Genomic DNA, 57,671 nt, shown 5'->3' with positions numbered 1-57,671 from the left:
ACCTCATTAAAGGGTGACGCTGAAGGAAAATCTTTATTTGCGAGCACTGCTTCCATTTAGATAAAATAGTAAGCTATAAATCCACAAATAATAAAGGCGTGGAACTCAGCTTATTGCTCTGGAGGTACTGGTATACCGGGAACGAATAAGTGAGCCCACGCCTTAGGCGTGAGCATTGTTCACTTACTCTCGTTCCAATTTTGAAATTACCAGTTTCCCAGAGCGAGTTTTAAGTGCGAATGCTTTAATGTCTTAAGATTCGCAAAAATAATTAAACTATCATGATGTCTTAACTAATATTTCACTAATATATAAACAAATTTTCGATGGTACAAAATAATGTACCACTTTATTTTAAAACTTGTCTGATATTTCCTAAATGGCCGAACCCGAGAAGACTTTTAAAGAAATATTAGGTGAAAGGATTAACGAACGAAGGGCGATTAAAAATCTAAGCACAAGGCAATTTGCCCTACTTGCAGAAATAGAGCACCATCAATTAATTAATATAGAAAAAGGACGGGTGGATATTCGACTTAGTACGTTAATGAAAATTGCCAAAACCCTTGATACTTCCGCAAAGGAGTTATTGGATTTTTAGGAGTTCTTGCCTTTATAAATAAGCTTAACACAATCGAAATCTTTTTTGCCAAGCATAGTTTTCTAAACACCATGTTATAGTTTATAGATATCCATCTTCAGATCAATCCCGTTTCATCCTTAATTGCTTCCTGAAAACCTCCGGCGTTACCCCCTCCTGTTTTTTGAAGAATTTGCAGAAATAGGAGTTGTCATCAAAATTCAGCGCATAGGCAACCTCCGTTACCGTCATATCAAGGCTGATAAGTAACCTTTTAGCTTCCAGAATAATCCTGTTCCTGATCATATCACCTGCGGAAATTCCTTTGATGTCATTGCAGAGCGCATTCAAATGATTGGGTGTGATGTATAAAAGTTCAGCATATAACTTTGGCAACCTCAATGTCAAATAGTTCTTCTCAATTAGGGTTTCAAAACTTCGCATTAAAGCTACGTTATAAGTTTCTTTAACATTTTCTTTATTGATAGTGCTGAAATTTCCGATGACATATAATAGTTGTAGAATAAGCACGCGGATCGTGTCGAATCTATATTTATGGGAAGTATCATTTTCTGCAAGTATCTTTTCTAAAATAAAAATCACCTCTTGTTGCAGTTTCTCCGGCACGTCCATGACGGAATCAGCTACATTTCCGCTAAAGAAAAATGGAAACTGTTCCAGATAATCACTTTTCAATAGAAATGACTGAAAAAACTGGGCTGAAAAGTTGACCACATAGCCATCCATGTTTCCCTCAAAGTACCAACCATGCACCTGCTTTGGAGACAGGAAATACATGTGGAATGGAACAATCCGGAAGTTTTCAAAATCTATAGAATGACTGCCGCCACCTTCAGTAAAAAGAATTAACTGGTAAAAGTCATGACGATGTGGAAAGTGTAATTTTTTTAGATTTTTTAAATAGATGCCAAACCTGCTCACTACTACATCCTGGTCGCTTTCCGGAGGAAACTCACAAATATCATATAAAGGAAACTGCTTACTCATCCCATTTTAAAATACTAAACTAATCATTTGATATTTAACGATCGATCAATATTGCTTATCATTAAAAAAGTAAAATTAAGCATTCCACCTTAAAAAGGCAGGTACCAGATTGGTCTGTGGAAATAGTCCAGTTAGCTGTTAATCGGAGAACCATTTATTTTCCTGCGAGATGTTTTTGATTGATTAATTGAAATCCTTTGATAGCACTCAGACATCAAAGTACTCTTTTTGACGGTTAACAAAATCTGACGGACGGAAATTCGTGAACTGGTAAAAGCTGTTGCTGAAAGCGGATAAGCTCTGGTAGCCAACCATATAACTAATCTCACTCAAGGAATGTTGATTCTGTGTGATGAGACTAAGTGATTTCGCCATTCTTAGCGTCTTAACATATTGCAAATAGGATACTCCTAACAAGCTGTGGAAGAGCCTGGACAATGAACGTTCACTTATATTAAACCGTTGACCGACGGCAGTTAAAGAAAGTAAACCTGAAAGGTTGCTATCCATAAAAGCTATAATTTCCTGCAATCTCTCGTTCTCGGTCGAAGGAAGTACGATCGGCATTGTGTCAGCACAAATAAGCGGTAATATATTTTTTATGGCTTGCAGAAACGGGAAGGAATTGTCTTCCGGCTGGATATGCCCTTTCCAGCGCCCGGAGAATTTGATCATTTGGGCCAATAAATCATTGACAGGATGAATACCAATCTTACTATAAAATATATCAGCTCCGTCATCATCGGTATAAAAGAAAATTGATCTCATAACGGTCGCCGAAGGTCCTATTCTTAGGATGTGGCCGATACCTGCAGGTACCCAAAAGTAGTGCATGGCAGGAACAACATATGTCTTATCAACGACACTCAAATATGCTAAGCCACCCTCGACATAGGTCAACTGACCTTTCGTATGCTTATGAAAAGGGAAATGCCGTTCAGATTTTTCATGCATTACGAAAACGGTATCAGCTTGCTTATCAATTTCCGGAAGTGCTGCCAACAGACTCATGACTACAAAAATAGGAATTCCGCACCGGTCTGGCGTAAATCATCAAATTATTGGCGAACATCCTAAAACAACCTCCAAAATGAGTGGCATAACTTTGTAAAACGGAAAAGCTATGCGAAATTATATTATAAAATATTCTCTGACGGTTATGTTCGCCTGCTGCCTGATCCGTTTAAAGGCGCAGCAGCTTCCGGCACAAAGAGAGCCGGAGACAATGACATTAACACAAATATGGCAACAGGCCGAGGTCAATAGCAAAAGATTACATATCAGCCTGTTGGAATTAAATAAAAGTGAACAGGGAATTCAGGATGCGCTTGCAGCCAGGCTGCCGGAATTCTCCGCGGACGCAAATGCCGAAAAAGCTTCAGACCTTCCAATTTATACCGATGGTTTATTGGGAGATGTTGTCCAGCATAATGTGGTTCATACCCGGTATAAAATGGGTGTAGATGGTTATTTAAACATTTATAATGGAAACAAGGTCAATTATAAGGTTCGTGAACAGCAAGCCTTAGCACAAATTGCCGGGGAAAAGCATAAGCAGGATATATCCAGCATAAAGTTGCAAGCGGTCACAGGTTATCTGGACCTCCAAATGGGTTATATGTTCAGAGAACTCATTGTAAGTGATATCAATGACCAGCAGTTACAGTTCAAAAGAATAAAATACAATTACGATCAGGGCGTGGTATTAAAAAGTGATATCCTGCGTGCCCAACTTAAATTATCCCACGAAAAACTATCACTTACCACAATCAATAATAACATTGCCATTGCCAGTCAAAAGCTCGACATAATGATCGGAGCGCCGGATACACATCTCATCAGGCCCGCCAGTAATATGACGCCGGACTCCCTGGAGATAAAATCTTATGAAGGATATATCGCAGAAGCTTTGGGGAAATCATATGACAGGCATATCGCAAAGGGGACAATTTCATTAAGCGATATTCAGCACAGTATGGTTAAGGCAAATACCTCGCTGAAGCTCGGGCTTTATGCAAATTTTACTTATGCCAATCCGGAGACATTCTTATACCCCTATTATCTACATCCCTATTCACTCGGCATAGTTGGATTAAAGGCATCATTTCCCATATCCGCGTTCTATCTGAATAAACACAAGGAAAAGGCTGCCGCTATCGAAGCTGAACAGTCAGCAATCCGGGCGTCCGATATAGAAGATAAGCTACGTGTTCAGGTCAACACCGCATACCTGCGCTTTAAGGAAGCAATGGAAAAAGTGGAGGAGGCGCGCCTGAACGTTTCGCAGGCAACGGAAAATCAGCGCATAGTCCGCAATACATACTTTAATCAAACAGCGCTGGTTACCGATCTGCTGGATGCCGACGTTCAACTCCTACAATCGAAGCTCGATTTGGTTACGGCCCAGATTACGGCACTGTTACAATTTTACCAGCTTCAGGATATTACCGGAAACCTTTAATTATGCAAAATAAGACACATTTCACTATAGACCGCTGGATAACCAGGATAACCGGGATTTTTGCCGGAATCATACTGCTTATTTTAATTGGGTGGGGAATCCTCTCCCTCTACCAGGGCATGAAATATGAGCAAACCAATGATGCGCAGATTCAGGAGTATATCAATCCAATCATTTCAAGAGCAGGAGGATTTATAACCAAGGTGAATTTCCAGGAGAACCAATACCTCAAAAAAGGCGACACGCTCTTAGTTATCGATAACCGCGAATCAACTTTGCAACAAGAACAGGCGGAAGCTGCACTTTTGAACTCCCGGTCGCAACTCGCCGTACTTGAAAGCAACGTAAACAGCCTGAAGACGGCTTCGCTGGTAAATAAATCACAAATTAAAGCGGCCAGTGCTAAACTGCTCAAACAACAGCAGGATTACAACCGCTACACAAAACTTTACGAGGTAGAATCAGCGACTAAACAGCAACTTGAAACAAATAAAGCAAATCTGGATGTCGCCGCAGCGGATTACCAAATTGCCCTGGACAGTTACAAAACCTCATTGGCCAAAGTCAACGATACGGAAGCCCAGCAAAATGTTGTCCGCGCTGATATCAAAAAGTTTCAGGCACTGTTGCAAAGAAACAGGCTGGACCTTAGTTACACGGTAATCCAGGCCCCGTACAATTGCAGGATCGGCAAAAGAAGTATTGAAAAGGGCCAGATGATCGAACCGGGCCAGATATTAGGCTACCTTGTAAATAAAGAAGCCGGCAAATGGGTGATTGCCAATTATAAAGAAACCCAAGTGAACAATATGTATATCGGCGAGATGGCACGAATTGATGCGGATGCCTTTCCGGGTGAAAAATTTGCCGGTAGGATTATCTCCTTATCACCGGCGACCGGGTCCAGCTTTTCCCTTCTTCCGCCCGACAATTCCACAGGGAATTACGTCAAAATCGTTCAGCGTATTCCGGTTCGCATTGAGCTGGAAGGGACTCCCACTGATAACGCCGGATTAGAAGCGGGAATGAATGTCACTGTAACATTGGATAAGGACAAATGAGGACTACAGCGCCTACCTTGATCTTTAAATCATGGTCGCCAAAGTGGCTGGTAAAACTAAGCCTGTTTTTGGTGTATATGCCCAGCCTGGTGCTCTTCTTTTTGCCTATTGCAAATATTAACGCGGCAGCCGGCTTTTATGGGATTGAACAGGCAGATGTACAATATCTTGTTTTTACCTATTATGCCGGTTTCGCTGGTTTCTTCCCGCTTGAAAAGCGATTCTACAGATATTTCGCGATAAAGGACTACTTTCTGTTATTGACATCGTTTCAGATTATCACTTGCCTGTTTTGTTACTTTACGCGCAACCTGGAGCTGCTGTTTATATGCAGATTTTTGCAGGGAATAGCACTCGCCAGTTGCGTTAGCTTCTCGCTGAACCTGGTATTCAATCATATTCAGAATGAAACGGCGCGTCCGATCGGCTTTTCTGTTTTTTTCGGAACCCTGCTAATTATCATCTCCTTCGATAATTTTATTACCGTTGACATCATTGACGCAGTTAATTTTAATGAGGTCTATAAATACATGATGTTCCTCTTTGTTCCCGGTTTGGTGATGATCGGAGTCCTGCTTAACAATGTCAGATTAGGAAAGAAAATCCCGCTATATGCGCTAGACTGGCCAAGTTTCATTATTTACAGCCTGGGAATTTGTCTTTTCTGTTTTATAATGATCTATGGGCAGGAACAATATTGGTTTGATGGCCGCTTCATCTTTTATGCAGCTGCTGCACTCATATTGCTGATCTTGATTTTTATCGCCCGCCAGACTAGCCGGAAGCGCCCGTTGATCAACCTTGCGGTCTTTAAATACCCCAATTTACTAATCGGAGCATCGTTATTGATCGTATTATATATCTGCCGTTTCGGTGCCGCATTAACAAATACCTATTTTTTAGCAGTGCTCAATTTTGATCCCAGAAATGTTTCTTATATCAATTTGTTGAACATCGCGGGAAATATAATCGGCCTTGTCATATCCTGTGCAATGTTAATACAAAAAAGGCCGTTCAGGTTGATCTGGATTTACGGATACTCGTTGGTCCTTATCTATTATACTTGGATGTGCTTTTTGCTGTCGGGCCAGGGCAATGCCAGTGCATATTACATACCGCTAATTGTTCTTGGGATCGGAATTGGCATGTTGATGGCCTCTATACTTTACTTCATTATCACCGCAGTTCCCGCGGCCCTCCGTGACAGCTCATCTGCGCTTTGCGCATTATTCAGGTGTGTCGCATTTTGTACAAGCGTAGCACTCATCAATTACCTCGATCTTAAGCAAAAGACTTTACATTATAATTCGTTTCTGGACCATTATTCAAAAGACAATCCGCTGGTGAAACAAAGCCTGCGGCAAGTAACCGGCATGTTATTGAAAGGAGGAATGCCGAAAGGGCCGGCAGCTGCCGTTGCTAACAGAATCTTATTAAAAAGGGTCCTCACCCAGGACCAGATCAGGTTTACCATCGATTACTATTTCCTGATCGGATGTTTGGTACTGATAGTGCTCCTGATTTTAGCGGCACATCCGATGGTGAAAAAATTATACCTATACCTCAAAAAATCTAATCGCCAAAGTTATGAAAGCATTTGACCACAAGCCGGTAAAACTATTGCCTGCATTTATCGCCTGTAAATGTCCGCGGTGTCGGGTTGGAAATATATTCCGTCATGGTCCCTACGCACTGAAAGCTGGAAAAGGCTTGTATGAAAAATGTTCCCATTGCAACTTTATCTATGAAAAAGAACCTGGTTATTTCTATGGAGCGATGTATGTCAGTTTCGGGCTCGCGGTTGGTGAATTGATCACAATTGCTGTTACCATCTCCATCCTTACAGGGAGCGTTGATCCATGGTATTATGTAATCCCGATGCTAACTATCGTAATTGTGCTGGCTCCGCTCAATTACCGGTATTCCAAAGTGATCCTGATGTACTTTTTGACACCCGGCACACGCTATCTGCCGGAGATGAGCAAAAGTATTAGCAACGTCCAAACCTATAAATAGAAAATTGCTTAGAATCCTTTAATTGTAAAATTTACAAGCGATCATCGCTGGACTATCTTACAAACCAAATCTGGCACCTAATTTCAATCTGCGGTCAGTTTAGATTTGAAGATTTACCGCTTATATGAAAACACCATATGGTTTTGGGCAACTGATTTTGCGGCTCGCGCTGGGGATCGGATTTATACTTCCGACGTTAGACAGGTTAGGCTTCATGGGCCCTCCCGGGTCGCCAAAAGTTGCTTGGGGAGACTGGTCGCATTTTGTAAACTATACAAACGTATTAGTCCCTTTTGTAAGCCGGGGTGTCGCTCAAATGCTTGCTTTTTTAGCTACTGCTGCCGAGGCACTTTTCGGTGTTACCCTGATTATCGGATTCAAGGTCAAGTGGATGGCATTGGGCAGTGCAATCATCACCTTAACTTTTGCAGTGAGTATGATGTTTGCTCTTGGTCTCCTCGCGCCATTTTCCTATCCCGTCTTTGTTTTCACAGGCGGGGCCTTGGTGCTTTCGGGATTAGGGGAATACCAATGGAGCTTTGATGAATTGATCGCAAAAAATAACGATTAACAATAAAAATGTTTATGAAAACCAGGTTGAATTTAAACGATATGTTTCCGGAGGCTTACAGACATCTGAAGGAGATAGACGCACAAATAAAAGCACAGGGGTTAAATCCTCTTTACTTGGAAATGATCAAGACCCGTGCCTCCCAGCTAAACGGCTGCGCCTACTGCCTTAATAAACATGTCCAGGATGCGATTAAGTTAGGTGAAGATCCAAAAAGGATGTATGTGCTCAGTGCATGGATGGAAACCCCCGATTGGTTTACCGACGAAGAGCAGATCATTCTTCGTTTGACAGAGGAGATCACTCAAATCGGCAGTCATGGGATCAGTGATGAAGTTTATGACCAGGCGATTACGCTGTTCGGTGAGCAGAAGACAGCATTCCTGGTTATGGCAGCAATCAACATTAACTCGTGGAACAGGATTGGAGTGGGATTAGCACTTCATCCGGTAAGGTAAAAATGGAGAAAAAGTTATGGAAATAAAGAAGGCGATGACCAAAGCGGATATCGAATTCTGCAGACAGGTGATATTGGAGTTCAGACCGAACCTAGATGAAAAGCATTTCGTTGATCAAATTCTCGCGATGATCAAAAACGAGGCTTTCGAGTTGATTTATATCCCGGCGGAGGATAATGCGAAGGCTGCTGCTTTTATCGGTTTTAGAACCATGCAGCTATTGAGGACCGGTTCGATGATCTATATCGATGACCTGTTTACTTTGCCCGAAGCCCGCGGTAAAGGCTATGCCAGCGCATTATTGGACTATGTGAAACGGCAGGCGGAAACAGCAGAAATTGCCTCAGTTCATCTTGATAGCGGCTATATGCTCCATGACGCCCACAGGCTATACCTGAATAAAGGCTATGTACTCGCCTGTAATCATTTTGCAAAGAAAATAGCTTAATCTACCAGAAAGCAGATTAAAGGATCATAAATTATGGAAAAAAAATTCAAATCAAATTCCCAGGAGTCGGTGCGAATGTTTAAAAGCGGCCTTTTGGAAAGCCTGTCAAAAGTTCACTTCACCGTGCCGATTTTCGTTTATGGCCCGGTGATCATTTACGGGTTCTATCGTGCGTTTAGCAATTCTTTGCCAATTGCTTTTATTCCCGTAGAAATCCTTTCCGGATTATTTATCTGGACGTTCACTGAATATGTAATGCACCGCTACCTGTTTCATTCAATTCCACCCGGAAGAATGGGGGAGCGCCTGCATTTTGTCTTTCACGGGGTGCATCACGATTATCCGAGTGATAAAGGCAGATTAGTTATGCCGCCATCTCTAAGTATTCCCTTAGCGACAGGATTCTATTTTCTATATAAAGCGATTTTACCTTCGGAATTCGTTTGGGGGTTTTTCGCCGCCTTTTTAACCGGGTACCTGATCTATGATATCGGTCATTACGCCATTCATCATTTCAATTTTAAGAGTGGAATTTTTAAAAAGATCAAACAGCATCACATGCTTCACCATTACCAGGAACCGGAAAAAGGCTATGGCGTAAGTTCGCCGCTATGGGACCGAATATTTAATTCGGGTTTTAAAGGAAATAAAAGAGAGTCGCGTTTACAATGACTCATTAATGCGAAAGAATGAAATAAAAGAATACATGGGCCTGTGAAGACTCTTATCAAGATGCGAACCAACTGTCCGGCTAAAATAATCCAGCTGCTCCATACGCGGGTTTTAGCGTTCATTCTATTCTTATCGAAATAAGTTACCGGATCCTGCAAAGCCTTCGAATTACACCAGGCTGGGATGTGAACTGCAACTAACCGATTTTAAAGCCGGGCAATTACCGGCGGACAAACTTGACGAGATCAAAAGCTGCAGGCGAAAGGCAACATAGTGGCCATGGCCGGGACGGGATCAATGATGCCCCGGCATTAGCGCAGGCGGATATCGGCATCGCCATAGATACCGGAACGGATGTAGCGATAGAAAGCGCCAAAATGACCCTCGTAAAAGGAGACCTGAAAGGCATCCTTCAGGCCAGGAACCTGAGCCATGCCGTCATGAGGAACATTAAACAAAATTTGTTTTTTGCTTTTTTCTATAATGCGCTGGGCATCCCTGTGGCGGCAGGTGTCCTCTATCCGTCTTTTGAGTTGTTACGCTCCCTGATGAACGCCGCGCTGGCCATGAGCCTAAGTTCGGTATTCGTCATCCTTAATGCTCAGATAAACAAGTGGATCAGCTGTTGCCAAAAATCATCCGGCTCAGCCGCAACCGGGTCGAACAACTCGTCGATCCGGTCTGAAAATTCTAATAGTTCTGTACTCATGATCAATGCTTTAATGACGAACAAATTTACCGGAAGAGCAGCGGAAAAAAAATGAGTATGGTCACCCCGGCCGCTGTCCTGCATCATTATTTTAGCGGCTGGCATTAGCCATCTTTGGCTATGAAAACCTCCGTTATCTTCTTTTATACGCTGTTACTGGCCTATAGTGGCTTAGGTTGTTTAGCAGCTACAGCCGTAAACGCAGACAGTCTTTCCCTTGAGATCCGCCGCCAATTGGGCAGTTCTGCCGGCAAAAAATTGTTATTTCCGCAAAGCGTTAAACGTTTCTATGCGTCCAGGTCCTATCATTCCGCATGGTTTAAACCCCAGACGGGAGAAGGGCCAACCTGGCAGGCGATGCTGCTGATCGATTGTACGGAACAATTTGGCCTTGCAGGTGTAAACTATCACCAAAATGAATTATCGTATAATACCTTACATGACATTTTGGAAACGCCGGGCACCATCAGCGCAGCCAGACAGGCCCGCTTTGATATGCTCCTGTCTGACGCCATGATCGCCTATATGAACCATTTACATTATGGCCGGAAAAACCCGGTCTATCCGGCCGGCAAGGTGGATGGCGGGATCACTGATGCTTTCCATGCCGAAAAAATGCTGATACGTGCGGTCGGGCAAACGGACCTGATCAGTGTGATCACCAGCGTTCAACCCACTAGTAAGCAATACCGGGATCTGCAGTACCAGTTGTATATGTTACTTGGGGTTCATTCCGGGGATAATTACCAGGTTTCCGCGGCGGACATTAAAGGCATGACGCTGAGTATGGAACGTCTCCGCTGGGCTTCGGCCGCGGAAGGCCCTTTTATCCAGGTCAATATCGCCGCTTACACCTTAACCCTCTACGAGCCGGATTCAGCCTACGTTTTCAGGATCATTGTCGGGAACCCCCAGCACCAGACCGCCCGCATACCAGGTGCCATCAGCAACCTGGTAACGGCAGCCGCTGAGGACTCACCCCGGATGGCGCTTCCCCGTCTTTCCACGTTACTGCCGGAAATCATCCCTGAAAAACCTGCGGATCGATCTAACCTATCCTATCCGGGGGCGGCTGGTTCTTTTACCATCAGGCCCCAGGGCAGTCGTGAACAACAACAGTTTGGCCGGGCACAGCGGGATCTGAGCGATGGCAGTATCCGGGTAGCGCACCCGGAAAAGCTGGCAGCGCTGTTGTTACGCTATGACGGCGCGGAAAACAAGGTAGCCGGCATGAAAAAGGCTTTACATGCAGCGCAGGTCCGTACTTTCCATTTAAAAAAGAAAGTTCCGGTGAAAATAACTTACCTGACCTATTTGATGACAGATGGTGAACTGGTTATCTATAAAGATATTTACGGGCTTGACCGGTCCCTGGAAAAAGCCCTGTTTCCCGGCAATACCCAATTCGTAATAAATTATTAATTATCAATACCGATGATCAATAAAGCTGAAATACAATTCCTGGACGGTCCGCAGTCACGCTGGAAAGAGCTGAAGTTTACTATTCAGACGATGACGCAGCTGATCCACGGATTCCGGGCGCTGCACTTTGTCGGGCCCTGCATTACCATTTTCGGCTCAGCCAGGTTCAAAGAGGACCACCCTTATTATGCGCTGACCCGAAAAGCTGCTGCCGCATTTGCCCAGCTGGGTTTCACCATCCTGACCGGCGGCGGGCCCGGCCTGATGGAAGCGGCCAATCGCGGTGCCCGTGATGTTGGCGGCAGATCAGTTGGCTGTAATATCCAGTTGCCGGTAGAACAGCAACCCAATCCTTACCTGGATAAATGGGTGTATATGAAGCAGTTTTTCCTGCGGAAGGTGCTGTTGGTCAAATATTCCTTTGCTTTTGTCGTTATGCCCGGCGGGTATGGCACGATGGATGAGTACTTCGAGGCGCTGACCCTGATCCAAACCCATAAGATCAAGGACTTTCCGATCATTATTTTCGGTAAAGCCTATCACCAGGAGCTGATCGCCTATATCGCGCAAATGAAAAAGGATCAGACCATCGGCGAGAACGACAACCGGTTGTTCCTGGTCACCGACGATATTGAAGAAGCTGTTGCGCTGATCCGGGAAAAAAGCATTAAAGCGTATGGCCTGAAGCCCAAAAATAAGATCAGGCCGTTCAAATGGCTATTCGAACGGTCCTGAATTTGCCGCTAAAACAGCGGAACCCGATCAGCAGGAAAGGGATAGACCAATAAAGGAAACGCCGCATGTGCCGCCATTTTTTTGGTGTGGCTGGACCTTAAAAAGAAATCGGGGAAACTGGTCCTCCGGTGAACCATGACGAGCATACCCGGCTGTTCTATTTCGAGAACGGCATTTAACCCTTTCTTTACATGCCGGTTAGGTATGTTACGGTAATTGATATGCCGGTAATCAACTTTGAGTACCATTTCTTGCATAAATGCGTTAACCCGCTGATTATGTTCGCTATCTGAAGGCACTTCAGGATCTACATTGACGATGGTGATATAGGCGGAAAATGCTTCGGCCAGCCGGGTAAGCGCATTGATATAAACGATATCGCCGCTATCCAGGTCGGTGGCGAAAACCAGTTTTTCCAGATCTGCAACCGGGGCATTATCCGGAACCAGTAAAAGCGGCAAACCCGCGGCATCGATCAGCTCCCTGCAATTATTGCCCAGCACGAAGGTCTGTATCCTATCAGCGCCATGAGTAGCGGCCACCAGCAGGATGAGTTCCTTATTTTGCTCCAGTAAAGACAGCGTCGCGGCGACCGGCGCCTCTTCACATTGCCAGGTAATGGCCGGCAACGGGGTTCCTGGTGCATTTTTTGATCTCAGCTCCTTTTCCAGCTTTTCACAGAGTTCCTTTAAACTACGTTCAGCATCTGCTTTGGTAGATTCATATTCATTTACCGGCCAGGATATCTGCCCCGCCGCCATGGCTATATCGGAAGGTACTAGGAAGGCGTTGAACAGGAGGATATCGGCTTTGACCCTTTGCGCCAGGTACAGTGCGTAGCGCGCCGCTTGTATGGAGCGTTCAGACAGGTCAGTAAGTACAGCTATTGTTTTCATCCTATAAAATTGATCATAAAAGCCGGCCCATAAAATGAGCGGCGTCACTAAAATTCATTGCTTTCGGAGACCGCCCCCGCTCATTGCCTTGTTCATCTTGCGATAAAACCAGTATTTGGCGAGCTCCGCGGAGAACATATAAGCCGCGATGATCAGCAGCATCCAGCTATAGTAGGTTAGGGGCAGCCGGGTAAAGCCGAACCAAAGCGCCGCCGGCATTAAAGGCAGCGCCAGCACCAGCAGCAGTACCGCAACGGTGGCAACAAGCAGGTACTTGCCCGGCAGGCTTTTGAAAAATGGCAGCCGGGTGCGGACCACCAATACGATCAGGGTAGCCGAGATCACCGATTCGATGAACCAGCCGGTCTGAAATACTTTTTCATCCGCATGGATGATCAGCAGCAAGACGCCAAAGGTCAGGTAATCGAATACCGAACTGAGCAGTCCGAAAGTGATCATAAAGCGTTTGATAAAGCCCAGATCCCAGCGCTGGGGCGACTGGATATTCAGCGCATCGACCCGGTCGGTCGCGATGGTCATTTCGGGAAAGTCGGTCATTAAATTCGTGAGCAGGATCTGCTTGGGCAATAAAGGCAGGAATTTCAGGAACAGGGATGCGCCCGCCATACTGAACATATTGCCGAAATTGGCGCTGGTCGCCATGAAAATATACTTCATGGTATTGGCAAAAGTCTTACGGCCTTCGATGATCCCATCGACCAGCACGTCCAGGTCGCGGCTCAATAGCACGATATCCGCCGCTTCCTTGGCGACATCCACCGCGGTATCTACCGAGATACCGACATCAGCGGTATGCAATGCCGGCGCATCATTGATCCCGTCGCCCATGAAGCCAACCACATGGCCCGCTTTTTTCAACAGGGTAATAATACGTTCCTTTTGATTGGGCTCTACTTCCGCAAAAATATCGGTCAGCGGCGCCTGGTGGCTCAGGGCGGCATTGCTCATTTTCTGCATGGCCGCACCAGTCAGGATAAGGGGTTTTTCAATACCGATCTGCAAAGCCAGGCTTTTCGCCACCAGCGCATTATCGCCGGTGATGATTTTGAGCTTCACGCCGAGGTTATTGAGCTTACCCAGCGTAGCGGCCACGCCGGGTTTTGGCGGGTCAAACAAAGTAATAAAGCCGAGGAAGACCATGTCCTTTTCATCGGCCTTGGTGAAATCCTTAGCTGCATCGCCGGGTTTATAGGCGACCCCTAAGGTTCTGAACCCAGCCGCGCTTAAAGCTTCGTATTGCTTGAGTATCGCTTCTTTGCCTGCAACAAGACTGCTTACTTTACCATCGCCGGATTCTATTTTGGTACAAATGTCCAGGACAATGCGCAGCGCGCCCTTGGTAACGGCGAAATTTTCTTTTCCGTTTTTGACCTGTATCGTTAGTCTTTTGCGGATAAAATCATAAGGAATTTCCGTCTGAACTGTATAAGCGGGCTTCGCGCCTTTATGACCCAGGCAGATCGCCTCATCGATCGGGTTATGAAAACCCTGTTGCAGCGAGGCATTCAGCCAGGCATATTGCAAAACCTTGTCACTGTGCTGTCCGTTACTGTCCAGCGTATCTTTCAGCTTCACCTTGCCCGCGGTGATCGTGCCGGTCTTATCCGAGCATAAAATATCCATGCTGCCAAAGTTCTGGATAGACGATAAGCGTTTAACGATGACCTTTTGCTTAGCCATACGCCGCGCGCCGGTGGCCAGGTTAACGCTGATGATGGCGGGGAGCAACTGCGGCGTTAAGCCCACGGCCAGCGCCAGGGAAAACAAAAAAGAGTCCAGCACCGGTTTATGCAAGAAGACATTAATAGCGAAGATGACGAGCACCAGCACCAGCGTAATCTCCATCAGCATATAACCGAACTTACGAATGCCTTTTTCAAAATCGGTTTCCGGCACCTTAGCCTGCAGGCCGGCCGAAATTTTCCCGAACTCGGTTTGCAAGCCGGTTTTCATCACCAGCACACTGGCCTTTCCGCTGATCACATGACTACCCATAAAGAGCGCATTGGTTCTTTTGGCCAGCGGCGTATCGGCAGGTAAAACACCGGCGTTCTTTTCCACTGGGTAGGTTTCGCCGGTAAAGGCGGCCTCATCCACGAAAAGTTCCTGCGAGTCCAGGATCAGGCTGTCCGCCGGGATGACATCACCGGCCGACAAAAGCACGATGTCGCCTGGAACTACCCCGTCCAAAGAGATTTCCCGTGACTTTCCGTCCCGGAGTACCGCGCAATGCAGGGCCACCATTTTTAAGAGTTCGGCTACCGCGTTGGCCGCGCCGCGCTCCTGCCAAAAGCCCAGCAGGCTGCTGATCAGAACGATCGTTAGGATAATCACCGTATCGGCCACATCACCCAGCGCCGCTGACAATAGTGCCGCTACGATCAGCATGATCGTAACCGGGCTTTTGAACTGCGACAGAAATAAAAAAAAACCGGATGACCGGCCGTTGGCTTTGATCGTATTGGGGCCGTATTGCTTGCGCCTTACGGCCGCTTCCTGTCCGCTCAGCCCTTTGTTACTGCAGTTGAGGCCGCTTGTGGCTTCTGCTTCGCTTAATTGCCAGAAACTACCCGGCGCGGTATCTTTGATCTTTTCCAATTTATGGGGTTGAGGGGGCATATAATTGTTCCTGGTACTCCCGCACCATCCGGCCGGCTTCAAACATCGGAACGACATCCTTTGCCGCCTTTCTAAGGATGCTGAGCCAATGCTTTTTCTCATTATAATACATCGGTATAACGGTCTGTTCCAGCGTATCCATCAGGCTCAGGTTTTCCAGGCGGTCCTTTTCCGTTACGGGGAGTTCATCGGCTGCGGGCCGGATCAGGAAAGCGTTTTCCCCATCTTTGGCAAACTCGGGTACCCAGCCGTCAGGCAATGACAGGTTGATACTGCCGTTCATGGCAGCGGTCATCCCGCTGGTGCCCGAAGCCTCCCGGTACATCCTTGGATTGTTCAGCCAGACATCCGATCCTTTTTTTAACAAAGCGGATAAGCCGAGTTCATACCCCGTCAGCACGGCGCAGTTAGCGAATGGTTTTGCCCTGCTGATGATCTGGTTGAACAGTCCGATGCTTTCCATATCTTCCGGGTAAGGCTTTCCCGCCCAGATGATTTGTACGGGGAGGGCGCTGTTATTAACCAGGGCTATAAACCGGTCCCAGTCCCGCATCAGCAGGTCGGCACGTTTATAGCCCGCAAAGCGCCTGGCCCAGACGATGGTCAACACCTCTTCTTTAAAAAGTTTGCCGCATTGATCGGCCACTACTTTGAATAATTCCCGTTTGAGTTCCTTTTTCCGGTTAATGATCGCTTCATCCTGATCAGCGGCCATAGCCTGGTCGATCAGCGGATCCGCCCAATAGGCTTTATTCTGCGCATTGGTGATGGAGATGATCTCGCAAACGGCCGGATTGCTGCCCCACATCTGCCGGGCGACCTCGCCGTGCAGTTTGGAAACGCCGTTCGCTTTCCGGGCGAACTTAAGCGCCGCCAGGGTATAATTAAAATTATCTCCCTCCAGGCCCAGTATAGACCTGGCCTCGTGCGCCTGCAGGTGATAGAAAAACGACATTTCTTTGAGCAGGTCATAGCTATGCGCTTCGTTACCCGCCATCTCCGGCGTATGTGTGGTAAAGACGACCCGCTTTTTCACTTCTTCCAGGCTTTTATATTTGCTGAGCAAATAAAAATTCAGGGAAACCGAATGCCCTTCGTTCATATGGTAAACCTCCGGCTCCATACCTAACCTATCCAGCAACATAGCGCCGCCAATACCTAAAACAATGGTTTGGGCGATCCGGGTCGTTTCATTAGGATCGTACAGGCTGTGGGTGATGGATCTGGAAAGTTCATCGTTTTCCGGCACGTCCGTGCTTAACAGCAACAGGGGCGCTGATCCGAAGGTTTCCGGTTTCAGCAGCCAGGCCCTCACGTGGACAGGGGCATCGTGCACGGTTACCGTAAATATGATCCCGGTATCCTGTAAGAACGAATAATCCTTTTCAATGAATTCCGGCTTCATCAGGCCATTGCCGTCCCGGCCCTGGTCGTAATAGCCATATTTCCAAAGCATACCGACCCCGACCAGGTTTTGTTTCCGTTCATAGGCGCTGCGCAGGTGCGAACCGGCCAGAAACCCCAGTCCGCCACTATAAATTTTCAGTGACTGGTCGATCGCGAATTCCATGGAAAAATAAGCGACAGGGGTATTGTATTTTTCATCCGGCGTATAGCCGAGAATTTCATTGCGGGTCATCGTAGTCAGGCGATATTCTATAAGGTTTATATGCAAAGCTGGGATCGGTCAGCATTTCAATTTCTTCTTTTTGGATATTGGCATCCACCAGGTTAATGTTCAGGTCCTCATAATGATCCATCCGGTACTGCAGCAGTTCTGGCAAACCTTCCGCTCCCCTTTCGATCAGTTGCGCAATATAAGCCTGCGCACCATCCTTTGCCTTCTCCATCGCCTGCCCGATATCGCTGAACAGCAAGCTATCCCGGTCCAGGGTCAGCGTACCTGAAGGTTTGGCGCTGACGGGTTTAAAGTCGTTAACCGGGATTTCGGTAACGGCGGTATCGTTTAAATTTACCCGGTAATATTTATAATAACGGCGCATCCCGCCCTGTTTTATGCTTTCCATTTCCAGTTCAGTATTTCGGGCATATCCTTGCCATTCGTGTTGATATAATGTTTATGTTCGATCAGTTTATCCTGAAGCTGTTGTTTGAGATAAACCCCTTTGCTGCCGGTTTGCGGCAGGCGGTCGATCACATCCATCACCAGGTGGAAGCGATCCATCTCGTTCAGTACGGTCATGTCAAAAGAAGTCGTGATAGTACCTTCTTCTTTATAGCCGCGCACATGCATATTTACATTATTCGCGCGGTTATAAGTCAGGCGGTGTACCAGCCAGGGGTAACCATGGAAGGCGAAGATCACCGGTTTATCCGTCGTGAAGAGTTCGTTATAGTCCTTGTCGGTCAGTCCATGCGTATGCTCGGTGCTCTTCTCCAGCTTAAACAGGTCGACCACGTTGATGACCCTGATCTTCAGTTCCGGCAAATGCTCCCTTAAGATGGAAACCGCCGCCAGAATTTCCAGCGTAGGCACATCGCCGCTACAGGCCATGACTACATCGGGATCTGCTTCCTGGTCATTGCTCGCAAAATCCCAGATGCCGATACCACGCGTACAATGCGCCACGGCCTGTTCCATGTTCAGCCATTGCGGTGCGGGGTGCTTGCCCGCCACGACGACGTTCACATAATGATAGCTTCGCAGGCAATGATCCATGACTGATAATAAACAATTGGCATCGGGCGGTAAATAGACCCGTACGATCGTCGCTTTTTTATTCACCACATGGTCGATAAAGCCCGGGTCCTGGTGGGTAAAGCCGTTATGGTCCTGTCGCCATACGGTGGAAGTCAATAAAATATTGAGCGAGGCGATCTTGCGCCGCCAGGATAGTTCGGAACTAGCCTTTAACCATTTGGCATGCTGGTTAAACATCGAATCGACGATATGGATAAAGGCTTCGTAGCAATTGAACAGGCCATGCCTGCCGGTCAGCAGGTAGCCTTCCAGCCAGCCCTCGCACTGATGCTCGCTCAGCATTTCCATCACACTGCCGTCAGCAGCCAGAAACTCATCATGTTCGGCAATCGGCGCGTCCCATTGGCGGTTGGTTGCTTCAAAGATGATATCCAGGCGGTTAGATACCGTTTCATCCGGGCCGAAGATGCGGAAGTTGCGTTTTTCCTGATTCTCTTTGATCACGTCGCGCAGGAAGCGGCCGCTGACATAGGTATCGCCTTCACCGTCTGCGCCTGGCGCATCCACGGTTACCGCGTAGTTCCGGAAATCGGGCAGGCGCAGATCGCGCAATAAGTTGCCGCCGTTGGCGTGCGGGTTGGCGCCCATCCGGCGTTCGCCTTCGGGCGCCAAAGCCTGTAGTTCCGGCAATAATTTACCTGCTTCGTCAAACAGCTCCTCGGGCTTATAACTTTTCATCCAGTTTTCCAGGATCTGCAGATGTTCCGCAGGTGCACTTGCGGAAACCGCCAGCGGGATCTGGTGTGCCCGGAAGTTACCTTCAATTTTATAGCCGTGTACTTCCTTGGGCCCCGTCCAGCCTTTGGGTGACCGCAAGATGATCATCGGCCAGCGCGGACGCTGTCCGTTCGGGTGTTCCGCATCATATTTGACCTGTTTGATCCGGTCCACCGCGTAGTCCAGGGCAGCTGCCATGTCCCGGTGCATTTGTTCCGGCTCATCGCCTTCCACAAAGATGGGGTTCCAGCCATAGCCCCGGAACAGTTGCTCCAGTTCTTCGTGGCTGATGCGGGCCAGCACCGTCGGGTTTGAAATTTTATAGCCGTTCAGGTGCAGGATGGGCAGCACCGTTCCATCGGTCAGCGGGTTGAGAAATTTATTGGAATGCCAGGCGGTAGCCAATGGCCCGGTTTCGGCTTCCCCATCGCCGACTACGCAGGCGACCACCAGGTCCGGGTTATCCATCACTGCTCCAAAAGAGTGGCTTAAAGAATACCCCAGTTCGCCGCCTTCATGGATCGAGCCGGGTGTTTGCGGTGACGCATGGCTGGAGATCCCGCCGGGATAAGAGAACTGGGTAAAGAGCCTTTTCAGGCCTTCTTCGTCCTGGGTGATGTTCGGATAGACTTCGGTATAGGTGCCCTCTAAATAGGTTCCGGCAACTACCGCCGGCCCGCCATGACCAGGGCCGGAAACATAGATCATGTTCAGATCGTATTCCCTGATGATCCGGTTAAGGTGGGTATAAATAAAATTCTGGCCGGGCGTAGTTCCCCAATGGCCCAGCAGCATATTTTTTACATGCTCCAGCTTCAGCGGTTCTTTCAGTAAAGGGTTGTTCCGCAAATAGAGCTGCCCCACGGACAGATAATTGGCCGCGCGCCAATAAGCGTTCATTTGTTGCAACAGCCCGGGCGGCAAGGGGTTTTCTGGTATATTGATTGCTGATGATTCCATTTTTGATCTAAAATTTATGTAGCGGTGTTGGTAAAGTTAAGCGAAGGGAGGTTCCCAAAAAATGATCATCATCATTATCAGGATAAGGATGATCTGCGTCACCCTAAACATACAGAGAAAGCGCAATTAACAGCCAACCGGGTCCAAAAAATGATCACGATCACTTTTTCACCTGAAATTAATTATATTTAGTTTGACTTGTAATCTTGATATTTGCGATTATGGAAAATGCGGCCCTTTTAAATGCAATTATTGCGAATGCCATCGATGGTATCATTACCATTGACAACCGGGGCTGCATTGAATCTATCAACCCCTCGGGCTGTAAATTGTTTCAGTACACCCCCGAAGAAGTTATCGGTAAAAACGTTTCCATGCTGATGCCGCCGCCGGATAAAGAGCAGCACGATGAATACCTGGCACGTTACCAGCGGACCGGTCAGGCGCATATCATCGGTATCGGCCGAGAAGTAAAAGGCCTGCGAAAAGATGGGTCCATTTTCCCGTTCCGGCTGGGGGTAAGCGAAGTCGCTTATTCCGGTAGAAATATATACACCGGTTTTATCCATGACCTGAGCCGGGAAAAAGAAGCGGAGGAGCAATTAAAAGAATACGCGGCACAACTGGAAGAACAGGTGGCTGAAAGGACCCAAAGCCTGCAACGCCTGGTACAAGCCCTGGAGCTGGCCAAAGAAGAGGTCAGTGAATCCCTGGAAAAAGAAAAAGAACTCGGGATCTTAAAGAGCCGGTTCGTGTCGATGGCCTCGCACGAGTTCCGGACCCCGCTGAGCGCTGTACAATTATCCGCCTCCCTGATCGAAAAATACGCCCTGTCTTACGGGAACCCCAATATCAGCAAACATGTCGGCAAGATCAAAAACGCGGTAGGCAACCTGACGGCTATCTTAAATGATTTTCTTTCCCTTGAAAAACTGGAAGCGGGAAAAGTAGAACCGGCTTTCAGCAGCTTTGACCTGGTCAAACTGGCAGAAGAGATCACCGAAGAAATGCAGTTGCTGGCCAAACAGAACCAAAACATTATCTACCAGCATACCGGTACGCAGCATATGGTCCGGCTGGATCAGAACCTGCTCAAAAACTGCGTGGTCAACCTGATCGGCAACGCCATAAAATATTCCGGGGAAAACACGTTTATTGAATTTAATACCGAAATCAGCGAACAGGGGTGCCAGGTTACCATTAAGGATAACGGTATCGGCATACCGGAAACTGACCAGAAACATTTATTTGAAGCCTTCTTCCGTGCACATAACACGGGCAATATACCCGGCACCGGCCTGGGATTGAATATCGTTGCCCGGTATGCCGACCTGATGCATGGCCAGGTGAGCTTTAAAAGCGAAGTGAACCAGGGCACCTTATTTACTATTTCATTACCGATCCTATGAGCAAAAAAGTACTGATCATCGAAGACAATGACGATATCCGCGAAAATATAGCGGAAATACTGGAACTGGCCGGTTATACGGCCCATACCGCCGCCAACGGAAAAAAAGGCGTGGAACTGGCCATACGGGAGCTGCCCGACATTATCCTGTGCGATATCATGATGCCGGAGCTGGATGGCTACGGCGTACTGTATATGCTGAATAAGAAACCCGAAACCGCCGCGATCCCTTTTATCTTCCTGACGGCGAAAGCCGAGCGGGTCGATCTGCGCAAGGGCATGGAAATGGGCGCGGATGATTACCTGACCAAGCCTTTTGATGATATGGAGTTGTTAAACGCCATTGAAAGCCGGCTGAAAAAGAAAGAGATCCAGTTGAATTTTTACAGTAAATCGCTGGACCGGCTCAACAGCATTGTCTCTAAAAGCGATGGCCTGCTGGAATTAAAAAAGATCATCGAGGAGCGCAAGGGCCGTGAATTCAAAAAGAACCAGGTGATCTATTACGAAGGGGATAAAGGCAATAACCTTTTCCTGGTCATGAGCGGACGGATCAAAACCATCAAACTGGCGGAGGACGGACGGGAACTGATGACGGGCATGTTTTCTGCCGACAGTTACTTGGGAGTCAATGCTTTGTTATCCGGCGAAGCCTTTACGGATACGGCGACCGCGCTGGAAGATAGTTTATTGTGCCTGATCCCGAAGGACCAGCTGGAACAACTGCTTGACCTGTACCCCGTCGTTGCGCGCGAATTCATCAAATTACTCTCCAATGATATCCGGGAAAAAGAGGATCAGCTCATGCAGCTGGCCTACCATTCTGTCCGCAAACGGATGGCCGAAGCCATGGTGCGCCTGTCCCGCGGTGAAAATTCCGGGGCGGAAAGTTTCCGTATCTCCAGGGAAGATCTCGCCGCGATGGCCGGCATGGCTACCGAAACGGTCAGCCGTACCTTATCGGATTTTAAGGACGAGGGCCTGATCGACAAAAAGGGCAGTACGATTACCATTCTGGATATGGCGCGTCTGGCCAAAATGAAAAACTGACGCAGATCACTTTTTTTACTGATACTGCTCACGTGGGGGGAGCTTTGGACCGGTAGTTTTGTAGCTAAACAAAATTATAGCGGATGAAGACGGTCGCGTACAGTATCAAACCTTTCGAAAAAGAATTTTTGGCCCGGGCCAATCAAAAAAAACATGATATTACCCTTATCTCCAACCCGCTGGGCCCGGATACGCTGACGTATGCAGCGGGCAAGGAGGCCGTTATCGTGTTTACCAGTGACGAGGTTTCCGCGCCGGTTATGGAAAAACTCGCCGCGATGGGTATCCGGTTTATTACGACCCGTTCCGCCGGTACGGATCATATCGATACGGCCGCGGCAGCCCGGTTTGGCGTCAAACTGGCTAACGTCCCCGGTCAGGCACCGGAAGCCCTGCAGGAGATCGCCGATCAAACCATCAAAAACCTCGACCGCTGGCAACTGAATAAATGCGTGGGTAATGCCTGCATTTGTGCTAAAGATTGCAGGGCCGTCCAATCTCCAACCGAAAACAATCCGGCCAATGACCACTAAAGTATCTTCCCTGCGCCTTTCTGACAAGTACCAGGTGGCAGCGCCGCGTTATACCAGTTACCCGACCATGCCCTTTTGGGACACCGCCGGTTTTGACGGGCAAGCCTGGGCGGATAGCGTCCGGCGCTCTTTTACGGAAAATGACCAGTCAGCAGGTATCAGCCTGTATATCCATTTACCATTTTGCGAAGAGTTGTGCACCTATTGCGGCTGCAATACGCGGATCACTAAAAACCACCGGGTCGAAGAGCCTTACATCGCTGCGGTGATCAGCGAATGGCAGCACTACCTGGAGATCATGGCTGCGGCACCGGTCATTCGCGAGATCCATTTGGGCGGTGGTACGCCGACGTTTTTCAGTGCAAAAAACCTGCAGGCTCTGATTCGCGGCCTGCTGGAAAAAGCAAGCGTTCACCCGGAAGCGGCCTTCAGTTTTGAGGCACACCCCGCGAATACGACCGTGGAACACCTGCAAACACTATTCGACTTGGGTTTCCGCCGGCTCAGCCTGGGGATCCAGGATTTTGACCCGAAAGTGCAGCAGATCATCAACCGCCGGCAAAGCTTTGAACAAGTCGCCGCCGTCACCCGGCAGGCCCGGCGAATCGGGTACACCTCGATCAATTATGACCTGATCTATGGCCTGCCTTTACAGACACTGGACGGACTGGCCTGCACCTTACGGAAGGTAGCCGAACTGCAACCGGAAAGAATAGCCTTTTACAGTTATGCCCATGTGCCCTGGCTCAAACCTGGACAACGGAAATTTACCGAACTGGACCTCCCAGCTCCTGCCGCCAAGTTAAAGCTGCATGAAACCGGGCGAAGCCTGCTCAGAGGCTATGGCTACCGGGAAGTCGGCATGGATAATTTCGCCCTTCCGGGTGATGAGCTCCTGGAGGCTGCGGCAAACGGCCGCCTGCACCGGAATTTCATGGGTTATACCACCCACCAATGTAAGCTATTGATCGGACTCGGTGTATCGGCTATCAGCGATGCGGACAGCGCCTATGCCCAAAATATAAAGGTGGTAGAAGACTATTTAAAAGCGGTGAATGAAGAAAAGCTTCCGCTACTGAAAGGACACCTCATGACCCCTGAAGATTTGATCATCCGGCGGCATATCCTGAACATCATGTGTACGGGCCGGACCAGCTGGAACCACCATACCGAACCCTGCGCCGCCGTCTTTGAGGCCATTGACCGCCTGCAGCCGCTCGCGGATGACGGGCTGATCGAACTCAGTTCCCTGGGACTGAAAGTGACACCGGAAGGCGAAGGTTACCTGCGCAATATCTGCATGGCGCTGGATGCCCGCTTATGGGCGGCCCAGCCGACGACCCGCTTATTCAGCATGGCTATTTAGGTACCGCAGACAATTTATGAACAGCTAATCTACATTAAACAAATATGTTATGAAAACGATCATTGCCGCCACAGATTTTTCAGCGCTGGCCGAAAATGCAGTGGATTATGCCGCCGCAATCGCCCAACGCTACCAGGCCAGGCTGGTGCTTTTTAATGCCTTTACGATTCCGGTACCTGCAGCCAACGGGCTGCTTACGGTTGCAGACTTTGACGGCCTGCAGTCCGATAACCAGGACCGTCTGAAAAAACGAGCGGAACAGATCGCGGAAATTTATGCTATCGGGGTAAACTACGAGTCCTCGTATGCCATTATCCCCGAAGAACTGGAAAATCTCCTGGTGAAGTACGAAGCTGAACTGGTGGTCATGGGTATGGAGCCCGACAGTTTAAAACAGGACCTTTTGGGCAATACCACAACCGCCGTGATCGGGAAACTGAACTGCCCCGTGCTCGCGGTACCGGAAGGCGCCCGCTTTGACGGTCTTAAGAAAATTATTTTTGCCTGCGATATGCTGCACGGCCTGCCTGCGGATCTTCTGCCAAGAATAAAAGCGATGGCAATAGCCTTCAAAGCAGATTTGGAAGTCTTTTTTGTAGCGGAAAAAACCAGCGGCCCAGATACCGGCGCCGGGGACAGCGAGGTCATTGCCGCGGCGTTGGAAGGCATCGCTTACGCCTATAAGCAAATAAGATCAGATGCCGTTATCGGGGAAATACGGCAGGAGATCGTGGCCACAGAAGCCGACCTGTTGATCATGGTGCCGAAGACCTACGGTTTCTGGTCTTCGGTCGTGCACCGCAGCAAAACCCGGGCAATGGCTTCAGGTTTAACCATACCCTTGCTGGCTATTCCGGCTTAACTGATCCCGGCGATAAACCTGCGCCCAAGCAAAAGGCATGAACGCCCGCAAACCTGCGGGTGTTCATGCCTTTTAGCGGTTTACCTTCCCTTGCGTTATGGCTTCGCGATTTCCAGCACCATCCGGCCGCTGATGTCGCCCTTTTTCATATCATCAAATACGGCGTTGATGTCTTCCAGCCTGGCAGGTTTGACCGTAGCTTTAACTTTTCCTTCCACGGCGAATGAAATAGCTTCTTCCATATCCTTGCGGGTGCCTACGATAGAACCCCGGATCGTCGTACCGTTGATCACGGTATCAAATATGGACAGATCGAAAGTCCCGGCCGGCAAGCCGTTCAGGGAAAGCACCCCCTTGCGTCTAAGCGTACTTAAGCCCTGGTTAAAGGCGATCCTGGACGGGGCGGTTACCAGCGTGCCATGCATACCCCCGGTTAGTTTTTTAAGGTATTCACCCGGATCATTTTCTTTGGCATTAACGGTAAGATCGGCACCCAGGCTTTTGGCCAGCGCCAGTTTATCGTCAGCGATATCGATAGCGGCGACATGCAGTCCCATCGCCTTGGCATACTGCACCGCCAAGTGCCCTAAACCACCGATCCCGGAAATGGCTACCCATTCCCCGGGTTTGGCATCGGTTTGCTTCAAGCCTTTGTATACCGTAACACCTGCACAAATAATGGGCGCCATTTCCGTGAAATTGATATTTCCCGGTAAATGCGCCACATACCGGGCGTCTGCCACGACGTATTCAGCAAAACCGCCGTCTACGCTATAGCCCCCATTCTGCTGGGCCTCGCAAAGGGTTTCCCAGCCGGTATAACAATAATCGCAGCAGCCGCAGGCGCTGTATAGCCAGGGTACGCCCACCACGTCACCCTCTTTCAGGTGCTGAACGCCCGGGCCGATGGCGGCTACATAACCAATGGCTTCATGCCCCGGCACCAGCGGCATCTTGGGTTTAGCCGGCCAGTCGCCCTGGCAGGCATGCAGGTCGGTGTGACATACGCCGCAGGCGATCACCTTGACCAGTATTTCATTCTCGCGGGGCTCTCTGACCGGCATTTCTTCAATCTGCAGCGGCTCGCCGAATGCGTGGATCACGGCTGCTTTCATTTTTTTAGGTATCATTTTTTGTAGATTAAAAGGTTAAATCATTCTTTAAGACTGGTAAATATGGGTCGTTGCCGCGGTTTAAAAAATGACGGCGGACAGGTATTTAAATGATGTTTAGTTGACGGCGGACATCCGGAGGTGGAAGGCCACCGTTAGCTGGTCGTTCGTTTTGATCATGCCGCCTAATTTCCTTGGCGGCACCAGGTTAAAATCAGAGAAATTGATATTCCTCGATCCCAGCAGGTGGATCACTTTCTGGTCATCCATAGAGACCTGGTAATTGATCTCCAGCCGCTTAGTGGCCCCGGCCAGTTCAATATTCACCCAACCGGTGACCTGTTGCGGCTCCGGCCGCAGCTGCGGCATTTCGCTCAGGGATAAAAAACGGATATAGAGGCGGGGAAACTGGCTTTCTTTCAGCGTTTTGCGCAGATCGCGCGTCATCATGGAATTATGGCAGTCAAAAGTTATGATCTTCAGGCCGACATTCCCGGTTAGCGCGATCTCCTTGCTTTTCCTGCTGACCGTCAGGGTATCCGTTTGATCATAGCTTGGGATCTCGCAGGAAAACTTATTGATGTTCGTACTGCCGTTGACGCTTAAGCTGCTGTTTTCCGCGATCACCCACCGGGTTCTTTCGGGCGGCCAAAACAACAATAAACTGATCCATAAGATAGGTTTGTACCACATGGCTTTTGGGATCACGGGTTAATTTTTGCCAGGACGATCCCGGCGACTATCGCCTGCATCAATCCATAGCCGAACCAGCTCAGCACCATGGCGATGGTAACATCCAGGGCGCTGAAGGAGATCCACATGACCGGCAGCAAGGCGACGATGGAATAGACCAGGCCAAACTCTATTCCCTTTAATAAGAACGGGCCTTTGAATAAGCTTTTAAACCGGTCCCAGAACCAGGCCAATGCAAAGCTGAAGATGAACGCGTGCAGGTAAAAAAGCAAATCCCGGTTACCGTCTGAATTAAACAAGGGGTTGTTGTATTCGGTAAACAAGGCGGGGAAAAACCGTACGGCCAGGTAAAGGCCGCCATAGCTGCAGACGAACAGGATACAGCCGGTGATAAAACCGGAAATCAGGATCTTTTTCATGGTTGATGAATTAAAAAAACATCCCCGGGCAAACCCAGGGATGTTTAAATGGAATTAAAATGCGATAGCGGCTTCCAGCATAACGCCGTTGAATTGGCCGCCGTTAAGAATATTGGTGTTAGCGTAATTTTTATAAACCTGGTCAACGTATTCGGCCTTCATCATAATATTTTTGGTCATGAACCAGCCTATGGAACCTACGCCGCGGTTAATGGTCACATCGGCAGGATTTCCTGCAATAGTTGCCGTAACGGTATTATACCTGCCGCCTACCCAGAAATTCTCTTTGTTTGCAGGGAAGCGGTAGATCACGTCAACCGCATATTGTTTAGCTCCGCGGTTACTGGTTTCGGTAATAGACCTGCCACGCGCATCTTCATAAGTTCCGAAGAACTCCAGGCCTTTATGTTTTAAAAACAAGTTGGCCATATAGGTATGCACTTCTTCGCTGAAGCCGGGATTAAACCTGCCTGAAAAGGCGTTGTAATCCACCGCGTTGTTCAGCGTGGTGCCATTGGCTATATTTTGGTTGGACATGATATAATAATAGTGTGAGCCGGTACGGTCGCCGCCGAACAAAGTACTGCTGTTTGCGCTGCTCACGGTATAGAAGGAGCCGGATAACCTGATCCGGGTATCTTCATTGATTTGTTTATCAAAGCCGATCTTGCCATGATAAGCCGGTGGATATTTGTTGACTTGTTTCGTTGCAGAGTCGATTTTGGTAGGCGCAACTACGGTTTCATTTAACTCACCGTTGGTGATCCCACCCATCAGGAAGAAACCTGATTTATGGTGATAATAGATCTCGGCGCCGGTTTCGGTGGAGAATTCATCCATGATGTAATTTTCGACAAAGGGGTTATAAATCGTATTGCCGCCGTCTGATCTGCGGAAATGCTGGTCGCCGTAATCCACATCATTCTGGCCGATCTTGATGGTAAAGCTTTTCATCAGCTGATCTACCAAGTCGCTGTGCAGGAAGGTCAGTTTATCAAACTGGATATACCCCCCTTTTACCCAGGTATCCTCATGGTGCCTGGTAGCCAGGTAAGAGGTCAGGTTCAACCGGATACCGTCTGCCAGCTGCACGTCAACATTCAGGTTGGCCATCGGCAGGTTAAAGCCGGGCATCAACTTGATCAGGCTGTTCACATTACCGGTAAAGCCGGTTTGTGTTTTGGGTAGGGCCGTATTCCCGTCGGTCAGGTCCTGGAAACTCAGTTCAAAGTTGCCGCCGATCTTTACTTTCAACCCGGTAAAAGCTACCGTGTCTTTTTTAGAAGTTTCAAAGATATTCAGGCCGCGCTGGTCATTAGGACGGAAGAACTGCATTTGCCCTTGCTGGGCTTTTACACCCAGGGGCAACAGCGCCAGGGCTACGAGTATCAGATATAGATTTTTCATGATTATTTTTTATAAATAAGGTTAAACTGAATGGTAAGGTCATTGTAGACTTTCATGGCGCCCAGCATAAAAGTTGGGGGTTTAATGCCATAATCGGTTAATTGGATTTTTTTGGAGCCGCTGCAGGTAATGGTATTGTCGGCATTGACCACCGCGGTAACGTCCATGCTGATCGGCTGGGTGGCACCGGCAATAGTCAGGTTCCCCTTGGTTTTGATCAGGTACTTATGCGCATCGACGGTGGTTACCTCGGCAGCAGTTAGTTTATAACTGATGTCCGGGAACTTTTTGGCGTCGACCGCTTTATAGGTACGGTCATCCATAGAAGTATGCTCGCTTTTCAGGCTGGTCACCGCCAAACGGAAACTGAGGGTTTGCAGGTGATGATCCGCGAGGTTAAAGTCGCCCTGGCTTTCCATCGCGGTGGAAGTCATGGTCCAGTCATGCACATTGGAGGAGCCGAGAACTTTGATGTTCACCTCCTTGTCTGTGGTTAATTTATAAGTGGTCTGCGCCGCCCCTTTTTGTGGCAGGGCCGCCGCAGTGACGATCATCAGGAGGGCAGCGATCTTTGCAAGCTGCTGGTTTAAATTTTTCATGGTCTTTTGTTTTATTTGATGCTCAAAGGTAGCCGGCGCTCCTGCGGCAGGGAATGATGACCGTGCGCCGCAAACATGATCGTAATCACTTACCGGCGGTAGTTAAGGCATAAAAAAGCCCGCGGCGACGATCGCAGCGGGCTTTCCCGGCATTTAGGGCGGGCGGCTTATACCGCCTCCGGGAAGACCAGCAAGGGTGTAAAAGGATGATGCATCATTTTTTGGGTGATACTTCCCCTCAGCAAACGCTGCAAAAAGTTCCGTTTTTGATGAACCAATGCCAACAGGTCGATCTCCCGCTCAGAGCTCAGCAGTTTAAGACCTGCCGCAATATCACGGCTCCTGATGAGGCGGTACCTGATTCCCTTACAAAATTGCGCCAGTTCCGCCTCTTCATTTTCGGCAGGAACCTTACCGGTGACCTGGGCAACCCATAACCGGGCGCCGGTGTCCTCAGCCAGACCTGACAAGGTTTGCAGGATACCGGTATGGGCCGTATCCCTGTTCCGCGCGAAGGCAATATTTCTGTAGCCTTTGAACCGGACCTGGTAAGGAATGATCAGTACCGGTAACGCGGCATTTTCGATCAGGTCACGTGCGTGGTCGCCGGAAAGCATGGTGGACAGCAGGCCCGCGTTGTGACTGCTGATGACAGCCAGCAGCACGTGATTGCCAGCGGCTATTTCATTGATCCGGCCGGCAACGGACCCTTCCAGGCTGCACTGGCTGATCTCCGGCCGGAACACGGCTGCATTTTCTTTATTGGCGGCCGTCCTCAATCGGGCGGCCAGTTCCCCGAGGTCTTCGATACTGTTTTGTTCAGCACTGGATAATTGCTCCCCGTCTGGCGCATAAATATTGCAAAGCAATATATTGGCTTTGATCTGTTGTGCCAGGTGCAGGGCATAATGGGCGGTATAGTCCGCATTGATGGAGAAATCGGTTAATACTAAAATGGTTTTCATGATAAACACGTTTTAAAGCTCTTAGCCGTAAAACTGCGGTTTATGCTGCAGCCATCACATGATGAGGATCAGCCGGCGTAATGATGATGGTCACTTTGTGGTATTTGATAAACGACGGCATTCATATTCAGGCCGGCGCCGACCGAAACAAAAACGACCGTGCGGCCGGGGGGCAGGCGATGGTGGGGGATCTCGCCTTTGGAAAGCAGGTCATATAAAGTAGGGAGGGTCGCCACCGAACTATTACCCAGCCAGGAGATCGTCATGGGCATGAGGTGATCCGGCACCTGTTTAAGGTCGTACAGCACATACAATTGTTTTAAAATAGCCTCATCCATTTTCTGATTGGCCTGGTGGATCAACACCTGGTCAATATCGCCGATGCTCAAGCCCGCTTTCGCGATGCAGTCGCTGATCAGCAAAGGGACGAATTTCAGGGCCTGTTCATATAGTTTCCGGCCCTGCATTTTAAGAAAAAGGGTATCTTCCGGGTAAGCCGGATTTGAGGACCGGCCCATCTGCAATAGATAAGCCAGTTCACCGCCATAGGACCGGGTCAGGTGCGCCAGTATACCGGCTGCTTCATGAGCTGGTGCTGCGGATATGATCACGGCGCCCGCGCCATCCGCGTAAAGCATACTGTCCCGGTCATGCGGGTCACAGATGCGCGATAACGTTTCAGCGCCGATCACCAGGACCTGGCTGGCCTCGCCCGAACGGATATAACCGTCCGCCTGGATCACCGCCTGCAGCCAGCCCGCGCAGCCAAACGGCAGATCGTAACAAATGGTCTGCGGATTAACGATACCTAAGTGGTGCTTTACCCTGGCGGCCAGCGAAGGCACCTGTTCGCTCCGGCGGTTCTCCGCCCGGATATCCCCGAAATTATCCGCGACGATGATATAATCCAGGGTTTCCGGATCTATGGCGGCTGACCCAAGGGCGTCCCTGGCAGCAAAGTACGCCATATCTGAAGCGACCAGATCATCGGTCAGGTATCTTCTTTCCCGGATACCGGTGATCAGCTCGAACTGCCGGATGATCTCCTCGCCGGATTTCTGGAGCAGGGTCCCATCCGGGCCATAAAAGGTGTGGCTAAGGAAATCTTCGTTGGTCACTTTAAGTGTGGGGATATAGCTCCCGCTCCCGGTGATCAGGGCATGTCTTTGTTGTTCCATGTTCAAAAATTAGGGGCTGCCGGTTTAACTGAAATCCGTCAGTAATTCGTTGATCGCCTCAATATAATAGCAGCCGCTGTGGTTATCCGTACGCATTTTCTCCGCCGTTCCGCCAATGACGCGCCGGATCTTTTGTTCGGCCGTATGGCATACGGACGGCATTTCCGGGTCATTTACAGCGCGTTGCTGCTGTGCCGCGATCTCCCCCAGCCGGATGCTGATAGCTTTCAAGATAGGTATATTTTTGCGCATCCGGCACCAGTCCAAAAAATCATCCAGGTGCCGCGCGATGATCGCGTTGGCCTTCGGAATATCTGCCTGCCGGTCCCGCAGGGAGTGGTCATTCGATTTTGAAATCTCATCGAGGCCGATTAATTGTATATGCGATAATTGATTTACTTCCGCATCCACGTTACCAGGCAGAGAAAGGTCGATGATCAGTTTGTGACTGGTATGTTCCAGGTGTGAGCGCAAAATAAGGGGCGCAGCCGCATTGGTCGTTACGATAATGATATCCGCTAAAGCGACCTGTTCAGCCAGCTGCGCCATGGGCGCACAGGTCAGGTGCAAGGCTGCTGCGATGCCGGCGGCCTTTGCTTCCGAACGGTTAACCACAACGATTTGAGTGGCGCCCAGGTAGTCCACCAGGTTCTTGCAGGTACTGCAGCCGATCTTACCGGCACCTACCAGGAGTATACGCCGGTCAGCGGGCCGGGTGACCGCAGCTTTGATATATTGTACCGCTGCAAAAGCCGCAGACACGGCGCCCTTGCTCAGCGCGGTATTGTTCTTAATGTCTTTCGAGGATTGCAGTACGGTGCTTACCAGGCGATCCAAAAAGGTATTGATAAAGCCCCGGTCCCTGGCAAATTTGACGGCTTGTTTTAATTGCCCGACGATCTCATAATCGCCCAGCAGCTGCGAATCCAGGCCCGCGCCAACCTGGAATAAATGCGTGATCGCCTCCCTGCCTTTTTTCAGATAAGCCTGGTCGGTAAAAGCCGCGGCGCTGCCTTTGGTTACGGTACATAATACATTGATCAGTGCCCGGGGATCCGTCGCGAACCCGTAAATTTCGGTACGGTTACAGGTGGAAAGTATAAACATCGCCCCGATCCCAAAGGCTGGTGCCTGTGCTAAGCAGGTTGCATATTGTTGCTGGTCGATGGCAAACCATCCCCTGGCCGGCGCATTTGTCTTTTGATAGCTGATGCCTGCCAAAAAAAAGCCTGCCATGTCCGGGAGCCTGTTCGTATTCATGGATAATAATTATACGGTTAATTTCTTAACCACAAATATCAGCATCAGGGTGATGATCCGGGTGACGGATATCAGTAGCAAAGATGACTTTGGTCATTATTGACTTATTACAGACAAATACGGGCCTTTCTTTCCCCTATGGACTGATGAAGGTCATTTTTTTTAATGACCGTCTTCCTTTGAACGGATTTTTAAAGCCGGGATATTTGTCTGATAAAAATTAACGCAATGGTAAGAGTCAAGGAAGATCAGGAATTAGAGTTTGAATTACAGGAACTTTACCTGACCGGTAAACAATGGTTGTCCGATATCGCTTTCCTGGAAGAAGAGCTCCGCTTCTTAATGGAGCTGATGGGTAAATTTGCCATCCCGCTGCCGGGCAGCGGGCAGCAGCGAAAGCAGCAGGATATGATGGAAGCACTTTCCCTGCGGGAAGCGGCGCATACGGAGCTCAAACAGGAAGTGCTCATTTATATGAACAAACTGGAGCCTTTGATTGTTGAACCCGATACCAGGATCAGCCTGCAGCTGGTCGAGGATTATATGCTCTTAAAGGGAAAGGTAGAAAATGCGCTTTTAGATTTAAAATCGATCAAATATGCCTGTATCAATGTTTACCGCATGCACCAATAAACTACTGAAACTTGACCAAAACCATTTTTATCGCTTCGGCTGAACCTTATAGCGGCAAATCGATCATCGCCCTCGGCCTGGTGGCTATGCTGCTGGGAAAAGCGCAGAAGATCGGCTATTTTAAGCCGGTGATCAGCCCAGATACCCCCAGGCAGCAGGACCTGCATATCCGTACCATCATCGAACATTTTCAGCTGGCCATCCCCTATGAAGACTCTTTCACGTTTACGCGCCAGGAAGCCATGCAATACCTGAAGGAGCAGCGCCAGGGTGAAATGATCGACCAGATCATCAGCCAGTACAAAAAGCTGGAAAGCCAGTTCGATTTTACCGTACTGGAAGGCAGCGACTTTACCGGGCAGGGAACCGCTTTTGAGCTGGAAACCAATATGCTCATCGCTAAAAATCTCAACGCGCCGGCTATGCTGGTGGTTTCCGGCGAAAATAAGACGACGGCGCAGGTCATCCAGGAAAGCCTTAATTTCTTCCATACCTTCAGGTCGCGCGACATCGCCGTTTTGGCGGTTATCGCGAATAAAGTTAAACCCGCACAGGCGGATGATATCCGTGAATTATTAACCGCCCAGTTACCGGCCGGCATGATTTCCGCGGTTATACCGGCGGACCCCGCCCTGCAAAACCCCAGTGTAAAGGATATCCGGGAAAACCTGGGCGCAAAACTGCTCTTTGGAGCAGCTTACTTGGACAACCAGGTCGACAACTATGTGACCGGCGCGATGCAGGTGCCCAATTTCCTGAATTATTTAAAGGAGAATGTGCTGATCGTTACTCCGGGTGACCGCGGGGACATTATTATCAGTTCCCTGCAGGCAAACCTTTCTTCGAGTTATCCGCGCGTGGCCGGCATTGTGCTGACCGCGGGTATCGAACCTGAAGAGCCGGTCCTGCGGCTGATCGAAGGCTTGCAGCATGTCGTGCCGATCATGGCGGTCGCTACCGGGACCTTTGAAACGATCACGCAAATCGGCGCCGTCAAAACGCGGATAACACCTGAAAACAGTAAAAAGATACAGCTGGCTATGGACGCCTTTAACCAATACCTGGATATTCCTGCGCTGGAGAAAGGCCTGGTGACTTACCACTCGGAGGCCATCACGCCCCATATGTTCCAGTACCAACTCAGCCAATGGACGCGGCGGGCGCTCAAAAATATTGTTTTACCGGAAGGTGATGACGACCGGATACTACTGGCCGCGGCGCGGCTGACCGCCCAGCAGCTGGTTACACTGACCTTATTGGGGAAACCGGCGGACATTACAGCTGCCGCCAAACGCCTGGGGATCGTTTTAGACCCTGCGCGTGTCCGGATCATTGACCCGGCAAATTCAGCAAACTATGCCGATTACGTACAGACCTTATATGAACTGCGGAAAGAGAAAAACCTGACCCTGGAAATGGCCCGGGACCTGATGACCGATGTTTCTTATTTCGGCACCATGATGGTCTATAAGGGACATGCCGACGGCATGGTTTCCGGGGCCTGCCATACCACGCAGCATACCATACGCCCGGCACTGCAATTCATCAAAACCAAACCCGGGATCAGCACCGTTTCTTCGGTGTTTTTTATGTGCCTGGAGGACCGGGTTTCTGTATTCGGCGATTGCGCCGTGAATCCCAACCCGACAGCCGAAGAACTGGCCGACATTGCGATCTCCTCGGCCGACAACAGCAGCCTGTTTGGGATTGAACCGCGGATCGCGATGCTTTCCTATTCATCCGGCAGCTCCGGCAGCGGCGAAGAGGTGGATAAAGTACGGCGCGCGACCGGTCTGGTTAAGGAAAGGCGGCCGGACCTGAAGGTAGAAGGCCCCATCCAGTATGATGCCGCGGTTGACCCCGTGGTCGGGCGGCAGAAAATGCCGGATTCTGAAGTGGCCGGCAGGGCCAGCGTCCTGATCTTCCCTGATTTGAATACCGGTAATAATACCTATAAGGCCGTACAGCGGGAAACCGGCGCATTAGCCATTGGCCCAATGCTGCAGGGACTAAACAAACCGGTAAACGACCTGAGCCGCGGCTGTACGGTAGATGATATCTTTAATACCGTCATGATCACGGCCATCCAGGCACAGCAATCCTAAACCAATGAATCTGAACAATTGATAAATATGCATAAGACCAATTTACTGGTAATCAACTCCGGCAGCAGTTCGATCAAATACCAGCTGTTTCAAATGCCTTCGCCGGAACCGGTTTGCAGCGGCCTGATCGAGCGGATCGGCCTGACCGGTGGTATCATCACACATAAGGTCTGGCAGAAAGGCAAGGAAACTACCACTAATCTACAGCAGGATTTAGCCGATCACGAAGCAGGTATGCGGCTGGCTGCCAAATTGCTGACCCAACCGGGAACGGGTATCCTTCGCGACCCGGCCGAAGTCGCCATTGTTGGCCATCGTATTGTACATGGCGGGGAAACGCTCACCAAAACCACCGTCATTACGCCCGAAGTCAAGGCGGAAATTAAAAAGCTCTTCCCATTGGCCCCGCTGCATAATCCGGGGCATTATAAGGGCATCGAGGTCGCAGAAGCCGTATTTAAGCAAGCGACCCAGGTCGCTGTTTTTGACACGGCCTTTCACCAGACCCTGCCCCCCAAAGCCTATCTTTACGCGATACCCGATCATTTTTATAAGGATTTCGGTATCCGGGTCTATGGCTTTCATGGTACCAGTCATAAATATGTATCCGCCAGGGCGATGGAATTTCTGGATAAGCCGGATGCAAGGATCATTAGCATGCACCTGGGTAACGGCTGCAGCATGGCGGCTATACAAGCGGGGCGTTCCCTGGATACCAGCATGGGCCTTACCCCGCTGGACGGACTGGTTATGGGTACGCGCTGCGGAAATATTGACGCCTCGGTGATTTTGTACCTGATCGAACAACAGGGCTATACCTCGGAACGGCTATCGGACCTGCTCAATAAGCAAAGCGGCATGCTGGGCTTAACCGGGCACAGCGATATGCGGGATATCGGCCGGCTGATCAGCGAGGGTGACGAACAAGCCAAACTGGCCTATGAACTCTACGCTTACCGTATTCAAAAATTTATAGGCGCCTATAGCGCCGTTCTTTCCGGCGCCGACGCCATCTTGTTTACCGGGGGCGTGGGCGAGAACGACGTAAGGCTGCGGGAAATGGTTTGCCGGGATATGGACTGGTGCGGGATCGCGCTGGATCCCGAAAAGAACAAATCCGCAGCGCCGGGCATCCGGGAAATCAACACCGCAGGTTCGCGCGTAAAAGTGCTGATCGTTCCCACGAACGAAGAACTGGAGATTGCCCATCAGTGTATGGAGCTATTGCATAAAAAATAAACAAAAGTTGGATTATCCGCGTGCCAGCGCTGCCAGCGCCCGGGTAAAAACCGGTGAACCGTTCAGGCCTTCTACCAGCTGCAGTTCTTCGCCGCCTGCGTCGAGGAAGGCCTTACGGTATTCCAGGCCGATCTCCTGTAGGGTTTCCAGGCAGTCTGCTACGAATGCCGGGCAAAATACCAACAATCTTTTTTTTCCTTCAGCGGCCAGCTGTCTGATCACATCACTGGTATAAGGCTGCAGCCAGGGCTCGCGGCCCAGCCGGCTTTGGAAGCAAACTGTAAAATGGTCAGGCCTTAGCTGCAACTGCCCGGCGATCAGGCTGGCGGTATGATGGCATTGCGCGCTGTAACAATGCCGGTTCTTCGCGTCAAACGTGCTGCAGCAATTCGTTGTTTGGAAACAATGTGCCCGCATGTGATCGCTTTTGAGGAGTTGCCGCTGCGGCAGGCCATGGAAGCTGAACAATATATGATCATACGAATGCGGCTGATATTTCCGCCCGTTCGCAGCGAAAGCGCCGATCAGTAATTCCAGGTCATGAAAGGAGTTGACAAACGAAATTTCAGGGATGACCGGCCAGCGGCTGACCAGGTCCATGACCTGCTGGTGCACCGAGCCGGTCGTGGCGGAGGCATATTGGGGGAACAAGGCAATCACCCGGATCCTGGTGACTTTAGCGTTTTGCAGGTTTGCCATTGCGGCGGCGATGGATGGGTTCCCGTAGCGCATCGCCAGCGCGACTACCCATGTTTCGCCTAATTCCTGCTGTAAGAGCTGCTGTTGCAACCGGCTGTAATGGAGCAATGGCGAGCCATTTTGGGCATCCCAGACCTGGCGGTACAGTGCTGCGGAGCGCGGCCCCCGGAACGGCACGATCAGGCCCCTGACCAGCAGGTTACGCCAGAAGGGATGAACGTCGATCACCCGGCCGTCCATGAGGAATTCCGCCAGGTACCTGCGGACATCCTTTACTGAGGGGCTGTCCGGTGTGCCGAGGTTAACTAATAAAACGCCTTGTTTTGCGGTCATACGGTAAAAAAAGCCGCCGGCAATAACCGACGGCCTTCAACTGTTTAATTAATTATTGAGGAAAGGGCTCACCCTATAAAGACGGCCAGCATGAACAGGTGAATGAACACGCTTAAAGCGAATGCGCCGATAACGACCCGTATGCCGGAGCCACCCATGCCGCAGATCACATTGCCGAAGAACAGGGTCATCGTTACAGCCAGCACGGCGACCGGCGCCTGGTAATAATACATCAACACCGCGGGAATGGGCAGGAACAGAACGCCCTGTGCGATCAGCGATACCAGGAACCAGGCGGTTTTATAAGGGGCCTGGCTGTCGGCAAAGGCCAGCCATTTCGTCCGTAGAGTTAGCGTGTCTTTTTGATTGGTCTTTTCGTTTGCCCATGCGGCGGGCAGGTGTATTTTTAGCGTTGCCATAATAGGAATGTTTTATGGTACAAAATTGCGGGATAAATGCCGGCGGAGCCATGACCGGGCGCATCCGCAAAAATGATCTGCGTCATTTTCTGCTAATGGCAAATGGCCACGCCCGATGCCGGTTTTGCCGGGCTCAGATAGGGAATATCCAGGTTCAATCCGCGAAGAACGAACCAGATACCCAGGCAAACCATCAGGTATGGCATGGCCTTATTGATGCGCTTCCTGATAAGCGGGCCGACAAAGCCTGCGCTGACGGTAGCCAGCAGCATTAAGGGGAAAGTACCGGCGCCGAACCAGAACATATAGGCCGCGGCGCTGAGCGGGGCATCGGTATTGATCGCGCCGGCAAGGGCCAGGTAAACAAACCCGCAGGGTAAAAAACCATTGAGAAGCCCGATGACCAGGTGCCCGGCTTTATGCCGCAGCGCATAGTTTAACAGCCGGCGGACCGGGGCCAGCAAGGGTGACAGGATACGGTTACCGGTCATGCGGAGATTCAAAATACCCGAAAAACCGGCCAGGAGAATAAGCAGGCCGCTGAACAGGCTCACCCCCTGCTGCAGGCCGGCCAGCCATAATTGTTTACCGATGAAACCGATCAGCAGCCCTAAAAAAGAATAAGTCAGTACGCGGCCCAGGTTATACTGGATCTTATCGGCAATGACCAGCCACCAGCGGTCCCGGAACGAGGGCATCGCAAGCGCGAGCGGGCCGCACATGCCGACGCAATGCACGCTGCCGAACAAACCGATAAAAAAGGCGACCGCGTTATTGCTCATTTGATCGTGATCGCTTGCTGGTACAGATAAGCTTTTTGGTTGCTCGTCCATTCCAGTACCAATTGCCATTTACCTTTAGTCAGTGATTCCGTTGCCAGGCTGATCTCCCTCCCGCCGGTATTATCAAGCGCGAAACTCGTATCCCTGGCGTCACTCGCCGGCCGCATGAGTTTTACCCGGCCTTTAACGCTTTGCGGGAAATTGAATTGGATCGAATCGGCACTAACCGTGATCCGGGGCTGTGCATGATCCTTGCTGACCTGCGCCTCCCTGTTGTAATCATGGTCAAAGTTCAATCCGTCTTCGTAGTACTGACGGTCATATTCATCCGCGGGCGAGCGGAACATATAGTAGCTCAGGCCGCTTATAAAAAGCACAAAGGCCAGTAAGATGATGATCGTTGCTTTTCCCCAGTTCATAGTTTAATTGTTTAATGGCGCCACAAAAGTGGTGGTCACCGTTTGCAGGATTTGATTACCGGAACGCAGCTGCAGCCGGACATCGGTTTTGAGTGAAGTCAGTTTGCTGACCGGTATCAGGATAAAAAAGACCGCCTTTACTTCATTGCCTTTGGTGACGATGCCGGGAGCCTGGATATATTTGATCAGGATGGCCGGATCCTCTGCCTTGAGGGTGATCGTCCGGTCTTTATTGGTTTTGTTCGTAATGTCGGCGTTGTAGATATTGCTGATATAACCATTGGGCTGTTCCTGGTACAGCATCCCCGCCCCGCGCATCACGGTGATATCCATATCGCTCCGGCTAAAAATAAAATAACCCATGACCGCCACTAATACCATGATCACCGCACTGTAGCCGATCATTCTGGCGTTAAACGACGGCGTTTTTTTAGCGTGGATCATATCCTCCGAGAAGTACCCGATCAGGTTACGCGGTTTGTGGATCTTGTCCATCACCTCATCGCAGGCATCGATACAAACGGTGCAATTGATGCATTCCATTTGCGTACCGTTCCGGATATCGATACCGGTGGGGCAAACGGCCACGCATAAACTGCAGTCCACGCAATCGCCCGTTGCCAACAGCCCGGTTTTATCCAGTTTTCCACGAGGTTCGCCGCGAGGTTCATTATAGGCGACGACCAGCGTATGCTTATCCATCAATACGCCCTGCAGTCTTCCGTAAGGGCAAATGACCGTACAAACCAGCTCGCGTACCCGGCTGTACACCAGGTAAAAAACACCGGTGAATACCCAGATGCTCAAAAACCCGATCCAATGCTGATCAATGGGTTCAACCATAATTTTTATTAAATTATCACTGCCGATGATATAAGCCAGAAAAGTATTGGCGATCAAAAAGGAGACGATAATGAACAGGAAGTGCTTAATTACTTTTTTTCGGATCTTGGCCTGGTCCCAGGGTCCTTCGTCCAGCTTTTTACTTTGGTTACCGCCGCCTTCGATCCAGATCTCGATCTTGCGGAAAACCATTTCCATAAATATGGTCTGGGGGCAGATCCAGCCGCAGAAGATCCGGCCAAAAGCGATGGTAAACACGACGACGCAAACGACAAACACCAGCGAGGCCAGCATGAACAGGAAAATATCCTGCGGCCAGAACACCTGCCCCAGCAATACAAACTGCCGGTCCATGATATTAAGCAGCAATAAAGGCTGGCCGGCTATCCGCAGGAACGGGCCCGTAAAAAAAAGCAGCAAATAAATATAACTGATCGCGCTGCGCCAGCGGTAATACCTGCCTTTACGCACCAGTGGATAGAGCCATTTCCTTTCCCCGCTATCTTTTGCCTCCAGTAATCCGTTCATGAGCTCAATCCTTTTCTTCCGTTCCCTGCGGTGCTTTGGGGTTAGCCGGGTTTGTCCCGTGCAGGGATTTGACATAATTGACCACCGCCGAGATCTGCCCGGGTGACAAAACCTTTTCCCAGGTCGGCATCCCTTTGGCTAAAACGCCGTATTTGACGGTTTTGAACAGGTCATTGACCTTGTGCCCGTGCAGCCAGAAATTGTCCGTTAAATTAGGGCCTACCATGCCCTGCGCATGATCGCCGTGGCAGGCTACACAGTTCTGTTTGAAAACCGCCTGCCCGGCGGCAAGCACCGCGGGGTCCTTCACCAGTTTGACGGTATTTTCATCAACCTGGTTAGCCGCTTTGCTCAGGTACAGCTTTTTGGCCGCATCGGCCTGCACCATCTCGGTTTTATATTCTTCATATTGCAGTTGCCCGGTATGAAATACATGGTAATTGAGCAGGTAGCCGACCGCGAAAATGATCGTGATATAGAACAGGTACATGAACCAGGCCGGGATCGGGTTATCCAGCTCCTGGATACCATCATAATCATGCGCGATCAACAGTTCTTTTTCTTCTGCTAAGGGCCTTAGCGACAGCAGTTTGTTCCAGACTTCCGCTTTCGGCTTTTTAATTTTTACCGGGTGGAGTTCCGCTTCGATCTGTTCGTCGCTGTAGCCATCCGCTTTCAGCACCAGCCTGGTCACGATGTTAAAGGCCCGCAAAATGACCAGTAAAGCCACAATGATCAGCAGCAGCAGCAGCATGATCGCGCCGTAGCCGATATAATTTTCAACATCACCGGGTATCAGGCTATGGTCATCAGCTGCCAGCGCCGGTTGTACGGCCAGGCAAAGCCCGGCCAGGAGGAGGGTGCGCAAGTATTTCATAAGGGTAAAGATTGAGATGCGTCCGGTGTCCCGTCTTCCAAAGGAAGATCGCCCATATAGTCGATATACTGCTTTTTGGTTATAAAAAGCAGTATGCTCACCACCACGAAGAATACCAGGAATATCCAGAGGGAGAAGATCAGGTACATTTCCTTCCCCGAAACGTCTTTGACAAATTGATCGAACATGACAGTGTTATTTAGTAGTTGTTTTATTTGCTTTAATATCCATGCCCAGCCGTTGCAGGTAGGCCGTAATGGCAATGATCTCTTTCCGGCTGGAAACCCGGATATGGTTTTCCGCCAGGTCCGCCGCAATGGCTTTGGCTTGCCGGTCCAGGTCCCGGTTGGCGATGCGCTCATAACCCGCAGGGTATGGCACACCCACTTTCCGCAGCGCGGCGATCTTGGCAGCGGTGGTGCTGGTATCCAGGTCCTGGGTAAGCAGCCAGTCATAGTTGGGCATGATACTTCCCGGTGACATCAGCCGCGGGTCCATCAGGTGATTATAGTGCCAGGCATTGGGATATTTGCCGCCCACCCGCGCCAGGTCGGGCCCTTTCCTTTCGGAACCCCATAGAAACGGGTGGTCATAAACAAATTCCCCGGCTTTGCTGTATTCGCCGTAGCGTTCCGTTTCTGAACGGAAGGGCCGGACGGTCTGCGAATGACAGCTCACACAGCCTTCGCGGATGTAGAGGTCCCTGCCCTGTAATTCTAAAGAGGTATAGGGTTTCACACTGGCGATCGTCGGGATATTGGAAGAAATGGTTAAGGTCGGCATGATCTCGATAAAGGAGCCGATCAGGATCACGACCAGGGCAAGTACCATAAATTGTATGGGCCTGCGTTCCAGCCTGCGGTGCCAGGTACTTTCTTTAACCATGGCGCTTACCGGTTCCAATGGCATCGCTTGTGCGGGTTCATTGGCCAGTAATTGCCCCTGCAAGGCGGTACGGGTCAGGTTATAAGCCATCACGATCACACCGGTCAGGTACATACCGCCGCCCAGTGAACGGGTAACCCACATCGGTACGATGCGTAATACCGTTTCCAGGAAATTGTATTTCAGGATGCCTTCCGGCGTAAATTCTTTGAGCATCAACCCCTGGGTAAAACCGGCCCAGTATAAAGGGATCACGTAAAATAAGATACCCAATGTGCCGATCCAAAAGTGGAAAGAAGCCAATTTTTTAGAATAAAGTTCGGTACGGTAGATCCTGGGGATCAGCCAGTATAAAATGGCGAAGGTTAAAAAGCCGTTCCAGCCTAAAGCGCCGACGTGTACGTGGGCGATGATCCAGTCACTAAAGTGGGCTATGGCATTAATCTGTTTCAATGCCAGCATCGGGCCTTCGAAGGTAGCCATACCATAGGCGGTCAGGCCAACCACCATAAATTTGAGAATCACATCGTCACGCACCTTGTCCCAGGCGCCCCGCAACGTTAGCAAGCCATTGATCATACCGCCCCAGCTTGGCGCGATCAGCATGATCGAGAATGCCACGCCTAAGGATTGCGCCCAGCCGGGTAAGGTGGTATACAATAAATGGTGAGGCCCTGCCCAGATATAAATAAAGATCAGCGCCCAGAAATGCAGGATACTCAGTTTATAGGAATAGATCGGGCGGTTAGCCATCTTGGGCAAAAAGTAATACATCATCCCCAGGTAAGGCGTGGTCAGGAAGAACGCTACCGCGTTATGCCCGTACCACCACTGCACCAGCGCGTCCTGCACACCGGCATAAACCATATAACTTTTCCAGAAAGTAACAGGTATTTCAACGGAGTTGACAATATGCAGTACCGCGATGGTGACAAAGGTGGCGATGTAAAACCAGATGGCTACATACAGGTGCCTTTCCCGGCGCTTGAATATCGTGCCGAACATGTTCCAGCCAAACACGACCCAGATCACGGTGATCGCGATATCAATCGGCCATTCCAGTTCGGCATATTCATGCGAGGTGGTTAAGCCTAAGGGAAGGGTGATCAGCGCGCTGACGATGATCAACTGCCAGCCCCAGAAATGGATGGCGCTTAGCGTGTCGCTGAACATTCTCGCTTTGAGCAGGCGCTGCAGGGAGTAATAGACCCCCATAAAGATCGCATTGCCGACAAAGGCAAAGATCACCGCATTGGTATGCAGCGGCCTTATCCGGCCAAAGGTGGTGTACTGGTTGTGCATATTCGCGCCCGGATAATAGAGCTGAATAGCGATCAGGAGGCCGATGGTCATGCCGGCGATCCCCCAGATGACGGTCGCTATGCCAAAGTTCCGGACGATCTTGTTGTCGTAGTAAAATTTTTCGGGCTGCATATTTAATTCTTTGATGGTGTAAAATTAGCTGGGGTCATTTTTCCAGGGAATGACCGGGATTAATTAAAATAATGATCGGTATCATTTTTCAGGCGGCGGTTCTTCCTTATCCTCCAGCAGGATCCGCATGGCCGGGGTATACAGGTCATCGTGCTGCCCGCTTTTCTGGGCCCAGAAAAAGCCAGCTAAAAAGATCAATGCGAGCAGGATACTGCAGCCGATCAGGAAATACAGGATCGTCATAGCAGCTTTCTGAATTTGGCCGCCACGCGTGTGGCGATACTGGTAAAGGAAATGATGGTTACGGTGCTGACCGGCATTAATATCGCCGCCGTGAGCGGTGATAACTTCCCGGTAATGGCAAAGCTGAGGCCGACCAGGTTATAGACCAGCGATATGCCGAACGATAGCTGAATGACCTTTACCGTATCTTTCGCAAATTTCAGGAAGGACGGCAGCTGCTCAAAGGAGCGGCCATCCAGGATGGCATCGCTTCCCGGCGAAAAATTATTGATATTTTCCGTTACGGCGATGCCCAGGTCGCTTTGCTTTAAGGCCCCCGAATCGTTCAGCCCGTCGCCGATCATCATGACTTTATTGCCCTGGAGTTGCAGCAGGCGGATATAATCCAACTTTTGCTGCGGCGACTGGTTGAAGTGCAATTGTTCTGCATAACGGAAAAAAGGCAGGAGTTCGGGTAGTTCGTGATCTCCGTCGCCGGAAACTAAATGAAGCTGGTAATCTGTCTGGAGTTCCGCGATCTTTTCCAGTCCCTTTCGGTAATAATGTATAAAGGAAAAATAACCCAGGTAGTTGTCGTCGACCATCAGGTGTACCTGCGTGGTATTCACCTGCGCCCCGCGACAGCCCAATACAAATTGTTCATTCCCGATGCGGACCTGGTGCTGCCGGATACCGGCCAGTATCCCCTTACCCAGGATCTCGGTATAATCCGCTACCTCCAGGCCGTCTTCATGACCGAGATAACGGCAGATCATCCGGCTGAGCGGGTGCCCGGAATTCATGCAAACGCTATAAACCAGTTGCTTTTGCTCCCCGGTCAGCTCCGCCTGCAGGGTCAGGCTGGTAGGATCGCCGGTCGTGATCGTTCCCGTTTTATCCAGGACGATGGTATCTATGCCCGCCAGCTGTTCTACAACAGCGGTGTTTTTTAAATAGAACCGGTTACGGTCAAAGATACTCAGGGCCGCGGACAGGGTGAAGGGCGTGCTTAAAGCGAGCGCACAGGGACAGGCCACGATCAATACGGAAGTAAAAGCGGCAAGGGCCCTGCTGCTATCGGTTTGCAGCCAAAAGAAAAAGGCCGAAAACGCGATGGCCAGCAACACGATGGTAAAATATTTGCTTACTTTTTCATTGAACGAAGGTATCCGGTTTCCTTTCGGCTGGGTAAAGGCTTCATTGTTCCAAAGCTGGGTAAGATAACTCTGGGAAACCGGTTTGATCACTTCCATTTCTATGGCCTGGCCGGTCTGGCGCCCGCCGGCATAAATGATCTCCCCTAAGGTTTTGCTGACCGGTACGGATTCCCCGGTGACAAAACTAAAATCGATCAGCGCCTCTCCTTTTAAGAGGATGGCGTCGGCCGGGATGATCTCCTGGTTACGGATCACGATCCGGTGCCCGGTTTCCAGCTCCGACAGCGGAACCGGCCGTTCTTTTCCATCTGTGATCACTTGCACGGCTACCGGGAAAAAAGAACGGTAATCGCGCTCAAAGGAAATATGGTGATAGGTTTTTTGCTGGACCAGTTTGCCGATCAGCAGGAAAAATACCAGGCCGCAGAGGGTGTCTGCAAATCCCGCCCCGCTATGGGTGAGGATCTCCGCGACGGTACGGATAAACAATACCGCGATACCCAGGGCCAGGGGAAAATCGATATGCAATACTTTATTGCGCAGGTTGTTCCAGGCGGACACAAAATAGCCCCGCCCGCTATAAAATACGATCGGCAACGAAAACAAAATATTGAGCCAGCCAAAAAAATGCCGGAAGGATTGATCGGCTATGGACAAGCCGAAGTATTCTGGAAAACTGAGCAGCATGACGTTGCCAAAGCAAAAACCGGCCACGGCTATTTTCAGCACCAGGTTATCACGCGGAACCGCGTTTTGTTTTTTGATGATATCCTGCAAGCTGATCAGCGGCTCATAGCCAATGTCATCCAGCAGCTCTACCAGTCCCTGCAGGCTGAGCTGGCACTGATCGAACTTGATATTGATCTGCTTTTTCAGGAAATCGACCCGGCAATAATAGATAGCGGGGTTGATCCTGTTCAATTGTTCGAGCAGCCAGAGACAAGAGCTGCAGTGAATATGCGGCAGGTAAAAGGTAACGATCGTTTGCTGCTCATCAGTATAGTCGATCAGCTGACTGACAATCGATGGTTCGCCCAGGTAATCAAAGCGTTTATTTTGTTGTTCCCGGTTCGCGCCGGGGTGGTCGTTATAACTATAATAGCTACAAAGCTGGTTGTCGCGTAATACCTGGTAGACCCCTTTGCAGCCCTGGCAGCAAAAGTCTTTTTCATCGGCCCTGATCCCGGCATCGGGAACTTCGTCCCCACAGTGGTAACAAGTTATTTCTTTTAGCGTTAAGGTCTCCTTCATAGCCAGCTATTTATGGTTCCAAAACTGCGGGTTTAGCCACAGGTAAAGAATGATGAATGACTTAAAAAAATGTGACCTGCATCAGTTTTTAGCCGGGGGCTGCTGCCTAATTTTGACGGCATGAGCCATACATTCCATATCCCCGTGTTAGGGTTGGGGTATTCTATCGATACCCCGCTAAAAGTCGCGCGTTACGGTATTTCTTCCGTGATCTCCATTGTTGATGATGAACTGACGGAAAGGATGCGGGCCTATCATTCGGCCGAAAACCAACTCCGGTATACCCTGATCCCCAAAACCGCGCCGGATGCCCGGGCGAAGCGGATCACCGCCTATCTCAACTTAATTCATGAGCTGGTGGAAAAGCAGTTCCGGGAACTGAAACTACAGGCCTTTACGCCCGGCAACGATATTTGCAGGTATTTTGAGCTCCTGCCCGAAACTTCCCAGCTGCGGCAGGGCTATGACCTGATGCTGGAATACCCCCAGGGTCAACGGAAAGATATCTTTCAAAATTTGTTAAGGGAACTGATGCGGCCCGGTGCGATCGATGTCAACATCATGGCCAAGGTGGATAAAATGAATTTTTCGGCGGATGGGAGCTATCTCGGTGATGAAAACACGGATGCGCTGGCCGCTTTACGCGGTTTTGCAAACAGCAAGCTGCATTCTTCGGTAACGTTGTCCGCGGGCATGAATCCCAGGCTATATAGTTACCTGGAAGCCTTCGGGGATTTCCTGCCGGATGAGGCGGGCGCACTGCAAAAAAAGATCATTCTCAAAGTCAGCGACTTCCGTTCCGCTTTTATCCAGGCGAAGTTCCTGGCAAAAAAGGGTCTATGGGTGTCCGAGTTCCGCGTGGAATCGGGCCTGAACTGCGGCGGCCACGCTTTCGCTACCGAGGGTTACCTGCTGGGGCCCATACTGGAAGAATTTAAACAGAAAAGGGAAGAAATGGCCGCGGAGCTGTTCGGGCTTTATGCCCCTGCCCTGTTACAAAAGGGGATAACAGCCCATCATCATCCGCAACGTTTAAGCGTACAGGGCGGTATCGGGACGGCTGCCGAAAATGCGTTCCTGCTGGACCATTATGCGCTGGACGCGACCGGCTGGGGCAGCCCCTTTCTTTTAGTTCCCGAAGCGACCAACGTGGACGAAGCCACGCTCCTACAGTTGGCAGGCGCGGCGGAAACCGATTTTTACCTGAGCGGCGCCTCGCCTTTGGGGATCCTGTTCAATAACTTTAAAAACAGTTCGATAGAAGAACAGCGCCTGGCGCGGCTGGAAAAAGGCAGGCCGGGCAGCCCTTGTACGAAAAAGTATCTATGTACCAATACGGAATTTACCGAGCAGCCCATTTGCACGGCCTCAAGGGAATACCAGCATCTGAAAATACAGCAATTGCAGGCAATTGAATTGCCGGCGGCCGACTATCAGCAGCAATTTAACGTAATTACCGAAAAGATCTGCCTGTGTGAAGGCTTGTGTTCCTCCACTTATCTGAAATACGGGATCGAAAGGCCCCGGGAAAATAACGCGGTAGCCATCTGCCCCGGACCCAACCTGGCCTATTTCAGCAGGATCTACAGCCTGGAGGAAATGGTCAAACATATCTACGGCCAGGTTAACTTACTGGATCAGATCAAACGCCCGCACGTATTTATCAAAGAACTGGAGCTCTATATCGATTACCTGCAAAAAGATCTGCAGGCGCATTTAAAGGACCTGACGGAGAAGAAGCAAAAGCAGCTGACTAAGTTTAAAGAACAACTGCTGTCAGGGATAAGCTATTATAAACAGCTCTGGAACGAATGGCCCCTGCCCCAGTTCGGTATTTATGACCTGGCGCTGGCGGAAACGAAACTGAACAATACGTTGATATAAGGAACAGAACCATGTTAGGGACACTAAACGATAAAAAGCTCGAAGAACTTTTACAAACAAAATTACTGGGCCGCATCGGCTGCCATGCAGATGGGATCACTTATGTCGTTCCTGTTCATTACGTGTACGAAACCCCTTTTATTTACGCGCATTCTTCAGATGGCTTAAAGATCAGCCTGATGCGCAAAAACCCGGAGGTCTGCTTTGAAGTGGATGATATCCGTGATTTTTTTAACTGGCAATCCGTGATCTGCTGGGGTACTTTTGAAGAAATCAAAGATATGGATGAACAGCAGCGGGTGATGCAAAAGCTCATCGACCGGATCGAACCGTTCCTGTCCGGGAAGGAAGATGCACATCCTTCACATGGCATCGCCGACCTGGCCAGTGAGATCGGCACCACCAAGGACCTGGTGCTTTACCGGCTGAAACTTCATCAAAAAACAGGCAAGTTCGAGCACCGGGATTTAACACCTGCCTCCGGACAGGAACATTAAGTTAAAGCGAAAAAAGGCAGGGCATTTGGTTATCTTTGGAGATAAAGAATATGTTAAGGCACCAAGGAACCAAACGAACCTACGCGCATAATGTGAAACTGGCTTCACTGCTGGGCATTACGGCCGGATTTGTCAACGCGGCGGGCTTTTTAGGATTTGCCGTGTTAACGACCAACGTTACCGGCCACGCGGCCCTGTTCGCTGAACGGATCGCTTTCCAGGACTGGGCCACTGCCCGGGTGGTAGCGTTATGGATGTTTTTATTTTTAGCCGGCGCTTTTGTTTCCAGCCTGATCGTTTCCCGTATCGGCCGCAACCAGCAGTATTCTTATGTCATCCCGATCCTGATCGAGACGGTTATTTTACTAACCGTCGCGCTGCTGGGCCACCGTTACAATGGCAGCCTGGTGGACAAAGAACTGTTCGCCGGCAGCCTGCTCTTTGCGATGGGTTTACAAAACGCGCTGGTTTCACTGGTTTCCGGTTCGGTCGTACGGACCACGCATTTAACGGGCACCTTTACCGACCTGGGTATCGAACTGGCCCAGGCGCTGCAGCAAAAAACCGAAGAACGGCCCTTGCTGCTATCCCGTATCAAGCTGCGCCTGGCCATCATCTTTTTCTTTATGTGCGGCGCCGTTGGCGGCGCGTACCTGTTCCATGCCAAAGGGTTTTATGCTTTCCTGGTACCGGTAGCCATCCTGGTTTACACGCTGGTCTACGATGTGTTAAGGATCCGGTTGAAGCGTTTTTACCACCATTGGCAAAATAAAATTGGAGAAAAAAAATAAACATTTGGCTTTTTAATGCTCAGTACATCGCCTTTTCATGCGATTTTTTAAGCAGCGGATAATGGTTCTTTTACCAGAGGGCGATGAACTTATCGGTATGTCCCCATTTGAGCTTGTAATAGTTCTCAATGGTCAGCGGATTTTCCTGTGCCCAAAGCGCAGTGCTGCATAACAGGAATACTAATATCAGGTTGATCTTTTTTATCGTTAGTTGTTTCGAGGTGCGAGGGCGGATTCGAACCGCCTTAAAAAGGTTTTGCAGACCATCACCTAACCACTCGGCCAATCCACGAAGTGTAAAGCTTGCTGTGTATGTATTGCTGCGTGTTCTGTGGAGGCACATCAACTTCTATTAATGGAAATATTTGACAGACTAACAGATACGATTGATCTTATCGTTCAAGCAAGTGTTCATTAGTAAATTTGTCTAAAGCATCCTGCTAACCGAAAACTTTTTGGGTTTCATTCCAAAATACTGTTCAAAAACCCGTGAAAAATGACTAAGGTTTGTAAATCCTAATTGGTAGCCGACATCCGAAACAGTCAGCCGTTTTTCTATAAGTAATCTGGCTGCCTCCTGCATGCGTGAACTTTGATAATATTCAAAGACACCTTTACCAAAGGTTTGTCTAAATATTTTGCGGAGTTTAGGCTCACTCATATGGGCGTTTTTAGCTAAAGTTGCAATATTAAGGGGAGTATCAAAGTGGGATTGTAAGAACAATTTAATACCATAAATTGCTTTAATATCATTGATATGTATGCTACTTGCCGGTACAGCATCCCTCTGCAACAACAAGGCAAAAATGTAACACAACAATTCCTCGCATTTTATTTTGAAATAATGACTTTCAAGGCTTTCAGGAACAGGTTGGTGTAACATTTCGGAAGCTGTTTTGATTATCTCAGGCGACACATCTGTTTCGAACAGAAAATTATCCTTAGCCTCTAAAACGGTTTGAACTATCGGGTGACCTATTTTACCAAAGAGCTGACGAAGATGCTGCTTAGAAACTGCCATTGTCACGCTTCCGAAAATAGTATGTGAAGGCATTGTCATAACAGAAGAAAAAGCGTGTGCGCAAATTTGAACATTAGGCTGTTCCATGGACATCTGCTTTTCTGGATGCACAGGCGAAGGAAAAACACCGCTTAACAGGAAAATAACATCGTCTTTAAAATTAGCAAGTTCGTTAGTCCTTTCAATAAGAACGTCTTCTTTTAAATAATAATTACGGATCATCATGCGCAAGTCCTGACCCCAGGAAATACCTGTCATATACCCGCCGCCAATGTTTTCTGGAATATACACGAACCTGCCTTGGACAGTAGCTCCCAAGGCTTGAGCAAATTTAAGCATGATACCCGAGCCATCGTCAGTAAGTGATAATTTCATTTGCGACTATTTTAATATTGATATAGGCTATTTTTATTTCAAAAGTAACCACAATTTTGTACTATAAACAATGGCTACTTAAAATACATCGATGATGTTACTAAAAAATAAAAATATAGCGATTATAGGCGGCGGTCCGGGAGGTCTGACACTTGCGCGACTGTTACAACTTAAAGGAGCGAATGTAAAAGTCTATGAAAGGGATTTTAATCGGGAGGTGCGCGTACAAGGAGCAACTCTTGACCTTCATGCTGAGACAGGATTAAAGGCGTTGGATGAAGCAGCTTTAATGGATGCTTTCAAGGCAAACTACCGGCCGGATAACGACAAGCTGCGTGTGCTGGATGAGGATTTAAATATAATCTATGATCAGCATGCTGAAATAGATAGTGTCGATTTTGGGCATGAACACTTCAGGCCCGAAATTGACCGGGGGCCCTTAAGAGATATTTTACTGGATTCCTTGAAGCCAGATACTGTTGTTTGGAACAGTCATATAATTTCTCTCGAAAGCGTTGATCAAAGTTGGAAAATAACATTTCAAAATGGCAGCACTGCTATTGCAGATATTGTTATTGGTGCAGATGGGGCTAATTCTAAAATTCGAAAATATGTTACCCCGATCAAACCATTTTACACCGGAGTTACGGTACTGATTGGCAATATTCCGTTTTCAGAAAAAAATGCGCCAACCCTTCACGAGTTATTAAAAGGCGGTAAGGTAATGGCGCTTGGCGCTTCAAAAACAATTAGTCTAAGCGAAAAAGGCGATGGAAGCCTCGACTTTTATATTGGGTATCATAAAGATGAAAACTGGAGCGTCACGAGCGGTATTGATTTTAATGATAACGCACAGGTGCTAAATTGGTTCAAAGATGAATTTGCTGGCTGGAATAGCGATTGGCACGAATTATTTGCAACTGAAGGCGTAATGTTTATACCCAGGCCACTATACTGTATGCCCCTGGATCAAACATGGGATGCCCAGCCCAATATCACTATTATAGGCGATGCAGCACATCTTATGCCTCCCTATGCCGGGGAAGGCGTGAATATGGCAATGCTTGATGCCTTGCAATTGAGCGAAAGCCTGTCCGACAATCGCTTTACCAGTTTAAGATCTGCAATAGCTAATTATGAAAAACAGATGTTTGTACGGTTTTCTGAAATGGGCAAAATCACACTCGATAACACTGATGCTATGCACTCAAGCGAAGGAAAAGAAAGTCTACTGAAAATAATTGGCCTGGCTCAAAATGATGATCATTCAAAATAAGACAATATTGGTGATTGAAGCCACCGGTTCACAGGGAACGGGCATTGTCAATTCCGTCATTGGTACAAAATATTTTTATGTAAAAGCTGCCACCCTAAACCTGCACATGTTCAAGTCACTTTTGACGAATGGCTAACCCAAGCAAACATAAAAGATAAACAGTATAAAAGTAATAAATCTATAAAAAGGCAAATAAATAACTTATGAAAATATTTATGACAGGCGTTTCCGGCTACATAGGCGGAGCCATTGCAGCAAAATTAATTGAAAATGGAATTGAAGTCCGGGGACTGGTACGCGAGCAGGAAAAGGCTGGCCTGCTGGCAGCAAGGGGTATAACCCCGGTACTTGGAAGCCTTGATGATTCAGATCTTCTAACTCAGGAAGCCCGATCATCAGACGGCGTAATCAACACTGCCGATAGCGATCATCGTGGGGCGATTAAGGCATTAATTGAAGGTCTGGCAGGATCGGATAAGCCCTTATTGCATACCAGTGGTACTGGCTTATATGCCGATGATGCCAAGGGTGAGTATCGATCAAAGGTAATATACGATGACAGCAGTAAATTAACGCCGGAACCGCCGGCTGACGAAGACGAAAACGGAGGCCCCGGGGGTAACCGCGCTGCGATCGATCAGCTTGTACGTGATGCGGGAAAGCGTGGAATACGCTCCGTTGTGCTATGCAACACCAATATATACGGTTGGGGTAATGGCATAAAAAGAGAAAGCATACAAGTGCCCTGGCTGATCAGAGAAGCTATCAAAATTGAATCTGCTAATTATATTGGGAAAGGTGAGAACATATGGTCGAATGTACATATTGATGACCTTGTTGATCTCTATATTCTTGCATTGGAAAAAGCCGTAGCAGGAAGTTTTCTTTTCGTTGAAAATGGCGAAACTTCGTTTGCGGATACTGCTGAGGCTATAGCTAAAAGATTTAACCTGGAAGGGCCAAGATCATGGTCAGTAGAACAGGCAACCGAACAATGCGGTTTTATTTATGCTTTTCTTTTCGGTTCAAATAGCAGAGTCAGGTCGATACGGGCGAGAGCTGAACTAAATTGGCAGCCGAAAGGCAAATCGTTAAGTGAATGGATTGAAACAGAGGCTTAATTAAGGGTTCGTGAAAATTTAAAGTATTTAATACAGACAGAGATAAACTAAAAACCTGTTTAACAGAACAAAAATGGATTTAAAATTAAATGGTAAAGTAGCAATTGTTACCGGAGCTTCCCGAAATATCGGTGCTGGTATTGCCAAAGGTCTTACAATGGAGGGCGTAAAGGTAGTTGTAAACTATGCTGGCAGCAAAGAACGTGCTGAACAGGTAGTCGCGGACATAAAAAGTGATGGCGGAGAAGCGGTCGCTATTAAAGCGAATGTAACTGTAGCAGCAGAAGTAAAAAAGCTTTTTGAAGAGACGGTAAATATTTTTGGCAAGGTTGACATCGTGGTAAATAATGCCGGAATTTATGAATTCAATCCAATTCAGGACATTACGGAAGAGCAATTTCAAAGGCATTTTAATACAAATGTGCTTGGGCCCATTTTCACAACTCAACAAGCTATGATTTTCTTTTCGGAAGCCGGTGGCAATATTATAAATATCAGTTCCGGCGCAAGTGAAAATCCAGAAGCGGAGACTTGCCTTTACAGCGCTACCAAAGCCGCTCTTGATGTGTTGACCAAAGGTTTGACAAAAGAGTTGTCCAGCCGCAACATTAGAATAAATACCTTAGCTCCCGGAGTTATGGAAACAGAGGGGGTGCAGGCTGGTGAAGACGAAATGGAAAAACATATTATTGAAATGACACCGCTCGGGCGACTGGGAAAAGTAGAAGATATAGCTAAGATAGTTGTGCTTCTCGCTTCTGACGCAACGGGCTGGATTGCCGGTGATCGCATCAATGCTTCGGGTGGGCTATTCATGTAAATCTTGCCTTTAGAGCGAAAGTAATTAATGTGTATAAAATGAATTCTGTATGGATAATTTGAATAAAGTCTTTGATAGTCAGCCTGGTTCTGTAATTAAAATGAAAGCTAATCCAGGCAAGGGTTCTGCCTTGTTAACCTTAACAACTAAATTGTTTGCGATGTCGGAGGCTATAGACCGATGGCTAATATTTAAAGACGATGCCGATCCGGATACATTATGGTTCTTCGAAACATTTAAAAATGAAGATGCGGTTCTTCGCCACCAGGAAAACCGAGCTGTTCAGGAAGGCCATGATGAAGTAATGGCACTTCTTGCTGAGCCACCGTTACATGTTGCTGTACATACTGTAGCCACAAATTGAGTTATGAGGTAGAAACGTTTATCACTTGTCGGATTTCAATACATTTTAATTGTCGCCTTGTGGACAAACAGCCAGATTTTGATGGATATGTTTGGTCGCAAGGCCATTAGCATAAATTCGTTGTTTATTATTTGCGGCCAGGGGCAGCTCGTGGTCGGTGTGTGTCTCGTCCTGGTTTTACTTGTCGTTTTTGAGTAGTAATACTGGAATCAGTTTACACCGATATTTCATTAGTCCTGATTTTACTTTACAAGGTACGTTTTTTATTTTCTTAATAGCTGGAAGCTTACCTCTTATTGTTTCTTTTTTTGCTTCTTTTTTTCTTTTTGCCAGCACAATCTTAAATGTTGGTAACGTGATTTTCCTCCTTTCCCTTTTTTGGTCGTGGGTATCCCTTCCACCGCTTTTTGATTTCACCAGACATGCCATGAGCCTAATCCGGCGTATAGTTTAGGCTTGCATGAGGGCGCAGATGGATTTGCCAATATATTAGTTTTACTGGAAAGTCTCTTGAGTACGTTTCGAGTTGCCGACAGGAGTTTAACACCCAAAATTCAAGGTGCTCTATCATATGAAATCAAACAGCTACTTCGTTTAACAAAAATAGGCTGCTTATCAGCTCAGCAAACCACCATCTGGTTTGTATATTTCTTCAGATGTTACCGTCAAAATTGTCTTACATATACTTCCATTAGATAAGCAATCAATGCCGGACCAGAGCATGTTACTTTTATAACCTAAGCTGATTCCTGTTCTTCTTGCTCAATCAATGAAACTAAATAGATCATGCCTGTTCCCAAACAGGCCATTACCAGGAAAGCCCACTTCATGCTCGTCGATTGTGAGATAAATCCAATCAACGGGGGAACCATCAAAAAACCTAAGTAACCGATAGTTGAAATAGAGGCTAAGGCTGAACCGCCGCTTAGCGATTTTGACTTACCTGCCAGACTGAATACTAATGGAACAACGCACGAAACGCCGATACCAATTAAAAAGTAACTAAAAAACGATAGGTAAATGTTTTGCATAAAGAAACAAGATAGGAATCCGATGCAAATAAATACTCCGCTTACGAAGAGGATGCGTTTTATACCTACCTTGAGGACAAAGTAATCGCCAAATAACCTGCCAGTCGTTACTGCCGCCATAAAGACAACAAAAGCAGCTGTTGCCACCGATTTTGTGGCGTGAAGTTGGCTCTGAAAATAAAGCCCGCTCCAGTCGTACATTGTATTCTCGCAGGCCATTGATACAAAACATATGAGTGAAAACTTCAATAGTACTTTGTCAGGCAAAACGAAAAACGGCTTTTTATCTTTTGCAGGTTCGTCTTGCAATGTCGAAGGATAAAACCATGCGGTCAAAGTCAATAAAAAAATAGCTGCGCCCAACAAGTGAGCTACGGGAACCACGTTAAAATAAACCATCAAATAACCGACTGCAGCGCCCGTGAACCCTGCCACGCTCCATACAGCATGAAACGTGGTCATGATCGATCTGTTATAGAGGCGCTGAACACCTAATGCCTGCGCATTCGAAGAAAGATTTAGTAAATTTCTGGAAGCGCCAAAAAATAACAAGATTATTGCCAATTGCCATGAGAAGGCTGTAAGTCCGGGTAAGCATAATACGATGGCGTAGCAGATAGCGCCTATGAGCATAATATATCTGCTGCTGAATTTGTTTAACAACCTGCCGGTAAAGGGCATGGTAATCATCAGTCCTACAGGCAATGCAAATAATAAGACACCAAGTTGAGCGTCACTCAGGTGGAGTTGTTGTTTAACGGTTGGAATCCGCGAAGCCCATGAAGAATAACCAAATCCTGATATGAAGAAAAATACGCTGTTCGCTAACCGATACTTTTTAGGATTTTGTGCCAACTTTGTTCATTATTCGTCCTACATTTATTCAAAACTACTTCAAATTGAATTAAGAAAAAAGTGGATTGGTACTTTTTTAATTGGACGGATTTAATGATTTAAAGGTTAGTACAATGGCGGACGTTTCGTCAACAAAGCTAAGTGATGTCCGTTTGCGATGAAAGGCTGTGATGTCGTACTAATTCTGTTAAGCCCATTGACCAGGGGGAGGGGCCATTTCTTTCAGAAAAATAAATGCACCACGTATCTTGGAAAAAAGCATAACCAATGGAATCTTATCCTCGGTGGGTGTCGGCAGCTCGTGGAAATACGCGCCATGGTATGTTAAGCTGCTGGTTAACTTAACGAATTTCAAAGTTATTTTTGCTGACCATAATGCGCAGGAAAAGTTAATTCAAGCATCGGGAACGAACTACGACCATCTCCAGGCCCGTCGGACTGACTGAAAAAGCAACTATGGGAACGGTAATAATTACATATGACCATACACCTAAACCATTCCAAATGAGCCGCAAATCGCTGACTAAATTCTTTATTGATAATTTATATAGTGAAACTTACATGGTGAAAACGCCTATGCTGTCAGAAAAATAATTTTTTAGATCTATTCTCTTTCTTATTTTGAGGAATAACACGCAGGATACCTACTGCAGTCAATCGGGAAATAATTTTGCGGTCTGCCTTGCGCCGCAATATCAGGCTAAAAGAACCCACCGCTCACGAGCAACAGGATATTTAAATTATATATTCAACAGTGTGTTTATTAGGATAATCAAAAGCAACAGCGTCTCTCGAACTATTTCAAAATAGTTTAAAGTATTTTCCTGTGTCGTTCGTCTTTATGGATATGTCAAACGTATTATTCTTAGGAATGCCTTCCCA

General features: G+C 48.6%; 55 protein-coding genes and 1 tRNA gene. 27 read left to right on the top strand and 29 right to left on the bottom strand.

All coding sequences use genetic code 11. The features are described 5' to 3' along the window. The first annotated feature begins 379 nt into the window (after nt 1-379). Nucleotides 380-601, top strand: a complete 222-nt coding sequence (locus BLS59_RS24925; RefSeq protein ID WP_091154119.1) for a helix-turn-helix domain-containing protein — start codon at nt 380-382, stop codon at nt 599-601. A 102-nt stretch (nt 602-703) separates the two neighbouring features. On the opposite strand, the gene BLS59_RS24920 is transcribed toward BLS59_RS24925, so the two are convergent. Next, complete coding sequence (locus tag BLS59_RS24920; protein ID WP_091154115.1) at nt 704-1,588, bottom strand: AraC family transcriptional regulator; 885 nt, start codon at nt 1,586-1,588, stop codon at nt 704-706. Between the two features lie 207 nt (nt 1,589-1,795). Next, nucleotides 1,796-2,599, bottom strand: a complete 804-nt coding sequence (locus BLS59_RS24915) for a helix-turn-helix domain-containing protein (protein WP_091154112.1) — start codon at nt 2,597-2,599, stop codon at nt 1,796-1,798. 112 nt (nt 2,600-2,711) lie between these two features. Between BLS59_RS24915 and BLS59_RS24910 the strand changes: the two genes are divergently transcribed. The 11 genes from BLS59_RS24910 to BLS59_RS24860 all read left to right on the top strand — a co-directional run bounded on the left by BLS59_RS24910 (nt 2,712) and on the right by BLS59_RS24860 (nt 12,141). After that, on the top strand, nt 2,712-4,049 hold the full coding sequence (locus BLS59_RS24910) for a TolC family protein (protein ID WP_091154108.1): 1,338 nt from the start codon (nt 2,712-2,714) through the stop codon (nt 4,047-4,049). 2 nt (nt 4,050-4,051) lie between these two features. Continuing rightward, entirely contained in the window at nt 4,052-5,110 is a 1,059-nt protein-coding gene (locus BLS59_RS24905) for an HlyD family secretion protein (RefSeq protein ID WP_091154101.1), read from the top strand. Further along, nucleotides 5,107-6,711, top strand: coding sequence for an efflux MFS transporter permease (locus BLS59_RS24900; RefSeq protein ID WP_091154096.1), 1,605 nt, complete (start codon nt 5,107-5,109; stop codon nt 6,709-6,711). The genes BLS59_RS24905 and BLS59_RS24900 overlap by 4 nt, the downstream gene beginning before the upstream one ends. Further along, nucleotides 6,698-7,126 carry a DUF983 domain-containing protein gene (locus BLS59_RS24895; protein ID WP_091154092.1) on the top strand — a complete coding sequence of 143 codons (429 nt, stop codon included), beginning with the start codon at nt 6,698-6,700 and terminating at the stop codon, nt 7,124-7,126. Before BLS59_RS24900 ends, BLS59_RS24895 begins: the two co-directional genes overlap by 14 nt. Before the next feature lie 124 nt (nt 7,127-7,250). Next, complete coding sequence (locus BLS59_RS24890; RefSeq protein WP_091154089.1) at nt 7,251-7,697, top strand: DoxX family membrane protein; 447 nt, start codon at nt 7,251-7,253, stop codon at nt 7,695-7,697. Between the two features lie 14 nt (nt 7,698-7,711). After that, complete coding sequence (locus BLS59_RS24885; RefSeq protein WP_091154491.1) at nt 7,712-8,155, top strand: carboxymuconolactone decarboxylase family protein; 444 nt, start codon at nt 7,712-7,714, stop codon at nt 8,153-8,155. A 16-nt stretch (nt 8,156-8,171) separates the two neighbouring features. Continuing rightward, nucleotides 8,172-8,603 (top strand): GNAT family N-acetyltransferase, encoded by a 432-nt coding sequence (locus tag BLS59_RS24880; RefSeq protein WP_091154085.1) that lies wholly within the window; start codon nt 8,172-8,174, stop codon nt 8,601-8,603. Nucleotides 8,604-8,636: 33 nt separating this feature from the next. Beyond that, nucleotides 8,637-9,275: a sterol desaturase family protein gene (locus BLS59_RS24875; RefSeq protein WP_091154082.1), complete on the top strand. Its 639-nt coding sequence runs from the start codon at nt 8,637-8,639 to the stop codon at nt 9,273-9,275. 236 nt (nt 9,276-9,511) lie between these two features. Then, nucleotides 9,512-10,039 (top strand): hypothetical protein, encoded by a 528-nt coding sequence (locus BLS59_RS24870; protein WP_449406545.1) that lies wholly within the window; start codon nt 9,512-9,514, stop codon nt 10,037-10,039. Between the two features lie 65 nt (nt 10,040-10,104). Further along, nucleotides 10,105-11,406: a L,D-transpeptidase scaffold domain-containing protein gene (locus BLS59_RS24865; protein ID WP_091154079.1), complete on the top strand. Its 1,302-nt coding sequence runs from the start codon at nt 10,105-10,107 to the stop codon at nt 11,404-11,406. Nucleotides 11,407-11,418: 12 nt separating this feature from the next. Next, nucleotides 11,419-12,141 (top strand): LOG family protein, encoded by a 723-nt coding sequence (locus BLS59_RS24860; RefSeq protein WP_091154075.1) that lies wholly within the window; start codon nt 11,419-11,421, stop codon nt 12,139-12,141. Nucleotides 12,142-12,149: 8 nt separating this feature from the next. Here BLS59_RS24860 and BLS59_RS24855 read toward each other — a convergent pair whose 3' ends face one another. From BLS59_RS24855 to BLS59_RS24835, 5 genes are read right to left on the bottom strand one after another with little or no spacing between them, the layout of a single operon-like run. Beyond that, nucleotides 12,150-13,037 carry a universal stress protein gene (locus tag BLS59_RS24855; protein ID WP_091154072.1) on the bottom strand — a complete coding sequence of 296 codons (888 nt, stop codon included), beginning with the start codon at nt 13,035-13,037 and terminating at the stop codon, nt 12,150-12,152. A gap of 54 nt (nt 13,038-13,091) precedes the next feature. Next, nucleotides 13,092-15,656 carry a magnesium-translocating P-type ATPase gene (gene mgtA / locus BLS59_RS24850; RefSeq protein ID WP_240315334.1) on the bottom strand — a complete coding sequence of 855 codons (2,565 nt, stop codon included), beginning with the start codon at nt 15,654-15,656 and terminating at the stop codon, nt 13,092-13,094. Nucleotide 15,657: 1 nt separating this feature from the next. Continuing rightward, the gene (gene glgP / locus BLS59_RS24845) at nt 15,658-17,316 is read right to left on the bottom strand and encodes an alpha-glucan family phosphorylase (RefSeq protein ID WP_091154065.1); all 1,659 of its coding nucleotides are present in this window, start codon (nt 17,314-17,316) and stop codon (nt 15,658-15,660) included. Then, nucleotides 17,303-17,704, bottom strand: a complete 402-nt coding sequence (locus BLS59_RS24840) for a hypothetical protein (protein ID WP_091154062.1) — start codon at nt 17,702-17,704, stop codon at nt 17,303-17,305. The genes glgP and BLS59_RS24840 overlap by 14 nt, the downstream gene beginning before the upstream one ends. Further along, nucleotides 17,692-20,076 (bottom strand): phosphoketolase family protein, encoded by a 2,385-nt coding sequence (locus BLS59_RS24835; RefSeq protein ID WP_091154059.1) that lies wholly within the window; start codon nt 20,074-20,076, stop codon nt 17,692-17,694. The genes BLS59_RS24840 and BLS59_RS24835 overlap by 13 nt, the downstream gene beginning before the upstream one ends. Nucleotides 20,077-20,297: 221 nt before the next feature. Here BLS59_RS24835 and BLS59_RS24830 point away from each other — a divergent pair, with 221 nt between their 5' ends. From BLS59_RS24830 to BLS59_RS24810, 5 genes are all read left to right on the top strand, one after another. Continuing rightward, nucleotides 20,298-21,485, top strand: a complete 1,188-nt coding sequence (locus BLS59_RS24830) for a sensor histidine kinase (protein ID WP_091154056.1) — start codon at nt 20,298-20,300, stop codon at nt 21,483-21,485. Continuing rightward, on the top strand, nt 21,482-22,534 hold the full coding sequence (locus tag BLS59_RS24825; protein ID WP_091154052.1) for a response regulator: 1,053 nt from the start codon (nt 21,482-21,484) through the stop codon (nt 22,532-22,534). The genes BLS59_RS24830 and BLS59_RS24825 overlap by 4 nt, the downstream gene beginning before the upstream one ends. Nucleotides 22,535-22,617: 83 nt before the next feature. Continuing rightward, nucleotides 22,618-23,067, top strand: a complete 450-nt coding sequence (locus BLS59_RS24820) for a Rossmann-fold NAD(P)-binding domain-containing protein (RefSeq protein WP_091154049.1) — start codon at nt 22,618-22,620, stop codon at nt 23,065-23,067. Further along, the gene (gene hemN / locus BLS59_RS24815) at nt 23,057-24,433 is read left to right on the top strand and encodes an oxygen-independent coproporphyrinogen III oxidase (protein ID WP_091154045.1); all 1,377 of its coding nucleotides are present in this window, start codon (nt 23,057-23,059) and stop codon (nt 24,431-24,433) included. The genes BLS59_RS24820 and hemN overlap by 11 nt, the downstream gene beginning before the upstream one ends. Nucleotides 24,434-24,482: 49 nt before the next feature. Beyond that, nucleotides 24,483-25,295 carry a universal stress protein gene (locus BLS59_RS24810; protein WP_091154041.1) on the top strand — a complete coding sequence of 271 codons (813 nt, stop codon included), beginning with the start codon at nt 24,483-24,485 and terminating at the stop codon, nt 25,293-25,295. Nucleotides 25,296-25,390: 95 nt separating this feature from the next. Here the strand turns inward: BLS59_RS24810 and adhP are convergent, their stop codons facing one another. The 8 genes from adhP to hemA form a co-directional block, all read right to left on the bottom strand. Beyond that, on the bottom strand, nt 25,391-26,425 hold the full coding sequence (adhP, locus tag BLS59_RS24805) for an alcohol dehydrogenase AdhP (RefSeq protein ID WP_091154037.1): 1,035 nt from the start codon (nt 26,423-26,425) through the stop codon (nt 25,391-25,393). A gap of 99 nt (nt 26,426-26,524) precedes the next feature. Next, nucleotides 26,525-27,100 carry a YceI family protein gene (locus tag BLS59_RS24800; protein ID WP_091154033.1) on the bottom strand — a complete coding sequence of 192 codons (576 nt, stop codon included), beginning with the start codon at nt 27,098-27,100 and terminating at the stop codon, nt 26,525-26,527. A gap of 11 nt (nt 27,101-27,111) precedes the next feature. Continuing rightward, nucleotides 27,112-27,519 (bottom strand): hypothetical protein, encoded by a 408-nt coding sequence (locus BLS59_RS24795; RefSeq protein ID WP_091154030.1) that lies wholly within the window; start codon nt 27,517-27,519, stop codon nt 27,112-27,114. Between the two features lie 54 nt (nt 27,520-27,573). After that, on the bottom strand, nt 27,574-28,926 hold the full coding sequence (locus BLS59_RS24790) for a hypothetical protein (RefSeq protein WP_091154027.1): 1,353 nt from the start codon (nt 28,924-28,926) through the stop codon (nt 27,574-27,576). Between the two features lie 2 nt (nt 28,927-28,928). Beyond that, complete coding sequence (locus tag BLS59_RS24785; RefSeq protein WP_091154025.1) at nt 28,929-29,525, bottom strand: YceI family protein; 597 nt, start codon at nt 29,523-29,525, stop codon at nt 28,929-28,931. 167 nt (nt 29,526-29,692) lie between these two features. Next, entirely contained in the window at nt 29,693-30,490 is a 798-nt protein-coding gene (locus tag BLS59_RS24780; RefSeq protein ID WP_091154022.1) for a universal stress protein, read from the bottom strand. 68 nt (nt 30,491-30,558) lie between these two features. Next, nucleotides 30,559-31,668 carry a 3-oxoacyl-ACP synthase III family protein gene (locus BLS59_RS24775; protein ID WP_091154017.1) on the bottom strand — a complete coding sequence of 370 codons (1,110 nt, stop codon included), beginning with the start codon at nt 31,666-31,668 and terminating at the stop codon, nt 30,559-30,561. 24 nt (nt 31,669-31,692) lie between these two features. Beyond that, nucleotides 31,693-32,928, bottom strand: a complete 1,236-nt coding sequence (hemA, locus tag BLS59_RS24770; RefSeq protein ID WP_091154013.1) for a glutamyl-tRNA reductase — start codon at nt 32,926-32,928, stop codon at nt 31,693-31,695. Nucleotides 32,929-33,156: 228 nt separating this feature from the next. On the opposite strand from hemA, the gene BLS59_RS24765 reads away from it, so the two are divergent. From BLS59_RS24765 to BLS59_RS24755, 3 genes are read left to right on the top strand one after another with little or no spacing between them, the layout of a single operon-like run. After that, nucleotides 33,157-33,561: a hypothetical protein gene (locus BLS59_RS24765; protein ID WP_091154009.1), complete on the top strand. Its 405-nt coding sequence runs from the start codon at nt 33,157-33,159 to the stop codon at nt 33,559-33,561. Between the two features lie 11 nt (nt 33,562-33,572). Continuing rightward, nucleotides 33,573-35,666 carry a phosphate acetyltransferase gene (gene pta / locus BLS59_RS24760; RefSeq protein ID WP_091154006.1) on the top strand — a complete coding sequence of 698 codons (2,094 nt, stop codon included), beginning with the start codon at nt 33,573-33,575 and terminating at the stop codon, nt 35,664-35,666. A gap of 27 nt (nt 35,667-35,693) precedes the next feature. Continuing rightward, nucleotides 35,694-36,905 (top strand): acetate/propionate family kinase, encoded by a 1,212-nt coding sequence (locus BLS59_RS24755; protein WP_091154002.1) that lies wholly within the window; start codon nt 35,694-35,696, stop codon nt 36,903-36,905. A 12-nt stretch (nt 36,906-36,917) separates the two neighbouring features. On the opposite strand, the gene hemH is transcribed toward BLS59_RS24755, so the two are convergent. The 10 genes from hemH to BLS59_RS24705 form a co-directional block, all read right to left on the bottom strand. Continuing rightward, nucleotides 36,918-37,937, bottom strand: coding sequence for a ferrochelatase (gene hemH / locus BLS59_RS24750; RefSeq protein ID WP_091153994.1), 1,020 nt, complete (start codon nt 37,935-37,937; stop codon nt 36,918-36,920). A gap of 68 nt (nt 37,938-38,005) precedes the next feature. After that, on the bottom strand, nt 38,006-38,356 hold the full coding sequence (locus tag BLS59_RS24745) for a hypothetical protein (RefSeq protein ID WP_091153991.1): 351 nt from the start codon (nt 38,354-38,356) through the stop codon (nt 38,006-38,008). A gap of 92 nt (nt 38,357-38,448) precedes the next feature. Beyond that, nucleotides 38,449-39,138, bottom strand: a complete 690-nt coding sequence (locus BLS59_RS24740) for a sulfite exporter TauE/SafE family protein (protein WP_091153989.1) — start codon at nt 39,136-39,138, stop codon at nt 38,449-38,451. Then, nucleotides 39,135-39,557 carry a FixH family protein gene (locus tag BLS59_RS24735; protein ID WP_091153986.1) on the bottom strand — a complete coding sequence of 141 codons (423 nt, stop codon included), beginning with the start codon at nt 39,555-39,557 and terminating at the stop codon, nt 39,135-39,137. The genes BLS59_RS24740 and BLS59_RS24735 overlap by 4 nt, the downstream gene beginning before the upstream one ends. A gap of 3 nt (nt 39,558-39,560) precedes the next feature. Continuing rightward, entirely contained in the window at nt 39,561-40,928 is a 1,368-nt protein-coding gene (gene ccoG / locus BLS59_RS24730; protein ID WP_091153982.1) for a cytochrome c oxidase accessory protein CcoG, read from the bottom strand. Nucleotides 40,929-40,932: 4 nt separating this feature from the next. Continuing rightward, entirely contained in the window at nt 40,933-41,805 is an 873-nt protein-coding gene (locus BLS59_RS24725; RefSeq protein WP_091153978.1) for a cbb3-type cytochrome c oxidase N-terminal domain-containing protein, read from the bottom strand. After that, nucleotides 41,802-41,993 carry a hypothetical protein gene (locus BLS59_RS24720; RefSeq protein WP_091153975.1) on the bottom strand — a complete coding sequence of 64 codons (192 nt, stop codon included), beginning with the start codon at nt 41,991-41,993 and terminating at the stop codon, nt 41,802-41,804. Before BLS59_RS24720 ends, BLS59_RS24725 begins: the two co-directional genes overlap by 4 nt. Before the next feature lie 7 nt (nt 41,994-42,000). Then, complete coding sequence (ccoN, locus tag BLS59_RS24715) at nt 42,001-44,124, bottom strand: cytochrome-c oxidase, cbb3-type subunit I (protein WP_091153969.1); 2,124 nt, start codon at nt 44,122-44,124, stop codon at nt 42,001-42,003. 81 nt (nt 44,125-44,205) lie between these two features. Next, nucleotides 44,206-44,367, bottom strand: coding sequence for a cbb3-type cytochrome oxidase assembly protein CcoS (gene ccoS, locus BLS59_RS24710; protein WP_091153966.1), 162 nt, complete (start codon nt 44,365-44,367; stop codon nt 44,206-44,208). Next, nucleotides 44,364-46,754: a heavy metal translocating P-type ATPase gene (locus BLS59_RS24705; protein WP_091153964.1), complete on the bottom strand. Its 2,391-nt coding sequence runs from the start codon at nt 46,752-46,754 to the stop codon at nt 44,364-44,366. The genes ccoS and BLS59_RS24705 overlap by 4 nt, the downstream gene beginning before the upstream one ends. 120 nt (nt 46,755-46,874) lie before the next feature. Here BLS59_RS24705 and BLS59_RS24700 point away from each other — a divergent pair, with 120 nt between their 5' ends. The 3 genes from BLS59_RS24700 to BLS59_RS24690 all read left to right on the top strand — a co-directional run bounded on the left by BLS59_RS24700 (nt 46,875) and on the right by BLS59_RS24690 (nt 49,926). Next, nucleotides 46,875-48,638, top strand: a complete 1,764-nt coding sequence (locus tag BLS59_RS24700; RefSeq protein WP_091153961.1) for a hypothetical protein — start codon at nt 46,875-46,877, stop codon at nt 48,636-48,638. A gap of 11 nt (nt 48,639-48,649) precedes the next feature. Continuing rightward, nucleotides 48,650-49,135: a pyridoxamine 5'-phosphate oxidase family protein gene (locus tag BLS59_RS24695; RefSeq protein ID WP_091153958.1), complete on the top strand. Its 486-nt coding sequence runs from the start codon at nt 48,650-48,652 to the stop codon at nt 49,133-49,135. Between the two features lie 92 nt (nt 49,136-49,227). Continuing rightward, on the top strand, nt 49,228-49,926 hold the full coding sequence (locus tag BLS59_RS24690) for a YoaK family protein (RefSeq protein WP_240315332.1): 699 nt from the start codon (nt 49,228-49,230) through the stop codon (nt 49,924-49,926). A 219-nt stretch (nt 49,927-50,145) separates the two neighbouring features. Here the strand turns inward: BLS59_RS24690 and BLS59_RS31825 are convergent. Both BLS59_RS31825 and BLS59_RS24680 read right to left on the bottom strand, forming a co-directional pair. After that, a tRNA-Cys gene (locus BLS59_RS31825) sits at nt 50,146-50,215 on the bottom strand. A gap of 138 nt (nt 50,216-50,353) precedes the next feature. Beyond that, a complete protein-coding gene (locus BLS59_RS24680; RefSeq protein WP_091153946.1) occupies nt 50,354-51,322 on the bottom strand; it encodes a helix-turn-helix transcriptional regulator in 969 nt (322 codons plus the stop codon). 91 nt (nt 51,323-51,413) lie between these two features. Between BLS59_RS24680 and BLS59_RS24675 the strand changes: the two genes are divergently transcribed. The 4 genes from BLS59_RS24675 (at nt 51,414) to BLS59_RS24660 (ending at nt 54,903) form a co-directional block, all read left to right on the top strand. Continuing rightward, a complete protein-coding gene (locus tag BLS59_RS24675) occupies nt 51,414-52,598 on the top strand; it encodes an FAD-dependent oxidoreductase (protein WP_240315331.1) in 1,185 nt (394 codons plus the stop codon). A gap of 203 nt (nt 52,599-52,801) precedes the next feature. Beyond that, nucleotides 52,802-53,719, top strand: a complete 918-nt coding sequence (locus BLS59_RS24670; protein WP_091153943.1) for an NAD-dependent epimerase/dehydratase family protein — start codon at nt 52,802-52,804, stop codon at nt 53,717-53,719. 73 nt (nt 53,720-53,792) lie between these two features. Further along, nucleotides 53,793-54,539, top strand: a complete 747-nt coding sequence (locus BLS59_RS24665) for an SDR family NAD(P)-dependent oxidoreductase (RefSeq protein WP_091153939.1) — start codon at nt 53,793-53,795, stop codon at nt 54,537-54,539. 49 nt (nt 54,540-54,588) lie between these two features. Then, nucleotides 54,589-54,903: a putative quinol monooxygenase gene (locus BLS59_RS24660; protein WP_091153936.1), complete on the top strand. Its 315-nt coding sequence runs from the start codon at nt 54,589-54,591 to the stop codon at nt 54,901-54,903. Between the two features lie 177 nt (nt 54,904-55,080). Here BLS59_RS24660 and BLS59_RS31820 read toward each other — a convergent pair whose 3' ends face one another. After that, nucleotides 55,081-55,239 carry a hypothetical protein gene (locus BLS59_RS31820; protein WP_162842768.1) on the bottom strand — a complete coding sequence of 53 codons (159 nt, stop codon included), beginning with the start codon at nt 55,237-55,239 and terminating at the stop codon, nt 55,081-55,083. A 401-nt stretch (nt 55,240-55,640) separates the two neighbouring features. Next, the gene (locus tag BLS59_RS24650; protein WP_091153928.1) at nt 55,641-56,789 is read right to left on the bottom strand and encodes an MFS transporter; all 1,149 of its coding nucleotides are present in this window, start codon (nt 56,787-56,789) and stop codon (nt 55,641-55,643) included. Nucleotides 56,790-57,671: the final 882 nt, after the last annotated feature.

The sequence above is a fragment of the Mucilaginibacter pineti genome (assembly GCF_900101875.1).
Taxonomy (GTDB): domain Bacteria; phylum Bacteroidota; class Bacteroidia; order Sphingobacteriales; family Sphingobacteriaceae; genus Mucilaginibacter; species Mucilaginibacter pineti.
The sequence above is the reverse complement of the archived record's forward strand: the minus strand, read 5'-3'. Positions and strand labels throughout refer to the sequence as shown.

Bases quoted from the DNA above. Each gene is read 5' to 3' on its own strand.
- BLS59_RS24925 (WP_091154119.1), top strand. From the start codon at position 380: ATGGCCGAACCCGAGAAGACTTTTAAAGAAATATTAGGTGAAAGGATT.
- BLS59_RS24920 (WP_091154115.1), bottom strand. From the start codon at position 1,588: ATGAGTAAGCAGTTTCCTTTATATGATATTTGTGAGTTTCCTCCGGAA.
- BLS59_RS24915 (WP_091154112.1), bottom strand. From the start codon at position 2,599: ATGAGTCTGTTGGCAGCACTTCCGGAAATTGATAAGCAAGCTGATACC.
- BLS59_RS24910 (WP_091154108.1), top strand. From the start codon at position 2,712: ATGCGAAATTATATTATAAAATATTCTCTGACGGTTATGTTCGCCTGC.
- BLS59_RS24905 (WP_091154101.1), top strand. From the start codon at position 4,052: ATGCAAAATAAGACACATTTCACTATAGACCGCTGGATAACCAGGATA.
- BLS59_RS24900 (WP_091154096.1), top strand. From the start codon at position 5,107: ATGAGGACTACAGCGCCTACCTTGATCTTTAAATCATGGTCGCCAAAG.
- BLS59_RS24895 (WP_091154092.1), top strand. From the start codon at position 6,698: ATGAAAGCATTTGACCACAAGCCGGTAAAACTATTGCCTGCATTTATC.
- BLS59_RS24890 (WP_091154089.1), top strand. From the start codon at position 7,251: ATGAAAACACCATATGGTTTTGGGCAACTGATTTTGCGGCTCGCGCTG.
- BLS59_RS24885 (WP_091154491.1), top strand. From the start codon at position 7,712: ATGAAAACCAGGTTGAATTTAAACGATATGTTTCCGGAGGCTTACAGA.
- BLS59_RS24880 (WP_091154085.1), top strand. From the start codon at position 8,172: ATGGAAATAAAGAAGGCGATGACCAAAGCGGATATCGAATTCTGCAGA.
- BLS59_RS24875 (WP_091154082.1), top strand. From the start codon at position 8,637: ATGGAAAAAAAATTCAAATCAAATTCCCAGGAGTCGGTGCGAATGTTT.
- BLS59_RS24865 (WP_091154079.1), top strand. From the start codon at position 10,105: ATGAAAACCTCCGTTATCTTCTTTTATACGCTGTTACTGGCCTATAGT.
- BLS59_RS24860 (WP_091154075.1), top strand. From the start codon at position 11,419: ATGATCAATAAAGCTGAAATACAATTCCTGGACGGTCCGCAGTCACGC.
- BLS59_RS24855 (WP_091154072.1), bottom strand. From the start codon at position 13,037: ATGAAAACAATAGCTGTACTTACTGACCTGTCTGAACGCTCCATACAA.
- glgP (WP_091154065.1), bottom strand. From the start codon at position 17,316: ATGACCCGCAATGAAATTCTCGGCTATACGCCGGATGAAAAATACAAT.
- BLS59_RS24840 (WP_091154062.1), bottom strand. From the start codon at position 17,704: ATGGAAAGCATAAAACAGGGCGGGATGCGCCGTTATTATAAATATTAC.
- BLS59_RS24835 (WP_091154059.1), bottom strand. From the start codon at position 20,076: ATGGAATCATCAGCAATCAATATACCAGAAAACCCCTTGCCGCCCGGG.
- BLS59_RS24830 (WP_091154056.1), top strand. From the start codon at position 20,298: ATGGAAAATGCGGCCCTTTTAAATGCAATTATTGCGAATGCCATCGAT.
- BLS59_RS24825 (WP_091154052.1), top strand. From the start codon at position 21,482: ATGAGCAAAAAAGTACTGATCATCGAAGACAATGACGATATCCGCGAA.
- BLS59_RS24820 (WP_091154049.1), top strand. From the start codon at position 22,618: ATGAAGACGGTCGCGTACAGTATCAAACCTTTCGAAAAAGAATTTTTG.
- hemN (WP_091154045.1), top strand. From the start codon at position 23,057: ATGACCACTAAAGTATCTTCCCTGCGCCTTTCTGACAAGTACCAGGTG.
- BLS59_RS24810 (WP_091154041.1), top strand. From the start codon at position 24,483: ATGAAAACGATCATTGCCGCCACAGATTTTTCAGCGCTGGCCGAAAAT.
- adhP (WP_091154037.1), bottom strand. From the start codon at position 26,425: ATGATACCTAAAAAAATGAAAGCAGCCGTGATCCACGCATTCGGCGAG.
- BLS59_RS24800 (WP_091154033.1), bottom strand. From the start codon at position 27,100: ATGTGGTACAAACCTATCTTATGGATCAGTTTATTGTTGTTTTGGCCG.
- BLS59_RS24795 (WP_091154030.1), bottom strand. From the start codon at position 27,519: ATGAAAAAGATCCTGATTTCCGGTTTTATCACCGGCTGTATCCTGTTC.
- BLS59_RS24790 (WP_091154027.1), bottom strand. From the start codon at position 28,926: ATGAAAAATCTATATCTGATACTCGTAGCCCTGGCGCTGTTGCCCCTG.
- BLS59_RS24785 (WP_091154025.1), bottom strand. From the start codon at position 29,525: ATGAAAAATTTAAACCAGCAGCTTGCAAAGATCGCTGCCCTCCTGATG.
- BLS59_RS24780 (WP_091154022.1), bottom strand. From the start codon at position 30,490: ATGAAAACCATTTTAGTATTAACCGATTTCTCCATCAATGCGGACTAT.
- BLS59_RS24775 (WP_091154017.1), bottom strand. From the start codon at position 31,668: ATGGAACAACAAAGACATGCCCTGATCACCGGGAGCGGGAGCTATATC.
- hemA (WP_091154013.1), bottom strand. From the start codon at position 32,928: ATGAATACGAACAGGCTCCCGGACATGGCAGGCTTTTTTTTGGCAGGC.
- BLS59_RS24765 (WP_091154009.1), top strand. From the start codon at position 33,157: ATGGTAAGAGTCAAGGAAGATCAGGAATTAGAGTTTGAATTACAGGAA.
- BLS59_RS24755 (WP_091154002.1), top strand. From the start codon at position 35,694: ATGCATAAGACCAATTTACTGGTAATCAACTCCGGCAGCAGTTCGATC.
- hemH (WP_091153994.1), bottom strand. From the start codon at position 37,937: ATGACCGCAAAACAAGGCGTTTTATTAGTTAACCTCGGCACACCGGAC.
- BLS59_RS24745 (WP_091153991.1), bottom strand. From the start codon at position 38,356: ATGGCAACGCTAAAAATACACCTGCCCGCCGCATGGGCAAACGAAAAG.
- BLS59_RS24740 (WP_091153989.1), bottom strand. From the start codon at position 39,138: ATGAGCAATAACGCGGTCGCCTTTTTTATCGGTTTGTTCGGCAGCGTG.
- BLS59_RS24735 (WP_091153986.1), bottom strand. From the start codon at position 39,557: ATGAACTGGGGAAAAGCAACGATCATCATCTTACTGGCCTTTGTGCTT.
- ccoG (WP_091153982.1), bottom strand. From the start codon at position 40,928: ATGAACGGATTACTGGAGGCAAAAGATAGCGGGGAAAGGAAATGGCTC.
- BLS59_RS24725 (WP_091153978.1), bottom strand. From the start codon at position 41,805: ATGAAATACTTGCGCACCCTCCTCCTGGCCGGGCTTTGCCTGGCCGTA.
- BLS59_RS24720 (WP_091153975.1), bottom strand. From the start codon at position 41,993: ATGTTCGATCAATTTGTCAAAGACGTTTCGGGGAAGGAAATGTACCTG.
- ccoN (WP_091153969.1), bottom strand. From the start codon at position 44,124: ATGCAGCCCGAAAAATTTTACTACGACAACAAGATCGTCCGGAACTTT.
- ccoS (WP_091153966.1), bottom strand. From the start codon at position 44,367: ATGACGATCCTGTATTTCCTGATCGGCTGCAGTATCCTGCTCGCATTG.
- BLS59_RS24705 (WP_091153964.1), bottom strand. From the start codon at position 46,754: ATGAAGGAGACCTTAACGCTAAAAGAAATAACTTGTTACCACTGTGGG.
- BLS59_RS24700 (WP_091153961.1), top strand. From the start codon at position 46,875: ATGAGCCATACATTCCATATCCCCGTGTTAGGGTTGGGGTATTCTATC.
- BLS59_RS24695 (WP_091153958.1), top strand. From the start codon at position 48,650: ATGTTAGGGACACTAAACGATAAAAAGCTCGAAGAACTTTTACAAACA.
- BLS59_RS24680 (WP_091153946.1), bottom strand. From the start codon at position 51,322: ATGAAATTATCACTTACTGACGATGGCTCGGGTATCATGCTTAAATTT.
- BLS59_RS24675 (WP_240315331.1), top strand. From the start codon at position 51,414: ATGATGTTACTAAAAAATAAAAATATAGCGATTATAGGCGGCGGTCCG.
- BLS59_RS24670 (WP_091153943.1), top strand. From the start codon at position 52,802: ATGAAAATATTTATGACAGGCGTTTCCGGCTACATAGGCGGAGCCATT.
- BLS59_RS24665 (WP_091153939.1), top strand. From the start codon at position 53,793: ATGGATTTAAAATTAAATGGTAAAGTAGCAATTGTTACCGGAGCTTCC.
- BLS59_RS24660 (WP_091153936.1), top strand. From the start codon at position 54,589: ATGGATAATTTGAATAAAGTCTTTGATAGTCAGCCTGGTTCTGTAATT.